This window comes from Duganella sp. BJB1802 (genome assembly GCF_013369445.1).
GTDB classification, from domain to species: Bacteria; Pseudomonadota; Gammaproteobacteria; order Burkholderiales; family Burkholderiaceae_D; genus Rugamonas; species Rugamonas vulcania_A.
The window spans coordinates 1-57,671 of the sequence record NZ_JABWEF010000011.1 but is presented as its reverse complement, the minus strand read 5'-3'; the positions used below and the strand labels follow the sequence as shown (position 1 = coordinate 57,671).

At 66.9% G+C, this 57,671-nt stretch carries 45 protein-coding genes and 1 pseudogene (1 of these 46 running past the window's edge); 27 read left to right on the top strand and 19 right to left on the bottom strand.

The features are described 5' to 3' along the window. The 8 genes from HUX88_RS17875 to HUX88_RS17840 form a co-directional block, all read right to left on the bottom strand. Nucleotides 1-137: the beginning of a transglutaminase family protein gene (locus HUX88_RS17875; protein WP_117015097.1), read on the bottom strand. Its footprint begins 667 nt before the window's first position; the window shows 137 of its 804 coding nt (coding positions 1-137); the start codon lies at nt 135-137; its stop codon lies beyond the left edge, outside the window. 13 nt (nt 138-150) lie between these two features. Then, nucleotides 151-1,101, bottom strand: a complete 951-nt coding sequence (locus tag HUX88_RS17870; protein WP_117015098.1) for an alpha-E domain-containing protein — start codon at nt 1,099-1,101, stop codon at nt 151-153. Between the two features lie 9 nt (nt 1,102-1,110). Continuing rightward, nucleotides 1,111-2,541, bottom strand: coding sequence for a circularly permuted type 2 ATP-grasp protein (locus HUX88_RS17865; RefSeq protein WP_117015186.1), 1,431 nt, complete (start codon nt 2,539-2,541; stop codon nt 1,111-1,113). 75 nt (nt 2,542-2,616) lie between these two features. Beyond that, complete coding sequence (locus HUX88_RS17860) at nt 2,617-3,360, bottom strand: hypothetical protein (RefSeq protein ID WP_176362649.1); 744 nt, start codon at nt 3,358-3,360, stop codon at nt 2,617-2,619. A gap of 47 nt (nt 3,361-3,407) precedes the next feature. Continuing rightward, a complete protein-coding gene (locus HUX88_RS17855; protein ID WP_176362648.1) occupies nt 3,408-4,484 on the bottom strand; it encodes an ABC transporter substrate-binding protein in 1,077 nt (358 codons plus the stop codon). Nucleotides 4,485-4,592: 108 nt separating this feature from the next. Next, nucleotides 4,593-5,108: a PRC-barrel domain-containing protein gene (locus HUX88_RS17850; RefSeq protein ID WP_161084531.1), complete on the bottom strand. Its 516-nt coding sequence runs from the start codon at nt 5,106-5,108 to the stop codon at nt 4,593-4,595. Between the two features lie 139 nt (nt 5,109-5,247). After that, entirely contained in the window at nt 5,248-6,726 is a 1,479-nt protein-coding gene (locus HUX88_RS17845; RefSeq protein ID WP_176362647.1) for a GGDEF domain-containing protein, read from the bottom strand. 51 nt (nt 6,727-6,777) lie between these two features. Beyond that, nucleotides 6,778-8,148 (bottom strand): short-chain fatty acyl-CoA regulator family protein, encoded by a 1,371-nt coding sequence (locus HUX88_RS17840; RefSeq protein WP_176362646.1) that lies wholly within the window; start codon nt 8,146-8,148, stop codon nt 6,778-6,780. Between the two features lie 141 nt (nt 8,149-8,289). Between HUX88_RS17840 and HUX88_RS17835 the strand changes: the two genes are divergently transcribed. From HUX88_RS17835 to mmsB, 5 genes are read left to right on the top strand one after another with little or no spacing between them, the layout of a single operon-like run. After that, nucleotides 8,290-9,792 carry a CoA-acylating methylmalonate-semialdehyde dehydrogenase gene (locus HUX88_RS17835; protein WP_176362645.1) on the top strand — a complete coding sequence of 501 codons (1,503 nt, stop codon included), beginning with the start codon at nt 8,290-8,292 and terminating at the stop codon, nt 9,790-9,792. A gap of 5 nt (nt 9,793-9,797) precedes the next feature. After that, entirely contained in the window at nt 9,798-10,958 is a 1,161-nt protein-coding gene (locus HUX88_RS17830; RefSeq protein ID WP_176362644.1) for an acyl-CoA dehydrogenase family protein, read from the top strand. Continuing rightward, on the top strand, nt 10,955-11,740 hold the full coding sequence (locus HUX88_RS17825; protein ID WP_176362643.1) for an enoyl-CoA hydratase: 786 nt from the start codon (nt 10,955-10,957) through the stop codon (nt 11,738-11,740). Before HUX88_RS17830 ends, HUX88_RS17825 begins: the two co-directional genes overlap by 4 nt. Continuing rightward, nucleotides 11,733-12,860: an enoyl-CoA hydratase/isomerase family protein gene (locus tag HUX88_RS17820; protein WP_176362642.1), complete on the top strand. Its 1,128-nt coding sequence runs from the start codon at nt 11,733-11,735 to the stop codon at nt 12,858-12,860. The genes HUX88_RS17825 and HUX88_RS17820 overlap by 8 nt, the downstream gene beginning before the upstream one ends. Before the next feature lie 16 nt (nt 12,861-12,876). Then, nucleotides 12,877-13,764 (top strand): 3-hydroxyisobutyrate dehydrogenase, encoded by an 888-nt coding sequence (gene mmsB / locus HUX88_RS17815; RefSeq protein ID WP_176362641.1) that lies wholly within the window; start codon nt 12,877-12,879, stop codon nt 13,762-13,764. A gap of 3 nt (nt 13,765-13,767) precedes the next feature. Here the strand turns inward: mmsB and HUX88_RS17810 are convergent, their stop codons facing one another. Next, entirely contained in the window at nt 13,768-15,006 is a 1,239-nt protein-coding gene (locus HUX88_RS17810; protein ID WP_176362640.1) for a D-amino acid dehydrogenase, read from the bottom strand. Nucleotides 15,007-15,010: 4 nt separating this feature from the next. Then, nucleotides 15,011-16,273 carry a serine hydrolase gene (locus HUX88_RS17805; protein WP_229219406.1) on the bottom strand — a complete coding sequence of 421 codons (1,263 nt, stop codon included), beginning with the start codon at nt 16,271-16,273 and terminating at the stop codon, nt 15,011-15,013. Between the two features lie 151 nt (nt 16,274-16,424). Here HUX88_RS17805 and HUX88_RS17800 point away from each other — a divergent pair, with 151 nt between their 5' ends. The 17 genes and pseudogenes from HUX88_RS17800 (at nt 16,425) to HUX88_RS17720 (ending at nt 40,736) form a co-directional block, all read left to right on the top strand. After that, a complete protein-coding gene (locus HUX88_RS17800; RefSeq protein ID WP_176362638.1) occupies nt 16,425-17,309 on the top strand; it encodes an N-acetylmuramic acid 6-phosphate etherase in 885 nt (294 codons plus the stop codon). 25 nt (nt 17,310-17,334) lie between these two features. Further along, entirely contained in the window at nt 17,335-18,240 is a 906-nt protein-coding gene (locus tag HUX88_RS17795) for a LysR family transcriptional regulator (RefSeq protein ID WP_176362637.1), read from the top strand. A gap of 168 nt (nt 18,241-18,408) precedes the next feature. Further along, on the top strand, nt 18,409-21,165 hold the full coding sequence (locus tag HUX88_RS17790) for a TonB-dependent receptor (RefSeq protein WP_229213400.1): 2,757 nt from the start codon (nt 18,409-18,411) through the stop codon (nt 21,163-21,165). Nucleotides 21,166-21,259: 94 nt separating this feature from the next. Beyond that, nucleotides 21,260-22,186 carry an LD-carboxypeptidase gene (locus HUX88_RS17785; RefSeq protein WP_176362636.1) on the top strand — a complete coding sequence of 309 codons (927 nt, stop codon included), beginning with the start codon at nt 21,260-21,262 and terminating at the stop codon, nt 22,184-22,186. Between the two features lie 48 nt (nt 22,187-22,234). Then, nucleotides 22,235-23,032, top strand: coding sequence for a ferritin-like domain-containing protein (locus HUX88_RS17780; protein WP_176362635.1), 798 nt, complete (start codon nt 22,235-22,237; stop codon nt 23,030-23,032). Between the two features lie 85 nt (nt 23,033-23,117). Further along, nucleotides 23,118-23,753 carry an aldehyde dehydrogenase iron-sulfur subunit PaoA gene (gene paoA / locus HUX88_RS17775; protein ID WP_176362634.1) on the top strand — a complete coding sequence of 212 codons (636 nt, stop codon included), beginning with the start codon at nt 23,118-23,120 and terminating at the stop codon, nt 23,751-23,753. Continuing rightward, the gene (locus HUX88_RS17770; protein WP_176362633.1) at nt 23,750-24,706 is read left to right on the top strand and encodes a xanthine dehydrogenase family protein subunit M; all 957 of its coding nucleotides are present in this window, start codon (nt 23,750-23,752) and stop codon (nt 24,704-24,706) included. Before paoA ends, HUX88_RS17770 begins: the two co-directional genes overlap by 4 nt. Nucleotides 24,707-24,710: 4 nt before the next feature. Next, on the top strand, nt 24,711-26,048 hold the full coding sequence (locus tag HUX88_RS33130; protein WP_308937134.1) for a xanthine dehydrogenase family protein molybdopterin-binding subunit: 1,338 nt from the start codon (nt 24,711-24,713) through the stop codon (nt 26,046-26,048). Then, nucleotides 26,000-26,912: pseudogene (locus HUX88_RS33120) on the top strand (molybdopterin cofactor-binding domain-containing protein). Before HUX88_RS33130 ends, HUX88_RS33120 begins: the two are co-directional and overlap by 49 nt. Nucleotides 26,913-27,039: 127 nt before the next feature. Then, complete coding sequence (locus HUX88_RS17755; protein ID WP_217916364.1) at nt 27,040-29,202, top strand: methyl-accepting chemotaxis protein; 2,163 nt, start codon at nt 27,040-27,042, stop codon at nt 29,200-29,202. 189 nt (nt 29,203-29,391) lie between these two features. After that, nucleotides 29,392-29,634 carry an MbtH family protein gene (locus HUX88_RS17750; protein ID WP_199538823.1) on the top strand — a complete coding sequence of 81 codons (243 nt, stop codon included), beginning with the start codon at nt 29,392-29,394 and terminating at the stop codon, nt 29,632-29,634. Next, nucleotides 29,627-33,508 carry a non-ribosomal peptide synthetase gene (locus tag HUX88_RS17745; protein WP_176362632.1) on the top strand — a complete coding sequence of 1,294 codons (3,882 nt, stop codon included), beginning with the start codon at nt 29,627-29,629 and terminating at the stop codon, nt 33,506-33,508. Before HUX88_RS17750 ends, HUX88_RS17745 begins: the two co-directional genes overlap by 8 nt. Before the next feature lie 17 nt (nt 33,509-33,525). Further along, nucleotides 33,526-35,649 (top strand): TonB-dependent siderophore receptor, encoded by a 2,124-nt coding sequence (locus HUX88_RS17740; RefSeq protein WP_176362631.1) that lies wholly within the window; start codon nt 33,526-33,528, stop codon nt 35,647-35,649. Between the two features lie 46 nt (nt 35,650-35,695). Continuing rightward, a complete protein-coding gene (locus HUX88_RS17735) occupies nt 35,696-36,739 on the top strand; it encodes a GNAT family N-acetyltransferase (protein ID WP_217916363.1) in 1,044 nt (347 codons plus the stop codon). Between the two features lie 9 nt (nt 36,740-36,748). Next, complete coding sequence (locus tag HUX88_RS17730) at nt 36,749-38,080, top strand: lysine N(6)-hydroxylase/L-ornithine N(5)-oxygenase family protein (protein ID WP_176362630.1); 1,332 nt, start codon at nt 36,749-36,751, stop codon at nt 38,078-38,080. Further along, the gene (locus tag HUX88_RS17725) at nt 38,077-39,468 is read left to right on the top strand and encodes an MATE family efflux transporter (RefSeq protein WP_176362629.1); all 1,392 of its coding nucleotides are present in this window, start codon (nt 38,077-38,079) and stop codon (nt 39,466-39,468) included. The genes HUX88_RS17730 and HUX88_RS17725 overlap by 4 nt, the downstream gene beginning before the upstream one ends. Then, nucleotides 39,468-40,736 (top strand): PepSY domain-containing protein, encoded by a 1,269-nt coding sequence (locus HUX88_RS17720; protein ID WP_176362628.1) that lies wholly within the window; start codon nt 39,468-39,470, stop codon nt 40,734-40,736. Before HUX88_RS17725 ends, HUX88_RS17720 begins: the two co-directional genes overlap by 1 nt. 31 nt (nt 40,737-40,767) lie before the next feature. On the opposite strand, the gene HUX88_RS17715 is transcribed toward HUX88_RS17720, so the two are convergent. After that, complete coding sequence (locus tag HUX88_RS17715; RefSeq protein ID WP_176362627.1) at nt 40,768-41,550, bottom strand: helix-turn-helix domain-containing protein; 783 nt, start codon at nt 41,548-41,550, stop codon at nt 40,768-40,770. 93 nt (nt 41,551-41,643) lie between these two features. Here HUX88_RS17715 and HUX88_RS17710 point away from each other — a divergent pair, with 93 nt between their 5' ends. The 5 genes from HUX88_RS17710 to HUX88_RS17690 all read left to right on the top strand — a co-directional run bounded on the left by HUX88_RS17710 (nt 41,644) and on the right by HUX88_RS17690 (nt 47,124). Then, nucleotides 41,644-42,795 (top strand): NAD(P)/FAD-dependent oxidoreductase, encoded by a 1,152-nt coding sequence (locus HUX88_RS17710; RefSeq protein WP_176362739.1) that lies wholly within the window; start codon nt 41,644-41,646, stop codon nt 42,793-42,795. 106 nt (nt 42,796-42,901) lie between these two features. Continuing rightward, a complete protein-coding gene (locus HUX88_RS17705; RefSeq protein ID WP_117015119.1) occupies nt 42,902-43,285 on the top strand; it encodes a translational machinery protein in 384 nt (127 codons plus the stop codon). 49 nt (nt 43,286-43,334) lie between these two features. Next, nucleotides 43,335-44,696 carry an MBL fold metallo-hydrolase RNA specificity domain-containing protein gene (locus tag HUX88_RS17700; protein WP_117015120.1) on the top strand — a complete coding sequence of 454 codons (1,362 nt, stop codon included), beginning with the start codon at nt 43,335-43,337 and terminating at the stop codon, nt 44,694-44,696. A gap of 5 nt (nt 44,697-44,701) precedes the next feature. Then, entirely contained in the window at nt 44,702-46,237 is a 1,536-nt protein-coding gene (locus HUX88_RS17695) for a thymidine phosphorylase family protein (protein WP_373886810.1), read from the top strand. Then, the gene (locus HUX88_RS17690; RefSeq protein WP_176362625.1) at nt 46,237-47,124 is read left to right on the top strand and encodes a ribose-phosphate pyrophosphokinase; all 888 of its coding nucleotides are present in this window, start codon (nt 46,237-46,239) and stop codon (nt 47,122-47,124) included. Before HUX88_RS17695 ends, HUX88_RS17690 begins: the two co-directional genes overlap by 1 nt. Here the strand turns inward: HUX88_RS17690 and HUX88_RS17685 are convergent. The 8 genes from HUX88_RS17685 to HUX88_RS17650 all read right to left on the bottom strand — a co-directional run. Then, nucleotides 47,121-49,190 (bottom strand): TonB-dependent siderophore receptor, encoded by a 2,070-nt coding sequence (locus HUX88_RS17685; protein WP_176362738.1) that lies wholly within the window; start codon nt 49,188-49,190, stop codon nt 47,121-47,123. The genes HUX88_RS17690 and HUX88_RS17685 overlap by 4 nt on opposite strands. 51 nt (nt 49,191-49,241) lie before the next feature. After that, on the bottom strand, nt 49,242-50,627 hold the full coding sequence (locus tag HUX88_RS17680; protein WP_229219404.1) for a PepSY domain-containing protein: 1,386 nt from the start codon (nt 50,625-50,627) through the stop codon (nt 49,242-49,244). An 80-nt stretch (nt 50,628-50,707) separates the two neighbouring features. Beyond that, the gene (locus HUX88_RS17675; protein ID WP_229219403.1) at nt 50,708-51,076 is read right to left on the bottom strand and encodes a DUF2946 domain-containing protein; all 369 of its coding nucleotides are present in this window, start codon (nt 51,074-51,076) and stop codon (nt 50,708-50,710) included. Nucleotides 51,077-51,149: 73 nt separating this feature from the next. Then, a complete protein-coding gene (locus HUX88_RS17670) occupies nt 51,150-51,914 on the bottom strand; it encodes an ABC transporter substrate-binding protein (RefSeq protein WP_176362622.1) in 765 nt (254 codons plus the stop codon). A 12-nt stretch (nt 51,915-51,926) separates the two neighbouring features. After that, complete coding sequence (locus HUX88_RS17665; RefSeq protein ID WP_176362621.1) at nt 51,927-52,907, bottom strand: porin; 981 nt, start codon at nt 52,905-52,907, stop codon at nt 51,927-51,929. Between the two features lie 72 nt (nt 52,908-52,979). Further along, complete coding sequence (locus tag HUX88_RS17660; RefSeq protein ID WP_176362620.1) at nt 52,980-54,554, bottom strand: DUF6519 domain-containing protein; 1,575 nt, start codon at nt 54,552-54,554, stop codon at nt 52,980-52,982. Further along, complete coding sequence (locus HUX88_RS17655) at nt 54,551-56,896, bottom strand: hypothetical protein (RefSeq protein WP_176362619.1); 2,346 nt, start codon at nt 56,894-56,896, stop codon at nt 54,551-54,553. Before HUX88_RS17655 ends, HUX88_RS17660 begins: the two co-directional genes overlap by 4 nt. Continuing rightward, nucleotides 56,890-57,671 (bottom strand): hypothetical protein (locus tag HUX88_RS17650; protein ID WP_217916362.1); only part of this gene is annotated, 782 nt, incomplete at its 5' end. The genes HUX88_RS17655 and HUX88_RS17650, both read right to left, overlap by 7 nt.

The following is a 57,671-nucleotide window of genomic DNA, read 5'->3' as shown; positions in this document are numbered from 1 at the left end:
TGGCCCGGCATCGCGATATTCCACGACAGCACGTGCTGCTGCGCCTCCGCGCGCGGCGTCAGGTGCAGCTGCTGGATGGTGTAGGCCAGCGGCGTGGTGTAGGTGTAGCGCGTTTCGTGACGTATCGTCAGTTGCATGGATTGCCTCGTTTCAAGCCGCCAGCGGCACCAGGAAATCGCGGCTGACGCGGTTGCCCAGTTGGTAAATGTCGGCCAGGAAGCCGGTCAGGGTGTCGTGCAGGCCGGTCGCCAGGATGTCGTCGATCTTGCCGAATTGCAGCTCCGCGTGCAGCTTGCCGGCGAAGCGTTCCGTATCGGCGGACACGTCGTTGCGCACCTCGCGCAGGTTCTGGACCACTTCGTCCATGCAGGCCAGCAGCGAGCGCGGCATGTCGCCGCGCAACATCAGCAGCTCGGCGATGCGCGCCGGCGTGATGACGTCGCGGTACACCTTGCGGTAGATCTCGAAGCCGGACACCGAACGCAACAGCGCGCCCCAGTAGTAGAAATCGCGCTGGGTCATGGTCTCGCCGGTGCTCTCCGCGCCGCCGCCGTGGAACTTGACGTCGAGGATGCGCGCCGTGTTGTCGGCCCGCTCCAGGAAGGTGCCCAGGCGGATGAAATGCACGGCCTCGTCGCGCAGCATTGTGCCCACGGTCACCCCGCGCGACAGGTGCGAGCGGAACTTGACCCATTCGAAGAACTTGCTGGGATCGTTTTCCAGCAGGTCGCTGTCCAGGCGCTTCTGCATGTCCAGCCAGGTCTGGTTCTGGATTTCCCAGACCTCCGTGGTCAGCGTGCCGCGCACGGCGCGGGCGTTTTCGCGCGCCTCGGTCAGGCAGGCCACGATGGAGGAGGGGTTGTCGGGATCGCGCACCATGAAGTCGATGACGGCGCGCGCCTCCAGCGAGTCGTACTTGCGGTCGAAGGCTGACTGCAGCTCGGAGATGCCTAGCATGGCGCGCCAGCCCTGGGCGTTTTCCTCGTCGGACTGGGGCAGCATCGAGGTCTGCACATTGACGTCGAGCATGCGGGCGGTGTTTTCGGCGCGCTCGGTGTAGCGCGCCATCCAGAACAGGTGATCGGCGGTGCGGCTTAACATGGTGTCTCCTTAACGTTCCAGTATCCAGGTGTCCTTGGTGCCGCCGCCCTGCGACGAGTTCACCACCAGCGAGCCTTCCTGCAGGGCCACGCGGGTCAGCCCGCCGGGCACCATGGAAATGGTTTTGCCCGACAGTACGAAGGGACGCAAATCGATGTGGCGCGGCGCGATGCCGTTTTCCACGTAGGTGGGGCAGGCCGACAGCGCCAGCGTCGGCTGGGCGATGTAGCCGTCCGGCTTGGCGATCAGGCGCTGGCGGAAGTCCTCGATCTGCTGTTTGGTCGAGGCCGGCCCGACCAGCATGCCGTAGCCGCCGGCGCCATGCACCTCCTTGACCACCAGCTCGGGCAGGTTGGCCAGCGTGTACGCCAGGTCTTCCTTCTTGCGGCACTGGTAGGTCGGTACGTTGTTGAGCACCGGTTCCTCGGACAGGTAGAACTTGATCATGTCCGGCACAAATGGATAGATCGATTTGTCGTCCGCCACGCCGGTGCCGATGGCGTTGGCCAGCGTGACCCGTCCCGCGCGGTAGACCGACAGCAGGCCCGGCACGCCGAGCGAGGAGTCCGGACGGAACGCCAGCGGATCGAGGAAATCGTCGTCGAGGCGGCGGTAGATCACGTCCACGCGCTTGGGGCCGCGCGTCGTACGCATGAAGACGGTGTTGTCGCTGACAAACAAATCCTTGCCCTCGACCAGTTCCACGCCCATCTGTTGCGCCAGGAAGGCGTGTTCGAAGTAGGCCGAGTTGTACATGCCGGGCGTCATCACCACCACGGTGGGATCGTTGATGCCCATCGGCGCGACGGAGCGCAGGTTGTCGAGCAGCAAGTCGGGATAGTGGTCGACCGGCGCGATCTTGTTGCGGGCGAACAGTTCGGGGAACAGCCGCATCATCATCTTGCGGTCTTCCAGCATGTAGGACACGCCGGACGGCACCCGCAGGTTATCCTCCAGCACGTAGAACTCGCCCTGGCCGGCGCGCACGATGTCGACCCCGGCGATGTGGGCGTAGATGTCCGACGCCACCTTGATACCCTGCATCTCGGGCCGGTACTGCGCGTTTTTGTAGATCTGCTCGGCCGGGATGATGCCGGCCTTGATGATGTTCTGGTCATGATAAATATCATGGATGAACATATTGAGCGCCTGCACCCGCTGCACCAGCCCCGTCTGCAGCTGCTTCCACTCGCCCGCCGGGATGATGCGCGGGATGGTATCGAAGGGAATCAGCCGCTCGGTGCCGGCGTCGTCGCCATAGACGGCGAAGGTGATGCCGACCCGGCGGAAGGTCAGGTCGGCCTCGGCGCGCTTGCGCTCGATGGTTTCCGACGACTGGCGCTGCAGCCAGCCGCAGAACTCGCGGTAGTGTTCACGTACCTCGGCGCTGGCATGATGGGCCAGCCCGTCGGCGGTCATTTCGTTGAAGAATTTAGCCATATCGAACATTCCCTGATGAGTACGTTTATGATCTATCAAGAAACGTGCCAGAGGAAATGCCCGGTTTTGGTGCGGCTACTCCTTCAGCGCCTGCTGGCGCAGTTGCTCGATCTGGCCGCTCTCGCGCATCTTCCTGATGACGGCGGACAGGCGCAGGGCCAGCTTTTCATGTCTTTTGTTCAGGTAGGCATAGATCGGCATGTGTTCCAGCACGCCCGCCTGACGGATGCCCGCATGCGCGAATTCAGGGCTGGCCAGCATGGGATCGACGACCTCGGCGGTGTCGACGTAGAGATCGCTGCGCCCGACCACCAGTTTGCGCAAGCCCAGCTGCGCGTTCAGCACTCCGCTGAAGCTGCCTGGCGGCAGCACCGCCGCCAGCCGCTGCTGGATCACCGGGTAGCCGAAACGGAAATCCACCCGATAGTTGGTGCCGCGCAAGGATTCCCAGCCGTTGCTCAGGTGAATGTCGGGATTCCGGGTATAGGCCGCGCTGCTTGCCGACAAGGGAGCTTCCGGCACGCGCGTCAGCGCCGTCTGCATTGCGCCGTAGTCATAGCCGCGCGCCAGCTCGCCATCGACGTTGCCGGCGATCGCTTCGGCGCTGGCCCGGGCCGCGGGCAAGCTGCGTATTTCCAACGCCACACCCAGTTGCTGGAAGGCCTCGGTGTAGATCAGCCTGAGCCAGCGTCCGGCAAAGCTGTTCTGCTGCTCCAGCATGGTGGCCATGACGATGGGCTTGGCCTCGTCGCTGGCGCGGGTTGGGCTGGCGGCCAGGCCCAGCAAAAATATCAGGGCGAGGACAGGCCTGTGCCGCATAAACGTTCCAAATTGTTGTCAAACGATGCTGCCAGTATAACAACAACTTACTTGGCCAGGTCGATTTGCCAGAAACCGCTGGAGGTGATGGTCTTGCGGGCCGCCATCGCCGGCGGCAGCGTCACCTCCAGCGCCGCCATGCGCGCCGGGTCGACCATCACCGTGGGCGTCTCCTGGCGCAGGATGGGCAGCACGTCCGGCTTGGTGTGGCGCTGCAGGATCTTGGCCGCCTGGGTGCCGGCCAGCCGCCCGACCTGGGTGAAATCCGCGCCCACGTACAGCGCCGCGCCGGGCACCCGCACCATCGCCAGCGTCACCACCGGCACCTTGTTCTCGATGCCGAAATCGCCCAGGTCGATGGCCGCCTCGTAGCGGTGCAGGCCGTAGTAGGTGTCCAGCGGCACGGCGAACATCTGCACGCCGCGGCCGGCGCCGTACAATTCCTTCAACGACGGCGCGATGTGGTCGGTCTTGTTGACCAGCCTGGAACTCACGTCCAGGCCCAGCGGCTTGCCGCTGCGGGTCGCCGCCGCCACGTTGGCCACGCCGTTCTCGTCGTCGGTGTAGACCATGCCGATCCGGCGCACGTTCGGGAACACGTCCTGGACCAGCTTGAGCGAGTCGGCCATGTCGGTGTACAGCGTCGAGCCGGTCGCGCCTTCGCCGCCGTCGACCAGCGACGCGCAGCCGGCATCCTCGGGATTGGCGATCGCCGTGAAGACCAGCGGGATATGGGCGTCGGCCAGCATGCCGCGCGCGTACTTGGTGGCCGGCGTGCCGATGGTCAGCACCAGATCGGGCTTGGCCTCGACGATGCGGCCGGCCTCCTGGCGGATGCGCAGGAGCACGCCCAGCCGGCTCCAGAACCCGCCTTTTTCGATGTCGAAATCGATCGCCACCTTGTGGATGCTCAGGTTCTTGCCGGCCACCAGGCCGCTCGCCTGCAGCGACTTGAGGAAGCCGTTGTAGGCTTCCTGGTAGGGTTCGATATCCGTCACCTGCAGCACCTCCACCTTGAAGACGCGGGTGTCGTCCATGGTTTCGGGTGGCAGGGGTTCGAAGGCGAGGGTGGGGCCGGCGCACAGCGCCAGCGCGAGCAGGGAAACGGCGAGGGATTTTTGCATGGTCGGTCTAATTGCTGTTGGTGCAACAATTAGACCAGAGATGCCCACAAGGCATGCCTGCTATCGCATGCCTTGACGAGCCAATCTGCGCGTTCTGTGGGCCAGCCGCTACAGCGTGCCGCTGCTGCTGCCGGAAGTGCTACGGCTGGCGCTGCCGGGTTGGTCGCTTTGCAGGCTGCCGGTGCTGCTGCCCATCACACTGCCGCTGGCGGTGCGGGCGCCCGGCACGTTCTGCTGGGTGCCGTAGAAGTTGTGGATCTGCGTGCTGAACTCGGTGCTGGCCATGTCCGGCCAGTTGTCCTTGTTGAAGCCGGGGGCGTTTTTCAGGTGCTCCTTGGATACATCGAGCAGGAAGCGCTTGTTGGCGGTGTCCAGTTGCAGCGCCTGCCAGGGGACGGCGAACAGCTTGTCGCCCATGCCCAGCCAACCGCCGAACGACAGCACGGCATAGGCCACTTGGCCCTGGCGCATGTCCAGCATGATTTCCTTGATGTCGCCCAGGTCTTCGTCCTGGCGGTTGTAGACGTCTTCGCCGATCAGCGTGTCGGCGCCCATCAGGCGGGGGCCGGGGCCTTCCGAGGTATCGCTGTAAATGCCATAGGTATCACGGTCTAAGTAGCTCATGGTGGTCTCCAGATAGTTGGTGCGGTCCCGCGTTGAACAACGAGGTGACAACACTCATCATCCTTGGAGCGCGACCGCGCAGGTATAGGTGCGCGCGCAGTGTGGATGTAGGACGGGGATGAGTTCCCAGGGAACCAAGTCAGACGGCCACGTGCGCCTCGGACACCACCTGGTTGCGGCCGTTGCGCTTGGCCCGGTACAGCGCGCTGTCGCAGCGTTCGATCCATCCGTCATGGCTGATGTCGGCGGCGTCGAACAGCGCGATGCCGGCGCTGACCGTGAAATGGAAGGCGCCGTGCTCACTCGCCACAGGCACCGCCGCCACCTGGGTGCGCAGCCGCTCGGCGAACGCATAAGCTCCCTCGGCATCGGCCTGCGGCAGCAGGATGACGAACTCCTCGCCGCCGTAGCGGCAGGCGCAGTCGATCTCGCGCGACAACGCGCGGATCTCGGACGCCAGGATGCGGATCGCCTCGTCGCCGACCGGGTGGCCGTGGCGGTCGTTGATCTGCTTGAAATGGTCGATGTCGATCATCACCAGCGCGGCCTGCAGGCCCAGCCGTTGCGAGCGCTGCCACTCGGCGGCGATGCGCTCGTCGGCCACGCGGCGGTTGTGCAGGCCGGTCAGGCTGTCGGTGCCGGCCAGCATGTACAGCCGCTGGTTGGCGTGGCGCAGGTCGGTGACCAGCTGGTTGGTCAGCGTCTGCCAGTGGATGAACATGTGGTAGCCGAACGCCGCGATGAACACGACGATCAGCGCGAACACCCAGTAGAACGCCCAGGTCGTGTCCCGGGCCACCTCCAGCGCCCGCGCCAGCGCCGCCGGGATGCCGGCCGCCTGCGCGTGCAACAGGTTGTCGGCCAGCTGCAGCGTCACGAAACCATAGATCAGCACGCCGATCGTCACGCATCCGAGCAGGCGCAGCACCGAGCCGCGCGGATCGGCCGCGGCGTCGACCAGCAATTGCGGCCTGGCTTGCTGCCAGCGCTCCAGGTGCGGCCACAGCAGGGCCATCGCCGGCGCGCACAGGAACACGCTTTGCAGGAAGGCGCCCAGCCACCAGCCCTGCCAGATCGGCAGCAGGGCGGTCGAATCGATGCGGTTGGTATAGCACCAGACCAGCGCGCCGCTGGAGCTGAAAATGGCGCTCACGAACGACAACTGCACATAAAACAGCATCGCGCTCACGCTGCTCAAATTCCGGCTGATGGCGATGGCCCGATAGCCCAGCCCCATGACCGCGAAGCCGAGCGGATTGGCGGCGCTGAACAGCAGCGCCCAGGACAGCGGCATGCCGCCGTAGAGGGCAAGCGTGAGGGTGGCCAGGTAGGCGGGAATGGCGCCCCACCACCAGCCGCAGGTCAGCGTCCACACCAGGCAGATCACCAGCGGCGGATAGACGGTGATGTACAGCTCCAGCCCGCCCAGGTGGACCGGCAGGCCGGACCACTTGAAGATCACCGAGATCAGCCCCAGCCCGATGCTGGCGGCCAGCGACAACAGCCACAATGCCGACATTGACAGCTGCTCGCGCCAGCTGCCGTCGCGGAACAGGCGCCGCACGGACACGGCACGGGCCATCTGTGGAAGTTCCGCGAACGGCTGGCTATGTCTCATGGAGTAATCCTAGTTGCATACAAGATTGTACCGCGAGGCGTAGTCGATTTGCTATGGCAGCCTGGGTTCGATAGTTTTCTGTCGCAAAATGGATGGAAACGCCCGCTGCAGGCAATCGTTGCGCTCGCACACCTTGCAGCCGTTGCCGATCGGCGTGGCGACGTCGGGATTGGCCAGGTCCAGGCCCTTGGCATACACCATGCGGTGCGCCTGGCTGATATCGCAACCGAGCGCCACGGCGAACGAGCGGCCCGGCGCCATGAAGCCGGCCGGCCCGCCGCTGACCTGGCGCGCGATCCACAGATGGGTGCTGCCGTCGGGCATGCGCGCCACCTGCCGCAGCACCTGGCCGGGCAGGCTGAACGCCTCGTACACCACCCACAGCGGACAGGTGCCGCCGGCGCGGGAAAAATGGAAAGCCGCCGCCGATTGCCGCTTGGAGATGTTGCCGGCCCGGTCCACGCGCACGAAAAACACCGGCAATCCGGCGAATCCCGGCCGTTGCATCGTGCTGAGCCGGTGGCAAACCGCCTCGAAGCCCACGCCGAACTGGCCGGCCAGCAGCTCGATATCGTAGGCGCAGGCCTCGGCCGCCTGCAGGAAGCGGTGGTAGGGCAGGCGCAGCGCCCCGGCAAAATAGTTCGACAGGGCCAGCCGGGCGCCGTCCCGCGTGGCGTCGCTGGAAAAGCCGGCCGCCTGCACCAGCGACTCGATCGCGTCCGCCTGTTCCAGCAAGCCCAGCTGCGCGGCCATCTGGAAGGCGCGCTGGCCCTCGCTGATCGAGTCCGGCAGCCACAGCAGCTTTTGCGCGGCATCGTAGCGGCGCCGCTCCATCGGCAGGCTGGACATCGGCGAAGCCAGCACCGTCACGCCATGCCGCTCCGCCAGCCGGCGCTGCAGCGCGGCCGCGCCGGCGTCGCCGGCCAGCTCAGCCGCCTGGTCCAGCTCGTCGATGTAGTTCTGCCGCTGGTTCAGGTAGTCGCGCACCTCCTCGTCGACCGACGGCGGGGCGATGCTGATGCCTCGGTTGCCATCGTCGAACTGCGATTCCAGCGCCGCCGCGCGGCCCGCCACCATGCGGTAGCGGCTCTGCATCTGCACGATGGCGCGCGCCACGCCGGGCATGTTCTCCACCAGCGTCTTCAGTTCCGCCAGCGAGGTATCGGCGCCCGGCAGCTCGCTGAAGGCGTCGCGCAGGTCGGCCACCAGCCCGGCGCTGTCGTGTTCGGAAAAGATCTGTGGATCGATGCCCAGCACCGCGCCCACCCGCAGCAGGATGGACACGGTCAACGGCCGCTGGTTGCGCTCGATCTGGTTCAGATAGCTGGGCGAGATGTCCAGCAGCTTGGCCAGCGCCGCCTGGGTCAGCTTGCGCTCCTCGCGCAGGCGCTGCAGACGCACCCCCATGAAAACTTTAGACATCTTTGCAACCTTCGCAAATTCGCTTTGAAAACTTCGCAATTCCTCGCATTTTTACGTCTTTACGCACGTTTCGGATAAGCGAATAATGCAAACAATTAGCAAAAACCGCAAGCCTTTCGATACACCACCAGGAGACCGACGATGACCGCAGCTATTCCCACCGTACCCTTGCTGATCAATGGCGAATGGGTCGAATCCCGCACCACCGTCTGGCGCGACGTTGTCAACCCGGCCACGCAGGAGGTGCTGGCCCGCGTGCCGTTCGCCACGGCGGACGAGGTGGCGCAGGCGGTCTCCGCCGGCCAGCGCGCCTTCAAGACCTGGCGCAAGACCCCGATCGGCGCGCGCGCCCGCATCTTCCTGAAATACCAGCAACTGATCCGCGAAAACATGGCCGACCTGGCCGCCACGCTGACCGCCGAGCAGGGCAAGACGCTGCTCGACGCCGAGGGCGACGTGTTCCGAGGCCTGGAAGTGGTCGAGCACGCGGCCAACATCGGCACGCTGCAAATGGGCGAGTTCGCGCAGAACGTGGCCGGCGGCGTCGATACCTACAGCGTGCTGCAGCCGCTGGGCGTGTGCGCCGGCATCACCCCGTTCAACTTCCCGGCCATGATCCCGTTGTGGATGTTCCCGATGGCCATCGCCTGCGGCAACACCTTCGTGCTCAAGCCCTCCGAGCAGGATCCGCTGGTCACCGTCAAGCTGGTCAGGCTGGCGCTGGAGGCCGGCATCCCGGCGGGCGTGCTGAACGTCGTCCACGGCGGCGAGGAGGTGGTCAACGCGTTGTGTGACCATCCCGACATCCGCGCCGTGTCCTTCGTCGGCTCCAGCCACGTCGGCAAGCACGTCTACCAGCGCGCGACGCTGGCGGGCAAGCGCGCCCAGTGCATGATGGGCGCCAAGAACCACGCCGTCGTGCTGCCGGACGCGAACAAGGAACAGACCCTGAACCAGCTGCTGGGCGCAGGCTTCGGCGCCGCCGGCCAGCGCTGCATGGCGGCCTCGGTGGCGGTGCTGGTGGGCCAGGCGCGCGACTGGCTGCCCGAGCTGGTCAAGAAAGCGGCCGCGCTGACGGTCGGCGCCGGCAAGGACAATCCCGACCTCGGCCCGGTCATTTCCTGCGCCGCCAGGGAACGCGTGCTGGCGCTGATCGCCAAGGGCGTGGAACAGGGCGCGCACCTGGCGCTGGACGGCCGCGCGGTCAAGGTCGACGGCTACCCGAACGGCAACTTCATCGCGCCCACCATCCTGTCCGGCGTCAAGCCCGGCATGGCGGTGTACGACCAGGAGATCTTCGGACCGGTGCTGATCGTCGTCGAGGCCGACACGCTGGACGACGCCATCGCCCTGGTCAACGCCAACCCGAACGGCAACGGCACGGCCCTGTTCACGCAGAGCGGCGCCGCCGCGCGCAAGTTTCAGGAGGATATCGACGTCGGCCAGGTCGGCATCAACGTGCCGATTCCGGTGCCGGTGCCGCTGTTCAGCTTTACCGGTTCGCGCGGGTCCAAGCTGGGCGACCTGGGCCCGTACGGCAAGCAGGTGGTGCTGTTCTATACGCAGACCCAGACCATCACCCAGCGCTGGTTCGCGGACGCGGCCTCGGTCGGCCAGGTCAACACCACCATCAGCCTGAAGTAGCGATCATGGACTTCGCGCTCAACGAGGAGCAGCGGGCATTCCAGCAGGCCGCGCGCGAGTTTGCCGAAGGCGAGCTCACGCCCAACGCAGCCCACTGGGACGCCGATGGCCACTTCAGCCGCGACGCCCTGGCCAAGGCCGGCGAACTCGGATTCTGCGGACTGTACACGCCGCAGCATCTGGGCGGGCTGGGTCTGTCGCGGCTGGACGCCGCCACCATCTTCGAGGAACTGGCGGCCGGCTGCACCTCCACCACCGCCTACCTGTCGATCCACAACATGGCGACCTGGATGGTGGCGCGCTGGGGCGGTCCGGACATGTGCCGGCAATGGGTGCCGCGCCTCGCCAGCGGCCAGGCCCTGGCCAGCTACTGCCTGACCGAGGCCCAGGCCGGCTCCGACGCGGCCTCGCTGCGCACCCGCGCCGAGCGCCAGGGCGGGAACTACCTGCTCAACGGCAGCAAGGCCTTCATCTCCGGCGCCGGCAGCACCGACCTGCTGGTGGTGATGGCCCGCACCGGCGACGACGGCGCGGCCGGCATCTCGGCCTTCGCGGTGCCGGCCGACACGCCCGGCATCAGCTTCGGCAAGAACGAGGAAAAGATGGGCTGGAAAAGCCAGCCCACCTGCGCCATCCACTTCGACAACGTGCTTGTCCCGGGCGCCAACATGCTGGGCGAGCCGGGCGAGGGCTTCGCGATCGCCATGAAGGGACTGGACGGCGGCCGCATCAACATCGCCGCCTGCTCGGTCGGCACGGCGCAGGCGGCGTTGGCGCGGGCCGGCGCCTACTTGAAGGAGCGCTTCCAGTTCGGCCGCGAGCTGGCGCAATTCCAGGCGCTGCAATTCAAGCTGGCCGACATGGTGACGGAGCTGGTCGCGGCGCGCCAGATGGTGCGGCTGGCTGCCTGGAAGCTGGACCAGGAAAGCCCGGACGCCAGCGTCTACTGCGCCATGGCCAAGCGCTTCGCCACCGATGCCGGCTTCGCCGTCGCCAACGAGGCGCTGCAACTGCACGGCGGCTATGGCTACATCCGCGAGTATCCGCTGGAGCGCCATGTGCGCGACACGCGGGTGCATCAAATCCTTGAAGGTACCAATGAAATCATGCGCCTCATCGTCGGCAGGGCCATCCTGCGCGAGGGCGCCACGGAGACAATCAAATGAACAAGACCTACGCAAACCTGCAAGTGGAACGGTGCCAGCACACGGCCGTGATCACCCTTGACAACCCGCCGGCCCACACATGGACGCTGGAGAGCCTGGCGGCGCTGGCCGAGCTGGTGGCTGACCTGAACGCCGAGCGCGACATCTACGCGCTGGTGATCACCGGCGGCGGCGCCAAGTTCTTCTCGGCCGGCGCCGACCTGAAGCTGTTCGCCGACGGCGACAAGGCCGTGGCCCGCGCGATGGCGCAACGCTTCGGTCTGGCGTTCGAAGCATTGTCCGGCTTCCGGGGCGTCAGCATCGCCGCCATCAACGGCTATGCGATGGGCGGCGGCCTGGAATGCGCGCTGGCCTGCGACATCCGCATCGCGGAGGAACATGCGCAAATGGCCTTGCCGGAAGCGGCGGTCGGCCTGCTTCCCTGTGCCGGCGGCACGCAGCAGCTGTCGTGGCTGGTCGGCGAAGGCTGGGCCAAGCGCATGATCTTGTGCGGCGAGCGCATCGACGCGCAGCGGGCCCTGTCCATCGGCCTGGTGGAGGAAGTGGTCGCCACCGGCGCCGCGCTGGAGGCGGCGCTGGCGCTGGCGGAGAAGTCGTGGCGCCAGAGCCCGAGCAGCGTCGCCGCCTGCAAGTCGCTGATCCAGGGCGCGCGCAGCCTGCCGCCGCAGCACATGCTGCCGCAGGAGCGCGAGCGTTTCGTCGATCTGTTCGATACGCAGGACCAGAAGGAGGGCGTGCTGGCCTTCCTGGAAAAACGTTCCGCACGGTGGCGCAATGCGTGACGCCGCCAACCTGGAGCGAGTCCCGGCGGTGCTGCTGGAAACACGCGCGGCCAACGACGGCAAGCGCATCGGCATCGCCACGCTGAACGTTCCGGCCACGCTGCACGCGCTCACGCTGGAGATGATACGTGCCCTGTACCTCGCCATGCAGGACTGGGCAAGGGATGACGGCGTCGCCTGCGTGGTGCTGCAATCGAGCACCAACAAGGCCTTCTGCGCCGGCGGAGACGTGCGTACGCTGCGCGACGCGATCCTGGCCGAGCCCACCGCCATGCCGAACCGCCACGCCGAGGCGTTCTTCAGCGAAGAGTACCGGCTCGACCATCTGATTCACACCTATCCGAAGCCGCTGGTGGTGTGGGGTGGCGGCATCGTCATGGGCGGCGGGCTGGGCTTGCTGGCCGGCGCCGGCCACCGCGTAGTGACGCCGACCACCCGCATCGCCATGCCGGAGATTACCATCGGCCTGTTCCCGGACGTGGGCGGCAGCTGGTTCCTGCCGCGCATGCCGGGCCGCAGCGGTTTGTTCCTCGGCCTGACCGGCGCCTCCCTGAACGCGCATGACGCGCTGTTCACCGGCCTGGGCGACTACTTCCTGCCGCAGGAACAACGCGCCGCCGTCATTGACGCGCTGTGCGCCGCCGACTGGCGCTCCGATCCCGCCATCGTGGTGGACCGCCTGTTGCGCGCGCTTAGCCTGCCGCCGGAATCGCTGCCGGTATCGGAGCTGCGCCACAACTGGGATACCATCGAAGCCATGACCGCGAGCCGCGAGCTGGGCGAGGTGGTGGCGGCCATCACCGGCTACCAAGGGGAATCGGCTTGGCTGCGGCGCGCAGCGGCGGCGTTGTCGAAAGGCGCGCCGTCGTCGGTGGCGCTGGTGTGGGAGCTGCAACGGCGCAGCCGCCACCTCGGCTTGGCCGACGTGTTCCGGCTGGAGCTGATCGTTGCGCTGCAATGCTGCGCCCATCCCGACTTCACCGAGGGCGTGCGTGCGCTGCTGGTCGAGAAGGACAACGCGCCGCAATGGTCGCCATCCACGCTGTATGCGGCCCAGGCCAGCGTTGGCGAATTCTTCCGGGCGCCGTGGCAGCGGCATCCACTGGCGGATCTGAACTAATAAAACAGGAGACAACATGCATATCGCTTTTATCGGACTGGGTAACATGGGCGCGCCGATGGCGCACAATCTGCTGCGTGCTGGCCGCAAGGTTTCGGTGTTCGACCTGTCGGCGGCGGCCATGGAGAGCCTGCATAGCGCAGGCGCGCAGGCCGCCACGTCTGCGGTCGCGGCGGTGCGCGAAGCGGACGTGGTCGTCACCATGCTGCCGGCGGATCGCCACGTGCGCGAGCTGTACCTGGGCGAGCGGGGCATCCTGGCGCACGCCAAGCCCAACGCCCTGTTCATCGATTGCAGCACCATCGCCGCCGATGCTGCGCGCGCGGTGGCCGCCGCAGCGGAGGAACGCGGCCTGGCGATGATCGACGCGCCGGTTTCGGGCGGCACATCGGGCGCGGCGGCCGGCACGTTGACCTTCATCGTCGGCGGCGAAGCGGCGGCGCTGGAGCGCGCCCGTCCGGTGCTGGAGCAGATGGGCAAGAACATCTTCCACGCGGGCGGTCCCGGCGCCGGACAGGTCGCCAAGATCTGCAACAACATGCTGCTGGGGATACTGATGGCGGGCACGTCGGAGGCGCTGAACCTGGGCGTCGCGCACGGCCTCGATCCGAAGGTGCTGTCGGACATCATGGCCAAGAGCTCGGGCCGCAACTGGGCGCTGGAACTGTACAACCCCTGGCCGGGCGTGATGGACAACGTGCCGGCCTCGCGCGGCTATGCCGGCGGCTTCGGCACTTCGCTGATGCTGAAAGACCTGGGCCTGGCGCAGCAGGCCGCGCAATCGGCCGAGGCGGCCACGCCGTTGGGCAGCCTGGCGCGCCAGCTGTATCAGCTGCACCTGCAGCAGGGCCATGGACAGCAGGACTTCTCCAGCATCCTGCGCCTGTTCCAGAAGCAGTCCTGACCGTCAGCGGCGCAGCGTCAGTCCGTCCAGCGCGATGGGTGTCGCTTCGCCGCGCAGCATTTTCGACAGCAGGCTGGCGGTGCCGCAGGCGAAGGTGAAGCCCAGCGGTCCGTGGCCGACGTTCAGCCACAGATTGTCGTAACGGGTGGCGCCGATGATGGGCGCGCTGTCCGGCGTGGCCGGACGCAGGCCGGCCCATGCCTCGGCCGGCGCGTTGGCGGGGGCGGGCGGCAGGGCCGCCCTGGCCAGCCGCACCAGGCCCTGAATGCGGCGTGGGTTGATGCGGTTGTCCGCGCCCACCATGTCCACCATTGCCGCCACGCGCAGCTGTGCGCCGATGCGCGCGTATAGCACCTTGCGTTCAAAGTCGGTCACGCTGATCTGCGGCGGCACGTCGGACGGCCGGATCGGCGCGGACAGGCTGTAGCCTTTCAACGGATACAGCGGCAGATGGATGCCCGCGCTGGCCGCCAGGTCGCGGCTCGCGATGCCGGCGGCCAGCACAAACTGGTCGGCGCGCAGCGGGCCCGAGGTGGTGTCCAGCTGGATCGCTTGGCCGTGTTCGGTGCGTATGCCGGTCACGTCGCGATGCAGTACGCCGTTGAAATTGGGATGCGATTGCAGCCGCCGCGCCAGCGCCAGGCAGAAGGCGTGGCAATCCGCCACCGCCTCTCCCGCATTGAAGATGCCGCCCGCCAGATCGGCTTGCAACGCCGCCAGCGCGGGTTCGCGCTTGACCGTGGCGGCAGGCGGCAGCACTTCGGCATCGGCGGCGGCCAGGCTGGCGGCGCGCTCGAACAGGCGCGGGCTGCGGTACACCACCAGCTTGCCGGCGTCGCGCCAGGCGAAGTCCGACAGCGGCACGTGCAGCGACAATTCGCTCATCGCCTTGCGGCTCAACTCGCCCAATTGCAGCAGCGTCGCGGTGGTGCGGCGGTTGGCGGCCGCGTTGCAGTTGGCGAGGAAGCGCGCCAGCCAGCGCCATTGGCGCAGGTCCGCCTCGGGCCGGAAGCGCAGCGGGCCGTCGGGCTGGAACAACCAGTGCAAGGCCTTCAAGGGCACGCCGGCATCCGCCAGCGGCGACACGTAGCGGTAGCTGAGCTGACCGCCGTTGCGGTAGCTGGCCATGCTGCCGACCTCGGCCTCGCGCTCGACCAGCGTCACGCGATAGCCGGCCTCGGCCAACCACCAGGCCGAGGTCAGCCCCACCACGCCGCCGCCGATGACGATGACTTCGCTCATCGCTTCACCTGCCGAGTATGGCGTGGCGATACAGCGCGGTCAGGATGCGTTCTTCGCTGCGCGTCATCGCCGAGTAGCGGCCGGGATTGCTGTCGGGATCGGTGCCCGTGCCGCCGATCAGCGACACCATGCCGTTGCCGCGCTGCAGATCGACCACGAAGGTCGAGATCAAGCCGTACGCCTCGCCCAAGTGACCGGCGGCGGTGAAGCCGCCACCCTCGACCAGCCGGCCGCGCCCGAAGCGCTGGTTGCCCAGTCCCCAGCTTTGATACAGGCCGCGATAGGTGTCGCCGTTGCTGCCGTTGTGCTTCCACTGCTGGCTGAACATCAGCGCCACCGATTCGGGCCGGAGGATCTGGCGGTCCTGGTAGCGGCCGTGCTGGATCAGCATCAGCATCACCTTGCCCAGGTCTGCGGCCGAGATGCGCAGGCCGCCGGTCGGACTGAACAGCGTGCCGTTGCTGCCGATGACGTAGGTGGCGATGTTGGCGGGCGCCGCCGGCGGGCGGGCGCTGTAGTCGTCCACCTGCGCGATCCACGGGCCGTCGGGATTCCACACCTCGGTGTCGACGGTGCGTTTGCGGTACAAGGTCGCCACGTTGTCGATGTCCTCGGCCGTGAATTCGGCGGGATTGTAGCCGCCGCGCAGTTCCATCGGATCGAGCAGCAGGCGCTTCATCAGGCGGTCGAAGCGCTCGCCGCTGACCTTCTCCATGATGGTGCCGATCACGCCCCAGTTCAGGTTGGTGTACATGAAGTAGTCGCCCGGTCCGGCCTCGCCGGCCCACATGCCGGGCGCGCCGCTGGTCAGCCGGTCGCGGATGGCGACGTCCGCGCCCCAGAAGTAGCCGGCCTCGTCGCGCAGGGACGAGGTGTGCGTCAGCAGCATGCGCAGGGTGATGGGCCGGTCGGGAAAGTGCGGATTGCGCAGCGCATAGCCGAGGTACTGCCCGACATCGGTGTCCAGTTCCAGCAGATGCTGCTCGATCAGCCGCATCACGCCGAACGTGGTCATCATCTTGGAGATGGAGGCGATGCGGTACATGGTGTCCGCGTTGGCCGGCGCGGCCGATGCGCCGATGCGGCGCTGGCCGGTCTGGAACTGATACTGCACCTTGCCGCCGCGAACGGCCAGCACCGACAGGCTGGCCAGCGGCATCGCCTGGTCGGCCGCCACGGCGCCCAGTTCCTGGTCCAAGGTCGCGGCCATGCCGCTGGCGCCCGCCATCAACAGCATGCCCATCAGTGCCTGCATTTCTCGTTTCATGTGGGGCCTGTAGTGTACTCGATGGTAGCGAGAATACTGTGAGCGGGGGACGGTCGCCAATGAAAACCGGCTGTGACCGTATAACTTTTCGGAATGCCTTCCTGGCAAGCTTTCATGGGCGCAGGCGCTTGTTCAAGACTACACTTTCTGCATGCTCAACACTGAACGCCCCAGTCAGGAACATGCCGGCCTGGATGAATACCCGGTCCCCAAGCTGGTCGGCACGCTGATCGCTGACCAGTTCCAGGCCGTCGCCGCCGTGCAGGCAGCCGCCGGCGCGATCGCCGCCGCGGTCGAAGCCGCCGTGCCGCGCATCGCCGCCGGCGGGCGGCTGATCTACGTCGGCGCCGGCACCTCGGGGCGCCTGGGCGTGCTCGACGGCGTGGAGCTGCACCCGACCTTCTCGTGGCCGCACGAGCGCGCGTTGTCGCTGCTGGCCGGCGGCAAGGGCGCTATGTTCGCGGCGGTGGAGGGCGCGGAGGACGACGCCAAACAAGGCTTCCTCGACCTGGCCGCCTTGCTGCCGCAGCGCGACGACGTGGTGCTGCTGCTGGCCGCGTCCGGCAGCACGCCGTATGTGCTGGGCGCGCTGGACGCGGCCCGGACCTCCGGCGCGCTGACCATCGGCATCGCCAACAACGCCGAGGCCCCGGTGGCCGCGCGGGCCGAGCTGGGCATCACGCTCGACACCGGCCCCGAAGTCATCTCCGGCAGCACGCGCCTGAAGGCCGGCACTTCGCAAAAGATCGTGCTCAACACCATCTCCAGCGCCATCATGGTCCGGCTGAACAAGGTCCACGGCAACCTGATGGTCGACATGAAGGCCACCAACGCCAAGCTGCTGCGCCGCGCCGTGGCGCTGACCATGCACGCCACCGGGGCCGACGAGGCCAGCGCCCGCTTCGTGCTGGAGCAGTGCGACCACCACGTCAAGGTCGCCATCGTGGTGCTGCTACGGCAGGTCCCGGTGGCGCGGGCGCGGCTGCTGCTGGACCAGGCTCATGGCAGCGTTCGCTCGGCACTCCTGCTACAGTAGCGCATCGTCATAGCGAAAGAGGAAGATGCGGCTGCGTCACATAGAAGTTTTTCACGCCATCATGCAGGTCGGTACCATCAGCGGCGCGGCGCAAGTGCTGCACATTTCGCAGCCGGCCGTGACCAAGGTCCTGCAACACTGCGAACTGCAACTGGGCATGCCCCTGTTCGAACGCGTGCGCGGCAAGCTCTACCCCAAGCCGGAGGCGCACCGCCTGTTCGCCGAGACCGAAAAACTGAACCGCGACCTGCAAGGCATCCGCCGCCTGGCCGCCAGCCTGAAGGGCCGCGCGGTGGAGACCATCCGCCTGGTGGCGACGCCGACCCTGGCCGCCAGCGTGCTGCCGCAGGCGATGAGCAACTGGCGCCGCGCCTTCGCCGACACCCGCTGCGAGCTGGCGACCCACCACACCAGCGAGATCGTCAACACCCTGCGGCTGGGCGAGGCCGACCTCGGCCTGTCGCTGCAGGACCCGCGCCATCCCGGCATCGTCGCCGAGCCAATCGCGCAGGGCGTGATGACGGTGATCGCGCCGCCCGGCCGCTGGTCCGCCGCGCAGCTGGCGCAGCCGTTCGCCGCGCCCGAGCTGGAGGGCGAGCTGATAGGCTACGCCGACAACGACCCGCTCGGCGACCTGGTGCTGGCGGCCTGCGAGGCGCAAGGCATGCAGCCGCACTTCCACACCGTGGTGCAAACCTACCAGATCGCCCGCTCGCTGGTGGAGACCGGCGGCGGCATGGCGGTGGTCGATCCATTCACGGCCGCGTCCGGACGCGGCCACCTGCAAAGCCGGCCGTGGACGCCGGAGATTCCGATCCAGCTGTATCTGCTGACGCCGGCCCACGCGCCGCTCTCGCACGGCGCCAGCCAGCTGGCCCGCAGCATCGCCGAGGCCGCCCGAGTGCTGTTATCTCCGGGAAATGTGGTTTAAAAGATACAAATGTCTTTCCTGAAAGTCACTCCCACTGGCATGCTGCGGGGGAGAGCGCCGCTGCATGAGTAAAAGTTATACGGACAAAAGCTATTTTCATTGGCTGGTCAATGTTGCAAGGCGCTAATCTGGAAAAATAAGCATTCAGATTCACCACAGGGAGAGACCGTGAAGGTTAAAAAACTGGCGCATGCGATTGCGCTGATGGGTGTGTTCGTTCCGGCCGCAGGTCCGGTGTTGGCGCAGGAAGTCATGCAGCGCGTGGAAATCACCGGCAGCAGCATCAAGCGCCTGGCGAAGGAGGGCGCCTTGCCGGTGCAGGTGATCAATTACGACACCATCGAAAAATCCGGCATCACCAGCACCGAGCAGCTGATCCGCAGCCTGTCGGCCAACGGCACCGGGGCCGACAACATGACCTCGGGGAACAACGTGTTCGGCGCGGATGCCGACCGCGTCAGCGGCGGCGCCTCGTATGCGTCGCTGCGCGGGCTCGGGCCCAACAGCACGCTGGTGCTGCTCAATGGGCGCCGCATCGCCACCTTTGGCGCCAGCGCCAAGGCGGTCGACCTGAACGCCATCCCGCTGGGCGCGATCCAGCGCGTGGAGATCCTCAAGGACGGCGCCTCGGCGATCTACGGCACCGACGCCATCGGCGGCGTCATCAACTTCATCCTGCGCACCGACTACCACGGCGCCGAAGTCTCGCTCAACGACAACTTCACGCAGCATGGCGGCGGCGCCACCCGCCGGCTGTCGCTGCTGGGCGGCATCGGCTCGGTGCAGAAGGATGGTTTCAACGTCATGGGCAGCGTCACCTATGACAACAATGAAAAGCTCAGCTCGCGCGACCGCTCGTTCGCCAACGGCTTCCAGCCCGAGCGCGGCCTGTCGCCGGACACCACCGGCACGCCGTTCGCCAACCAGCTGAGCGGCGCCGGCACCGCGCTCGGCACCGGCTTCAAGCGGCCGGGCGACAACACCACCTACCTGCAGGCCAATCCGCTGAGCTTCCAGGGCAAGTGCGACAGCATACCCGGCATGTCGCAGTACCAGACCGCGCTGTGGAAGGACGTCACCGCCGCCACGCGCAGCACCTATTCCTGCGCCTACGACTACGGCGCCGACTACATCATCAGCGTTCCGGTCGAGCGATTGAACGCGGTCGCGCGCGGCACGCTGCAGATCAGTCCCGACCACAAGCTGTTCGTCGAGGCGCTGTACGGCCACAACAAGGCCCTGGCGGAGTTCACGCCGGTGCAGATCCAGACCTCTCTGGCCGCCGGCAACGCCTACCCGGTCGGCGGCGCCTACTACCAGGACTTGTCGGCCTACATTCCGACCTTCGACAAGACCAAGCCCATCATCTACAAGTGGCGCGCCAACGCGTGGGGCGACCGCAAGCAGGAAAACGTGACCGACAACCTGCGCCTGCTGGTCGGCGCGGAAGGCGTCCTGTTCGGCAAGTGGGATTACCGCGCCGGCTTCTCGCATGGCGAGAGCACCACCAAGACCGCGCTGCTGGACGGCTACGGCTACACCAGCCAGATCTACGCGGCGCTGGGCGGCGGCAAGATCAATCCGTGGCTGACCGCCGGCCAGACGCAGACGCCGGAAGCGATGCAACTGGTCGAGTCGACCAAGTTCCGTGGCGCTTTCCAGCACGGCAAAACCACGCTGACGCAGCTGGACGGCAACCTGTCCGGCGAGGTCTGGCAATTGCCGGCCGGCGCGGTGTCGATGGCGGTCGGCTTCGACCTGCGCCGCGAGGGCTACAACTTCGGGCAGGATGTCGACGCCACGCAGATCCTGCTGGCGCCGGGCAATGCCGCGCTGAACGATGCGAGCCGCGACATCAAGGCGGTCTACACCGAGCTGATCGTGCCGATCACCAAGGAACTGGAAACGCAGCTGGCCGTGCGCCGCGACCACTACAGCTTGTTCGGCTCGACCACCAATCCGAAGATCTCGTTCCGCTACCAGCCCAACAGCATGCTAGTGTTCCGTGGCTCGGCCAACAAGGGCTTCCTGGCGCCGAGCTTCACGCAGTTGTACTCGGGCCGCTTGTCGCAGGAACTGCCGAACGGCACCATCGACCCCATATTCTGCCCGACCCATCCCGGCGACCCGGCCTTCTGCGCCATCGCGCGGCTGCCGTACTTCAGCGGCGGCGACCCCGCGCTGAAGCCGGAAACGTCGAAGCAGGGCAGCCTGGGCATGGTGATCGAGCCGGTGCGGGGTTACTCGGCGTCGCTCGACTACTGGGCGGTCAACTCGCAGAACCGCATCCTGAACCGCACGCCGCAAGTGGTGCTGGCCAACGCGGCGCTGCTGTCCCAGAACATCATCCGCAACCCGGACAACACCATCGCCTATGTGAACGCGGGCTGGATCAACGCGGCCGGCATCAAGACGCGCGGCGCCGACCTGAGCTTGCACGGCGAAGGCAAGGTCGATGCCTACAAGTGGATCTTCAACCTGGACGGCACTTACACGCAGAGCTTCAAGTTCGCCGAGATCGAAGGCCAGCCGTACAAGGAATACGTCGGCAACTTCTACACGCGCGACCTGTACCTGCGCTGGAAGCACAACGCCAGCATCACGTTGTCGCGCGGCGACTGGAGCGGCATGCTGATCCAGAACTACAGCTCCGGCTACAAGGACCAGTTGCCCGACGCCGGCAAGGCGCCGCCGCCACCGGGCTTCAACCCGGACGTGAAGGCCTACACCAAGTACGACCTGTCGGCCTCGTACACCGGCTTCAAGAACCTGACGATCACGCTCGGCATCCAGAACCTGCTGGACACCAATCCGCCATTCACCGCCCACAACGTGGACGAGGTGGTGGGCGCCGGCTGGGATCCACGGGTTGCCGATCCGCGCGGGCGCTCGCTCAACGTACTACTCAAGTACAAGTTCCTGTAATGTCTACGGCGAACGGCCGGCGGCGGTTCGGCCATCTGCTGGCCGCCGCCGCGCTAGGGCAGGCGCCGGCGATCCGCCGCCTCGCAGGAAGGCGATGCGACTGATCAAACCACCGCGCTTGCAGCCGGGCGACCTGGTCGGCCTGATCGCGCCTGCCGGCCACACCAACGACGCCGCGCTGGCCGAGGCCGTCGCCAATATCGAGTCGCTCGGACTGCGGGTGCGTTTGGGCGACAACATCAACTACGTCTACGGCAATTACGCCGGCACGGTCGAGCAGCGGCTGGCCGACCTGCATGCGATGTTCCGCGATCCCGAGATCAAGGCGGTGTGGGCGGTGCGCGGCGGTTCCGGCTGCATCTCGCTGCTGGAGCATATCGACTACCGGCTGCTCCGCGCGCATCCGAAAGTGCTGATCGGTTACTCGGACATCACCTGCCTGCACCTGGCGCTGCTCAAACAATGCGGACTGGTTACGTTCCACGGCCCGGTGGGCTCGTCCACCTTTTCGGACTACTCGGTGGCGCAGATGCGCAGCGTGCTGATGTCGCCGCAGGAGAACTACACCATCGCCATGTCCGCCGACAATCCGCCGCCGCGCACCGTGCATGGCGGCGTCGCCACCGGAAGGCTCATCGGCGGCAACCTGTCGCTGGTCGCCGCGCTGGCGGGCACGCCGTACGCGGCCGACTTCAAGGACGCCATCCTCTACCTGGAGGAAGTCAACGAGGAACCCTACCGCATCGACCGCATGATGACGCAACTACAGCTCAGCCAAGGCTACCGCAACGCCGCCGCCGTCATGCTGGGCATCTTTGAAAACTGCGAAGGCGCCGACGGCGAGAGCGCGCTGTCGCTGGACGATACGGTCGACCAGCACCTGCTGCCGCTGACACGGCCCGCCGTGGCCGGCTATTCCTTCGGCCACATTCGCCATCAGTTCACGCTGCCCGTCGGCCTGCGCGCCCGCCTGGACACCGAACAGCAAACCTTGACTTTACTGGAGCCGGCGGTCAGCTAGCCGCCGCATTTGCTACACTGCGTCCTTTTCAAAGCTTCAAGGAACACCATGTCGAGCCCAACCGAGTTGCGCGCCTACGCGCTGCATTGCCTGCTGGAGAACGATCCCGCCATGAAAGTGACGGCGGTGGCGGCCATGGCGGCAGCATCGCGCGCGGGCGATTGCGGGCTGGACCCGGCAGGCGCCATCGTGCCGGCCGGCGCCATCCCGGGCCGTCCGGACAAGCCGGACCTGGTGCCGCCGCTGTCGGTCGGGCGGCGCTCGATGGCCACGGTGGAGGGCCGGGCCATGCTGATCCACGCGCTGGCGCACATCGAATTCAACGCGGTCAATCTGGCGCTGGACGCGCTGTGGCGCTTCCCCGATCTGCCGCTGGAGTACTACATCGACTGGCTGCGCGTGGCCGCCGAGGAGGCCACGCATTTCGCGATGCTGGCGGCCCATCTGGAAACGCTGGGGTATCGCTACGGCGACTTCCCGGCCCACGACAGCCTGTGGGAAATGGTCGGCAAGACCACGGAGGACGTGCTGGCCCGCATGGCCCTGGTGCCGCGCACGCTCGAGGCGCGCGGGCTGGACGCGATCCCGCCGCTGCGCGCCAAGCTGGCCCAGGCGGGCGACCGCGACGCGGCGGCCATCCTCGACATCATCCTGCGCGACGAGATCGGCCACGTGGAGATCGGCAACCGCTGGTACAACTACCTGTGCCAGCAACGCGGCCTGGAGCCGCGCGCCACCTACGCTGAGCTGGCCGTGCGCTACAAGGCGCCCACGCCGCGCGGCCCGTTCAATATCGACGCCCGCCTGAAGGCCGGCTTCACCGAGGAAGAGGTGCGGGCTTTGTAGCCGCTGTGTGAACGAACGTACAGTTCGTTCGCGGGGGGCGGCCTATCATCGAGGTCGCCGATACGCCCCCCGGAGACGCAAGCCCATGAACGACTTCAGCGACATCAACCACGCGCGGCGCGATCTGTTGATCGCGGGCGCCCTGTCCGCCACGGCCGCCGCCGTGCCCTCGATGGCCGACGCCCAGCCGGCCGCCAGTCCGGCGCCTATCCATGCCGGCGTATCGCTGAAGGTGAACGGCAAGGCCGAACATCTCGACCTCGACACCCGCACCACGCTGCTGGACGCACTGCGCGAGCATCTGCACCTGACCGGCACCAAGAAGGGCTGCGACCACGGCCAGTGCGGCGCCTGCACCGTCATCGTCGACGGCCGCCGGCTCAACTCCTGCCTGACGCTGGCGGTGATGCACGACGGCGCCCAGGTGACCACCATCGAGGGACTGGGCAGCAAGGACAAGCTGCATCCGATGCAGGCGGCCTTCATCAAGCACGACGGCTACCAGTGCGGCTACTGCACCCCGGGACAGATCTGTTCGGCGGTGGCGGTGCTCGATGAAATCAAACAAGGCATCCCCAGCCACGCCAGCGCGGACCTGAACGCCAAGCCGCTGCTGAACGCGGAGGAGCTGCGCGAACGCATGAGCGGCAATCTGTGCCGCTGCGGCGCCTATTCCAACATCATCGACGCCATCGCCGAGGTCGCGGGGAGGACGGCATGAAAGTGTTCAGCTATCAACGCGCGACGTCGCCGACGGCGGCCGCCGCCGCCGCCGCGGCCAGCACGCCGGGCGCCAAATTCATCGCCGGGGGCACCAACCTGCTTGACCTGATGAAGCTGGAGATCGAAACCCCGGCCCACCTGATCGACGTGAACGGCCTCGGCCTGGACAAGATCGAGGCCACAGGCCAGGGCGGCCTGCGCATCGGCGCGCTGGTGCGCAACACCGACCTGGCCGCCGACCCGCGCGTGCGGCGCGATTATGCGGTGCTGTCGCGCGCCTTGCTGGCCGGGGCATCGGCCCAGCTGCGCAACCGGGCCACGACCGCCGGCAACCTGTTGCAACGCACCCGCTGCCCGTACTTCTACGACACCAACCAGCCGTGCAACAAGCGCGCGCCGGGCAGCGGCTGTTCGGCCATAGCTGGCCACAGCCGCAACCACGCCGTGCTGGGCGCCAGCACGGCCTGCATCGCCACGCATCCCAGCGATATGGCGGTGGCCATGCAGCTGCTCGACGCCAGCGTCGAGACGGTGCGCCCGGACGGCTCCGCGCGCAGCATTCCGATCGCCGACTTCCACCGGCCGCCCGGCACCACGCCGCAGATCGAACACGCGTTGATGCCCGGCGAACTGATCACCGCCGTGACGCTGCCCGCGCCGCTGGGCGGCACGCACATCTACCGCAAGGTCCGCGACCGCGCTTCGTACGCGTTCGCGCTGGTGTCCGTGGCGGCGGTGGTGCAGCCGGACGGCACGGGCAGGGTGGCGCTGGGCGGGGTCGCCTACAAGCCGTGGCGCATGCCGGCCGCCGACGCCAGCATGCCGCAAGGCGCCAAGGCGGTGGCCGAGCAACTACTGGCCGGCGCCCAGACCACGCCAGACAACGCGTTCAAGCTCACGCTGGTGCAGCGCACGCTGCATGCCGTGCTGACGCAAGCGCAGAAAGCCTAATGCGATGAAATTCACCAAGCCCGCCACCACCAATCCCATCGACCAGCTCAAGGTGGTCGGCAAGCCTACCGACCGCATCGACGGTCCCCTCAAGACCAGCGGCAGTGCGCCCTATGCCTACGAGCAGCACGCGGCCGCGCCCAACGCCGCGTATGGCTACGTGGTCGGTTCCGCCATCGCCAAGGGGCGCATCGCCGCGATGTCGCTGGACGAGGCCAGGCGCGCGCCGGGCGTGATCGCCATCGTCACGGCCGAGAACGCGGGCAAGCTGGGCAAGGGAAAAATGAACACCGCCAAGCTGCTGGGCGGACCGGACATCCAGCACTACCACCAGGCCGTGGCGCTGGTGGTGGCGGAGACGTTCGAGCAGGCGCGCGCCGCCGCGCAACTGGTGCGTGTGAGCTATACGGCGGAAAAGGGCGCCTACGACCTGGCCGCCGCCAAGGACCAGGCGACAGCGCCATCCGGCAAGGACAACGCGGACACCCGCACCGGTGACTTCGAGCGCGCCTACGCGGCCGCCCCGGTGCGGCTGGACGCCAGCTACACCACGCCCGACCAGGCCCACGCGATGATGGAGCCGCACGCGTCGATGGCCGCGTGGGACGAGGCCAGCGGCCAGCTCACCGTCTGGACCGCCAACCAGATGATCGATTGGGGCAAGGGCGACCTGGCCAGGACGCTGGGCATCCCCAAGGACAAGGTGCGCCTGATCTCGCCCTACACCGGCGGCGGTTTCGGCGGCAAGCTGTTCGTGCGCGCGGAGGCGCTGCTGGCGGCGCTGGGCGCCCGGGCGGCGCGGCGACCGGTCAAGGTGGCGCTGCAACGGCCGCTGATGTTCAACAACACCACGCACCGGCCGGCCACGATACAGCGCATCCGCATCGGCGCCGGCCGCGAGGGGCGGATCAGCGCCATCGGCCACGAGAGCTGGTCCGGCGACCAGCCCGGCGGCAAGCCGGAGACGGCGGTGCAGCAGACCAAGCTGCTGTACGCGGGCGCCCACCGCATGACCCGGATGAGGCTGGCCGTGCTCGATCTGCCCGAGGGCAACGCGATGCGCGCGCCGGGCGAGGCGCCGGGCCTGATGGCGCTGGAGATCGCGATGGACGAGATGGCAGAGAAGCTCAAGATGGACCCGGTCACCTTCCGCATCATCAACGACACCACCTCCGATCCCGCCAAAAAGGAGCGCAAGTTTTCGCAGCGGCGGCTGGTGGAGTGCCTGCGCACCGGCGCCGACCAGTTCGGCTGGAGGCGCAGCGCGCGGCCCGGCCAGATGCGCGACGGCCCGTGGCTGATCGGTATAGCGTGGCCGCCGCCTTCCGCAACAACCTGGTGACCAAGTCGGCGGCCCGCGTGCGGCTGGACCGCGCCGGCGTGGTCACGGTGGAAACCGACATGACCGACATCGGCACCGGCAGCTACACCATCATCGCCCAGACCGCCGCCGAGATGATGGGCGTGCCGCTGGCGCGGGTGGTGGTCAAGCTGGGCGATTCGGACTTCCCGGTCTCGTCCGGCTCGGGCGGGCAGTGGGGCGGCAACAGCTCGACGGCGGGCGTGTACGCGGTTCGGTGCGGCGCTGCGCGCGGTTACGGTGGCGCAAAAGCTGGGCTTATTCAGACGAGGCCGTGTTCGCCGATGGCGTCGTCAGCGGGCGGGTTCGGCGCCGCTGGCGCAGGCCGCCGCCGACGGCGTGCTGGTGGCCGAGGACTTCATGGAATACGGCGACCTGGACAAGAAGTTCCAGCAATCCACCTTCGGCGCCCACTTCGTCGAGGTCGCGGTCGACGCCGCCACCGGCGAGACGCGCATCCGGCGCATGCTGGCGGTGTGCGCGGCCGGCCGCATCCTCAACCCGAAATCGGCGCGCAGCCAGGTGATCGGCGCCATGACCATGGGCGCGGGCGCGGCGCTGATGGAGCAACTGGTGGTGGACAAGCGCGGTGGCTTCTTCGTCAACCACGACCTGGCCGGCTACGAGGTGCCGTCGCACGCCGACATTCCGCACCAGCAGGTGATCTTCCTCGACGAGACCGACCCGGTGTCATCGCCGATGAAGGCCAAGGGCGTTGGCGAACTGGGCATCTGCGGCGTGGCCGCGGCGATCGCCAACGCGGTCTACAACGCCACCGGCGTGCGCGTGCGCGACTACCCGCTCACGCTCGACAAGCTGATCGCGAAAATGCCGGAGAGTGCCTGACGCCACACTTTCAGTAAATCTGCCGGGAAAGATATCAAATGCAAGTCGATTGGAGGTAGTATCAGCTTCGGAACTATTGATGCGCTGCAAATAAAAATAGTTGATCACCATCGATCGGGAGGCAGAAATGTTATCCAATTTGAAAGTTGGTATTCGCTTGGGACTGGCGTTCTTTCTTCTGACCCTGCTGTCCGTCGCACTAGGCTGGATCGCCGTCCATGAAACCTCTGCCATGAACGAGCAGTGGAGGACCATCAAGGACGATGCGCTGGCCAAGCGCAGCGCGATCAACAATGGTTCCAACGCCCTGGGCGCCGGTATCCACCACTTCAAGAACTACATCCTGCGCGGCGGCGACTACGACAAGAAATTCGAAGCCGACATGGTTGATGTCGACCACACGCTGCGCGACTACAAGGCCACCGGTTTCGTCACGCCGGACGAGGAAAAACTCCTGGGCCAGCTGAGCGAAGGCGCGGCCGCCTACCGCAAAGACATGGCCACCCTGGTCGCCCTGCGCGCCAAGACCGACAATCCGAACGAGCTCGACAAGGCAGTGGCCGGCGCCGACAAGCCGATCAACGCCGCGCTCGCCAGCCTGCGCGAGAAGACCGAGGCCACCCTCAAGCATTCCGACCAGGTGATGAGCGAGGTCAGCGCCGCCGCCCAGGTCAAGGTGCTCGAGACGCTGGCGGTGATCGTGGTGCTGACCATCGCGGCCGGCATCTACATCACGCTGAGCATCACGCGGCCGATCGGCCAGGCGGTGGCGGCGGCCGAAACGCTGGCGCGCGGCGATTTGAACCTGAACATCGAAGTCAAATCGACCGACGAGACCGGCCAGCTGCTGTCGGCGATGAAGCACATGATCATGAAGCTGCGCGAGATGATCGACAGCCAGCGCGGCATGGTGGAGTCCGCAAATCGCGGCAATTTCTCCATGCGTATCGGCACCACGGAACTGCAAGGCTTCCAGAAGGACATGGCGGACGGCCTGAACATGCTGATGCAAACCACCGGCGCCAGCATCGACGATGTGGTGCGGGTGATGGGCGCGATGTCCGAGGGCGACCTGTCGAAGAGCATCGACAAGCCCTACGAGGGGGCGTTCGGCGAGCTGAAGGACTACGTCAACCACATGACCGCCAAGCTGAAGCAAGTGATCGAAGGCCAGCGTCGCGTGGTCGAAGCCGCCAATGCGGGCGATTTCAGCAACCGCATCGACGTGGCCGGGCTGCAGGGCTATCAGAGGGAGATGGGCGAAGGCTTGAACAACCTCGTCACCACAACCGGCGCCAGCATCGACGACGTGGTGCGGGTGATGGGCGCGATGTCCGAGGGCGACCTGCGCGTCAGCATCGACAAGAACTACGCCGGCTCGTTTGGCGAGCTCAAGGAGTTCTGCAACAACACGGTCTACAAGCTGGCGCAGGTGGTGACCGAGGTCAACGGTAGTGCCGAGGCCTTGGCCAGCGCCTCCGAGGAAATCAGCGCGACGGCGCAGACCTTGTCGCAGGCCGCCAGCGAACAGGCCGCCGGCACCGAGCAAACCAGCGCCTCGATCGAGCAGATGACGGCGTCGATCTCGGCCAATACCGAGAACGCCAAGATCACCGACGGCATGGCCAGCCAGGCGGCCAAGGAGGCGGTCGAAGGCGGCGACGCGGTGCGCGCCACGGTGGCGGCGATGCAGCAGATCGCCAAGAAGATCCAGATCATCGACGACATCGCCTACCAGACCAATCTGCTGGCGCTGAACGCGGCCATCGAGGCGGCGCGCGCGGGCGACCATGGCAAGGGCTTCGCGGTGGTCGCGGCCGAGGTGCGCAAGCTGGCCGAGCGCAGCCAGCTGGCCGCGCAGGAAATCGAGCATGTGGCCACCAGCAGCGTCGACCTGGCGGAGAAGGCCGGCCGCCTGCTCGACCAGATGGTGCCGAATATCCGCAGGACGTCGGATCTGGTGCAGGAGATCACCGCCGCGTCGGAAGAGCAGTCGGCGGGCGTTGGACAGATCAACAGTGCGGTGGGCCAACTGAGCCAGACCACGCAGCAGAACGCGTCCAGTTCGGAAGAGCTGGCCGCCACCGCCGAGGAGATGAGCGGCCAGGCCGAACAGCTGCAATCGGCGATGTCCTTCTTCAAGCTCGAAACCAGTGGACGGCCGACTCCCGCGGCGAAGCGCCAACCGGTCGCGCCGCGCGAGAGCCGGCGCCATGGCGGCGCCCAAGGGTTCAACCCGATGAGCAGCGCGGTGCACGAGATCGACGAAAGCCGCTTCACCAAGTTCTGATTGTCCCTTGTGCCGCGTCGACGCCGCCCGACCGGCGCCACGTGGCACAGCTATTTTTGGACCGTTCGAGTCCGTATTCCCCTTCTTCCAGCAGTGCCATACCAGAATACAATTGCAAATCTAAATGATAGTCATTATCATTCGCGTTGATTTGTTTATTGTTAATTTTGTCTGCTTGACACCAGGGGAATGCTGGCGTCCGGCGGATCGGGAGCGGGCATGGGGCAGGAGCGGTTTTACGAAGTGGTGGTCAACGCGGAGGGGCAATATTCGGTATGGCCTGCGCAGTGGGCCGTGCCTGGTGGATGGCGGACGGCGGGATTCCGTGCCAACCGCGAGCAGTGCCTGAGGCATATCGACAGCGTCTGGCTGGATCAGCGCGAGTACAATCTGCGGGTGGCGCTGTCCGGCAAGGAGCCTCGCCATGGGTGACAAGCTGCCGCAGGACGCGGCCGTCGAACTGGTATCGCCGGCCCAGCGCAGCCTGTGGTTCCTGAGCCAGTTGAGCCAGACCACGCAGCGCCTGCACATACGTATCGAACTGCGCTGGCCGAAGTCGCCGGACCGGGCGTCGATCGCGCATGGCCTGAGCGTTTTGCAGGCGCGCCACGCGATTCTGCGGACCACTTTTCACCGCCTGGCGTGGGGGGATATCGAGCAGCGGCCGGGCGGCGCGGCGCCGTTGCTGCTGGAGCGTGAAGGGAGTTACGCCGGTTGGTGCCAGCGCCAGGAGTTCGACCTGGAGAGCCAGCCCGGCCTGAAGGCATGGCTGGACGGTTCGACGCTGACGCTGGCGGTGCATCGCATGCTGGTCGATGCGGCTTCCGCTGAGATACTCGTCGATGAGCTCCTGCGCTGCATCGCAGGCGATGCCTTGCCGCCGCTCGCGCCGCGAGGATTTCATCAGCACACCAGGCGGCAGCTGGAGCGCTTGAGCAGCGGCGCAATGGCCGCCGACTACGACTATTGGCTGTCCCGGTTGGCCGATGGTTCGGCGCCGCTGGTCCTGCCGCTGGACCGCCCGCGCACGGCGGCTCGTACCTGCGCCGATGCGCAAGTCGGGGTTGAACTGGACGCGCCGCTGTCCGCCGCATTGGCCGCCTTCTGCGTGGCGAATGGCGCGCAGCCGGCGCAGGTCCTGCGGACGGCGTTCGCCGTCCTGCTGTATCGCCACACCATGCAAACTTGCGTACGCATGGCGACCTTCGACGAGGGCCGCCCGGTGGACATGAATGGCGTTGTCGGTCCATTCGAGAACATCCTCGTCTCCAATCTCACGGTGGACGGTGGCGTGAGCTTCGCGGCCTTGCTCGATGCGATACGAACGGAAGATGCAGCCAATCTGGCGCACGCCGCGCTGCCGTTCGATAAGCTGCTGGAGCGGCTCAATGCGGACGGCTTCCAAAAGCACGAACTGCCGTTCCAAGTTGGCTTCGCGTTGCGCCGTCAGCGCCGCCAGGCCGGCGAAGTCTCTGTCCGCATGGATGAGGACCAGGCGCTGCGCGTCGACCTGCTGCTGCGGGTGACCGAGCGCGCCGGCGGCCGTCATGTGCTGTCGCTGGCGTATGCTGCCGAGCTTTTCGATGCGTCGACCGCCGAGGCTTTGCTGGAGCGGCTACTGTCGTTGCTGGCGCAGGCGCTGTCCGCGCCACAGGCCAGGATCGATCAGCTTCGGTTGGTGGATGCGCAGGCGCTGGCCCGGTTGAGCGCTCCGTGGCCGGCGGCCATGTACGCGCCCGTCCCGGTGCATCAGCTGATGGAACAGCAGTTGCCGTTGCACGGGCGGGATGAGGCGCTGGTGTGCCGCAGCGATACGCTCAGCCACGCGGCCATGCACGCGGCGGCCAACCGTCTGGCGCATTACCTGATCTCGATCGGTGTTGGGGCGGAGACCCGTGTCGGTGTGGCGCTGGAGCGCGGCGTCGACATGATCGTCACCTTGCTGGCCGTGTTCAAGGCCGGCGGCGCGCTGGTGCCCATCGACCCGGCCTATCCGCAGGAGCGCATTGAGTACATCCTCGGCGATGCCGATGTGTTTTGCCTGTTGACTCAACGCGCGTTGCAGGATCGCTTGCCGGTGCCCGCAATCGCCGTCGATACGCTCGACCTGTCGCGGCACTCCGAGACTGCGCCGGATCTTCATGTTTCGCCGATGCAGATGGCGTACATCATCTACACCTCCGGTTCGACCGGGAGGCCGAAAGGCGTGGCGGTCGCGCACGGGCCATTGTCGCTGCATTGCCAGGCCACGGCGGAACTGTACGAAATGAACGCCGCATCGCGCGAGCTGCACTTCCTGTCGATCAGCTTCGACGGCGCGCACGAGCGATGGATCGTGCCGTTGATCGTGGGCGGCTGCGTCGTGCTGCGTGGCGACGCGCTTTGGAGCGCGGCCGAAACCCACGCGGCCATGCGCCAACACCGCGTCAACAACGCCGGCTTCCCGACCAGCTACGTGCAGCAGCTGGCCGAATGGGCCGATGGCCGCAGCGATGCCGCGTCCCTGCGCCTGCTGTCGTTCGGCGGCGAGGGCATGCCGCGCGCCACATTCGAACAGCTCAAGCGCGCCCTGGCGCCGGAATGCCTGATCAACGGCTACGGCCCGACGGAGACGGTGATCTCGCCGTTGGCGTGGAAGACCACGGCCGGCGCCAGCTTTGAAGGCGCCTATGCGCCGATAGGCCGCGTAGTGGGCCCGCGGAGGGCGTATGTGCTCGATGCCGACCTCAATCCCGTGCCGCCCGGTGTGGCCGGAGAACTGCACATCGGCGGCGCATGCCTGGCGCGCGGCTACCACGGCCAGGCCGCCGCCACCGCCGACCGCTTCATTCCCGATCCGTTCGCGGTCGACGGCGGACGCATGTACCGTACCGGCGACCAGGTGCGCTGGCGCGCCGACGGCATCATCGAATACCTGGGCCGCCTCGATCAGCAGGTCAAGGTGCGCGGCTTCCGCATCGAACTGGGAGAGATCGAAGCGGCGCTTGGCAAGTTGCCTTCGGTGCGCGAAGCCGTGGTCGTGCTGCACCAGACGCCGCAGGGCGCCAAGCTCACAGGCTACGCGGTGGCCGATGCGGATAGCGCCATCGACGGCGCCGCGCTGCGCCATCAACTGGCGGCACAGCTGCCCGACTACATGGTGCCCTCCGCCATCGTCATGCTCGACAGCCTGCCGCTGACGCCGAACGGAAAAATCGACCGCAAGGCCTTGCCGCTGCCAACGCAGGAACGGCGCGAAGTGGTGGCGCCGTCGTCGGACATCGAACGCCAACTGGTGGCGATCTGGCAGGAGGTACTGCAGCTGCAGCGGATCGGCGCGACCGACAATTTCTTCGAACTGGGCGGCGATTCGCTCAGCGCGCTGCGCGTGCTGACGATGCTGGACAGGCTGCTCCCGGACCACGGCATGGGCATCGTCGACCTGTTTAACTACCCGGATATCGCCAGCCTGGCGCGCGCGCTCGGCAACCATGAACTGGCCGGCAGCGAAGTGGTGTGCCTCCAGCGCGGCGGCGGCAAGCCTATGCTGTACTGCTTCCCCGGCCTGCTGGTCAGCACCCTGGAATACACGGCCTTGGTGAACCATCTCGGCCCGGACCAGCCGGCGACCGGCTTTATCTGCCACTCGCTGTCCGGCGGCGATGGCGAGCCGCTGCCTGTATCCGCGTTGGCGGCGCGCTACGCCGACCATATCCGCAGCCAGAGCGCCGGCCAGCCGGTGATGCTGCTGGGCTGGTCGTGGGGCGGCATCCTGGCCTACGAGGCGGCGCGCATGCTGGGCGACAGCGTCGACGTGCGCTTCGTCGGCATGCTGGACGTCTGCGCGCTCGATGCGGAGTTCGCGGTCGGTGGCGAAAAGCCGCTGGAGCCGGCCCTGCGCCAACGCCTGCAAAACGATATCGACGCCTGGCTCTCCGCCAGCGCCATGCGCGAACGCTGGCTGCAACTGCTGGGCCGCATGGACGCCACCGTCTACACGCAGTTCCTGCATTACGTGAACAACAGCCCGGAAACGCTGCCGCTGGACGGCCCGGACATCGGCAGCCGTGAGCACATCTTCTGGACGCTGATGGAAAACGCGCTGGTCTTCCGCGACTACACGCTGGAGCCGCTCGACTGCCGCATCCACGCCTGGATCGCGGAGGACTCGCTGCTGCGCGGGATGAACGTGATCGACTGGCGCAAGCAATCGAGCCGCGTGGAGCGCGTCCACGCCATCCCCGGCAGCACGCACCTGAGCATCATCGCCGACCCGCGGTTCCACCAGAGCTTTGCGCAAAGCGTCAACGAATCATTCACACATTGAGAAGAAGGCTATACCCGATGCGACACCAGTTGAACAAGCAGGACCTGAAACCATTGGCTCGCGCCGTCGCCGGCACCATGCTGCTGATGGGCGGCTATCACATGAGCGCAGTCGCGAGCGACGCCGCGCCGTCCGAGACAACCCTGTCGACCGTGGTCGTGCAAGGCGAAGCCGATGGCGTCGCAAAACGCAGCAGCGTAGGCAGCAAGGGCGACACGCCCATCGTCGAAGTGCCGCAATCGATATCGGTGCTGAGCCGCGAGCGGCTGGATGCGCAAAAGGCGCCCGGCATTCCCCAGGCTTTGCGCTACACCGCAGGCATGCAGACGGAGAGCTACGGCGTGGACCCGCGCTTCGACCAGTACATGATACGCGGCTTCGAAGTCGGCTCGAACGGCATCTTCCGCGATGGCGTGAACCTGCCCACGCGCGGCTTCACCGGCTTTACGATGGAACCGTATGGACTCGAAAGCGTTGAAGTGCTGCGCGGGCCAAGCTCCGTCCTGTACGGCCAGGCCGAGGTGGGCGGCATGGTCAACGTTGTCAGCAAGCGCCCGACGGCATCGCGGTTGCGGGAGGTGGAAGTCAGCTACGGCGGTTTCGACCGCAAGCAGGTCGCCGCCGATATCGGCGGGCCGCTGGACGAGCAGGGCGTGTGGCTGTACCGCGCGACCATGCTGGCGCGGGAAGCCAAGGGTTCCGTCGACTACACCAAGGACAACCGGCAGTACTTCGCGCCGTCGCTGAGCTGGCACCCGGACGCCGACACGTCGCTGACACTGCTCGCCTATCTACAAAACGACAACGTGCCGCCGAACTTCTACCTGCCCGCGACCGGCACGCAGAAGCCCGGGCTGTTCGGCCGGATTCCGGTCAACCGCTTTGTCGGCGAGCCGGGGCTCGACCACTTCAAGACGGAACAGCGCAGCATAGGCTACGTGTTCGAGAAGCGCTTTTCGCCAGCGTGGAAGGTGCGCCAGAACCTGCGCTACGCCACCGAAAAGGTCGACTATCACAGCTTGTACATGACCGGCCTGCACGACGACGAACGCACCATCGACCGCGCCAACTTCTCGTCGCAGCAGAAGGCCCGCGTGTTCGCGGCCGACCAGAATGTGGAATGGAACAGCCGTTTCGGCGGCATCGACAACACCTTCGTGGCGGGCGTCGACTACAGCCGCGCCGTGCAGGAAGGCCAGAACTACCTAAGCGTGGCGCCAACGCTGGACGTGATCGCGCCGGTCTACGGGCAACCGATCGGCGCGGCCGACAAGTACGAGGACAAGCGCAGCACCCTGAGCCAAACCGGCGTCTACGCGCAGAACCAGATGAAATTCAACGGCCAGTATCTGCTGACGGCGGGCCTGCGCCGGGATCGCAGTCGCATCGACAACGACGACTACTTCAACGCCGCGCAAAACAGCCAGAAGGACAACGCGACCACCGGCCGCCTGGGCCTCACCTGGCTGGCGCCGCACGGCGTATCGCCCTACCTGAGTTACGCCACCTCGTTCCGTCCCGTGATGGGGCAGACCTTCGATGGCCGAAACTTCGAGCCGGAGAAGGGCAAGCAGGTGGAGCTTGGCGTCAAATGGGCGCCTGTCGACAGGCCGGCGTTGTTGACGGCCGCGTTGTTCGATCTGCGCAAGAGCAATGTGCTGACGGCCGACCCGGAGCACACAGGCGTCGGCGCCCAGATCCAGCGCGGCGAGGTGCGCGTGCGCGGCCTGGAACTGGAAGCCGAGGCAAAGCTGGGCCGCGACTGGAAGGTCAACGGTTCCCTGACGGGGCTCGATGCGAAGATCACCCGCAACAACGACGGCAACGAAGGCAAGCGTCCGTCGCTGGTGCCGCGTGTGAACGTGGCCGCGTGGGCGGAACGCACCATCGGCGAAGGCTGGCGCGCCGGCGCCGGCGTGCGCCGCATCGGCAAGACCTTCGGCGACGATGCCAACACGTTCGAAAACCCCGGCGTGACGCTGGCCGACGCGATGTTTGGCTACCGCCACGGCCACTGGGACTTTGCGCTCAACGTCAGCAACCTGACCGACAAGATCTACCTGGGTAACTGCTCGACGGACGGCACCTGCAACTATGCCGCCCGCCGCCAGGCCCAACTCACAGCCCGCTACGTGTGGTAACACGGTGCCAGCCATTCCTCCATATGATTCAGAAGAAGGATAACGCATGAACGACACCGTAAAAGCCGCGCCATTCCGCAGCGCGATCCTGTCCGGCCACGCGCTGGAGGCCACACTCACCGGCGCCGCGATGGCCGTCACCCTCAATGGGCAACCGGTGCTGGAATTGAACATCGATGCGGGCGGCGAGTGCTGGCTGGCCCGCAAACCGGGCGCGCCGCAGCCGCCGGCGCTGCTGCAACTGGCCTTGCTGGCGGCGCTGGAATCGATCAGCGCCAACCGCGCGGACTTGAATGCCCTGCGTCTGCATGCAGGCGAATGGCCCGAGATCAAGGCTGAATTGCTGCGCAGTGGCGTCGCGCGCGAGGCCGGGCCGTCGCTGACCGTGTCGCCTGCCATGCTTTGGCAACTACCGCAACCCTGGCTGCCGCAGGCGCCGGCCATCTACCCGCAGAACCATGTGCGCAGCGGCGAACGGTGGCATCCGCAGCGTCCCGCCAAGCCGCAGGGATATGTGTACGAGCGCTTCATACCCTGGCTGGACCGGAGCATCGCCTTCCGTGCCGCCAGCGTCGAGCAGGACCTGCACACCATGCACAAGTGGATGAACGACCCGCGCGTGGCGCAGTTCTTCCAGGAGGAGGGCGACCTCGATTACCAGCGCGCCTATCTGGGCGGCCGCCTGGCCGATCCGCACATGCTGCCGCTGATCGCGGAATTCGACCGCGTGCCGTTCGGTTACATGGAAGTGTATTGGGCACAGGAGAATCGTCTCGGTCCCTACTACGCCGCCGATGACTACGACCGTGGCTGGCACGTGCTGGTGGGCGAGGAGGCCTATTCCGGCGGACAGTTCATCAGCGCCTGGCTGCCATCGCTGATGCACTACATGTTCCTGGACGAGCCGCGCACGCAGCGCATCGTCGGCGAGCCTGCGGCCAGCCACCAGCGACAGGTGCGCAACCTGGAGCGCTCGGGTTTCGCCGCCATCAAGGACTTCGACTTCCCGCACAAGCGCGCGACGCTGGTGATGCTGACGCGCGAAAAATTCTTCAGCAACCGCTTGTGGCATCCAAGCCCGAAAGCATGAGGAGCGCACATGTACACTGAACCAAATACCTACGATATCGTTGGCGTGGGCTTCGGCCCGTCCAACCTGGCGCTGGCGATAGCGCTCGACGAGATCCTGCTGGAGCGCGGCCGCGAGCTGTCGCATTGCTTCATCGAGCGGCAGGCGCAGTTCACCTGGCACGGCGACATGCTCTTGCCCGGCACCGACATGCAGATATCCTTCCTGAAGGACCTGGTGTCCTTGCGCGATCCAACCAGCCCGTATTCGTTCGTGAACTACCTGCGGCAGCATAACCGGCTCGAAGCGTTTATCAACCAGAAGACCTTCTTCCCGAGCCGGATCGAGTTCAACGACTACCTGCGCTGGACCGCCGGGCATTTCGACGCCCATTGCCACTACGGCGAGAGCGTCACACGCGTGGCGCCGGAGTACAAGGGCCGCGACGTGGTCGCGTTGACCGTGCATTCCGCCGATGCGGCAGGCCGCGAGCGCCAGCGCCGCACCCGCAGCCTGGTGTTTGCGCCGGGCGGCAGGCCCTTCGTGCCGCCGTGCCTGGCGGAGCGTAACGATGCGCGCATCATTCACTCGTCGCGCTATCTGGGCGAGATCGAACGCAATCCGCTCGACGTCGGAGGGGAACATGCGTTCGCGGTGGTGGGCGGAGGCCAGAGCGCGGCGGAGATTTTCCTCGACCTGGTTGCGCGCTATCCGAATGCCAAGGTGGACCTGATCCTGCGCGGTTCGACGCTCAAGCCGTCGGAGGATGGGCCGTCGATCAACCACATCTTCGATCCGGATTACACCGATTTCTTCTTCGGGCAGCCGCAGAAAGTGCGGCTATCGCTGCTGGCCGAATTCCGCCATACGAATTACGCGGTGGTGGACGGCGACCTGATTGAACGCATCAGCGCCATGCTGTACGCCCAGCGCGTGGAAGGCACGGCGCGGGTGAGGATGCTCAGTTCCTGCGCCATCGAGCAGGTACAGTGCGACGAACATGGCGTGACACTGAACCTGGCGCAGGCCGGCGCCGCGCAGCCGCTCCAGCAGCGCTACCAGCGCGTGATCAGCGCAACGGGCTATCTGCGCGACACCAGCCGTTCGCTGCTGGCCGAACTTGAGCATGAGCTGGATGGCTTCAGCATCGGCCGGCACTACCAGCTGGCCACGCCCGCACACGTGCAGGCGCCGATCTTCGTCCAGGGTTCGTCCGAGACCACGCACGGGCTGGCGGATACGCTGCTGTCGGTGCTGGCGATACGCTCGCATGAAATCGCGCTGTCGCTGGTGAACAAGCTGGCGCCCAAGCCGCAGCGGCCTGTCCACGCCAATAGCGTGGTGGCGGAGGAAGTTGAATGAGCTTCGTCAGCGCCGCCTTGCCGGACATGGATTCCCCGCACCTCAAGCGCCTGCTGTTCACGTTGGCGCTGCCGGCGGTGATCGGCCTGTCGGCGAACGCGATGCACCAACTGGCGAACGCCTTCTTCGTCAGCCAGCTGGGCGTCCACGCCATCGCCGCGGTCAGCATCTGCTTCCCGTTGCTGATCGTGTTCGGCGCGATCGGCGAAGGCGCGGGCGTGGGCGTGGCCAGCTGCGTGGCGCGCATGCTGGGTGCGGGCGATGGGCAGCAGGCCAACCGCACCGCCAGCACCGTGATGGTGTTGCTGGCCGCCGCCGGTTGCGCGCTTGCGGCGGTGCTGATTCCGCTGCTGCCGGTGCTGCTGGCGGCGATGGGCACCACGGTCGACGCCATGCCGGCATCGACCGTCTACGCCACCATCTTCTGCTACAGCGCGCCGCTGATACTGCTGCAGATGCTGTGCGACTTCATCGCCATCTCGGAAGGCAATACGCGCTTCAGCATGTGGACCTTGATCGGCTCTTTCGCGCTGAACGTGATCCTCGATCCCATCCTGATCTTCCACTTCGAGATGGGCGTGGCCGGTGCCGCGTGGGCGACGCTGCTCTCGGCCGCGGCGGCGTTGCTGGCCTACGCGGTCTACTTCCGCCAGCGGATAGGCAAGATCCACGTCGCGCTACGCCACGTGAAGATCGACTGGCGGGGCTTGTGGCAAGTGGTGTCGGTGGGCGTGCCGGCCGCCATGTCGACCGGGTTGGCGGCGGTGGCCTTTGCGCTGGTCTACCGGAACGCCGCCGCCTACGGCGACACGGCCGTGGCGGCGGTGGCCATCGGCCTGCGCATATTGACCGGCGGTAGCCTGCCGCTGGTGGGCTTCTGCCTTGGCGCGCAGGCCTTGCTGGGCTTTAGCTGGGGCGGCGGAAACCACGTCCGCTTCCTGCAGGCGACGCGGCTGATGCTCGCCATCTGCAGCGCCTTCGCTATCGTCTATTCGGCGTTGGCGATTGCGTTCGCGCCGTGGATCGTCGCGTGGTTCACCGACGACCCGGCCGTGCGGCAGTTGGCGGTGACGGCATGCCGCGTGTTCCACCTGGGCTTTTGCCTGTTTGGCTTTCACATGGTCGCGGTGGTGGCGCTGCAGGCGGCCGAGCGTAGCCGCAAGGCCGCCTGGCTGGTACTGGCGCCGCACGGATATCTCCTGATACCGCTGTTGTTCGTGCTGCCGCCGATCTGGGGGCTTGATGGGCTGATCGCCAGCATGGCGATAGCGGCCAGCCTGAGCGCCGCGCTGGGCGCGACCATGCTGCTCGGCGAAATGGGCGCGTTGCGCCGCATCGCCAGGCAGGAGAGCCCTCCATTGATTGATCCTTTACAGGTTGTGAACTAATGCGTCGAATCGCTACATTGCTGCATCGCTGGGCCGGACTGACGATCGCCGGATTCCTTTTCATCAGCGGCATCACCGGCGCCGTGATCTCCTGGGACCACGAGCTGGATGAACTGCTTAACCCGCACCTGACCGATGCCGCAGGTGTCGGTCCCGCGCAGCCCGCGCTGCAACTGGCGCGCGCGGTGGAGGCGCGCCATCCGCAAATGCAGGTGCTGTCGGTGCCGTTGGCGGCGGAGCCGGGCCACTCGCTGGCCTTCTACGTGGAGCCGCGCGTGAACCCGGCCACCGGCGGGCTGTATCCGGCGCCGTACAACCAGGTGTTCGTCGATCCCGTCACCGGTGCGGAGCTGGGTGTGCGCAAATGGGGCGCGGCGTGGCCGATCACGCGCGAGACCTTCGTGTCCTTCCTGTACCAGCTGCACTACACGCTGCATATTCCGCAGATGTGGGGCATCGACCGTTGGGGCCTGTGGCTGATGGGCGGCATCGCGATGATCTGGACGGTGGACAGCTTTGTCGGCTTCTACCTCACGCTGCCGGTGCGGCGGCGCGCGGTGGTGGCGGTTGGCCCGCAGTCCAGGAGCTGGGGGCAGCGCTGGCGGCCGGCGTGGTTGATCCGCTTTGGCGCCGGCGGCACCAAGCTCAATTTCGATCTGCACCGCGCGCTCAGTTTGTGGACCTGGCTGCTGCTGATCACCATCGCTTTCACGGCGTTCTCCTTGAACCTGTACCGGGAGGTGTTCTTTCCGGTGATGTCGCTGGTGTCCGACGTGACGCCGTCGCCCTTCGATGCGCGTACGCCGACCGCGCCGGAAAAATCGCCGGCGCCCGCGCTGACCTACGCCGACGTGCTGGCGAAGGCGGGGCCGGAGGCGGTGCGGCGCGGTTGGCGCGAACCGGCCGGCAGTGTGTCGTATGCGCGCGAGTACGGGATTTACTCGGTGGCCTTCTTCCAGCCGGAGGACGAGCATGGCGCCGGCGGCGTGGGCCCCCGGCAGCTCTACTACGACAGCCGCAGCGGTGCGCTGCTGGGCGAGCGTCAACCGTGGAAGGGCACGGCGGCCGATATCTTCGTGCAGGCCCAGTTCCCGCTGCATTCGGGCCGCATACTCGGCATACCGGGTCGCGTGCTGATTTCGGTGATGGGGCTGGTCGTGGCGACGCTGTCCGTGACCGGTGTGCTGGTGTGGTGGCGCAAGCGCAGCGCGCGCGTCACCGTGGCGGCCAGGATCACGGCGCAGCAGGCGGAAGCCGTTCGCCGTTGAGTATCCGCCGCTCCCGGTGCGGCGCTGGCGCTCAGTTCCGGAAGTAGCGCGCCGGCGATGCGCCGAAGTGGCGCTTGAACATGGCGATGAAATTGCTGGTCGTGGCGTAGCCTAGTGCGTCGGACACGGCGTTCACCGATTCGCCTTGCGCCAGGCGCTCCAGCGCGATCGACAGCAGGAATTGCTGGCGCCATTGGCCGAAGCTGCATCCGGTCTCGCTGCGGAACAGGCGACTCATGCTGCGCGGGGACAGGCCCGCCCATGCCGCCCATTCGGCCAGGCCGCGGCCGTCCGCCGGCGTCGCGGCCAATGCCGCCGTGATGCGCAGCAGGCGCCGGTCCTGCGGCATCGGCAGGTGCAGGGCCGCTTGCGGCTGCTGCTGCAATTCGTCCAGCAGCACCGACAGGATGCGCTTTTGCGGCGGTGTCAGCGCCGTTTGTTCCGCCCAAGTGGCGGCTTGCCGCACCAGCGCGCGCATGATCTCGGTCACGCCGATGACGGTCGGCTGCGGCGGCAAGTGCTTGCTGGCGGCGGGCGTGAGCAGCACGGTCCAGCCGCTCATCGCGCCGCTGACGCTGACCTTGTGCAGCTCGCCCGGCGGCAGCCAGCCCGCGCGTTGCGGCGGCAGCAGCCATGAGCCGGAGGCGGTTCGTACGTGCACCAAGCCACTCTCCACGCAAAAGACCTGGCCGCGCCGGTGGCGATGCCAGTCGTATTCCCGCGTGCCGAGCTGGAACTCGCGCTCCGGGCCGGCGTCGCCCCACAGCACGATCAGGTCCGGACCGTCGAGGCGTTCGCTGTGATTTTTCGGCATGGCTCAAATTCGTTATTTTTAGACTAAACAACGTTATCACTGCAAGCGTGAATTGTCCAATACTGAGGCTCTTCGTCATCAGAAAGGGAAATCATGCAAGAGTTTCAGGTCGCCATTATCGGCGCGGGCCTTGGAGGCTTGTGCCTGGCGCAGGGATTGAAAAAGCACGGCGTCGCCTTCGCCGTGTTCGAGCGCGACGCGGCGCTCGACAGCCGCTCGCAAGGCTATCGCATCCGCATCAACGGCGACGGCCAGGCGGCCTTGGGGCGCTGCCTGCCGCCGGAGCTGTTCGCCTTGTTCGAGGCAAGCTGCGGGGCGGAGCTCAATCCGCCCCAGGCGCTGGACGTGCAGTTGAACGGCGTGGCACGCTGGAACGATGCCTGGCGCTCCGAGGAGCCGGGACCGGCCGATCTCAAGGCCAATCGCCACACGCTGCGCGAGGTGCTGATGTGCGGGATCGCCGAGCACGTCCACTTCAACAAGGAGCTGCGCGGTGTGGTCCGGCATGGCGGCGATGGCGTGTCGTTCGACTTCGCCGACGGTTCGGCCTATCGGGCCGACTTGCTGGTCGGCGCGGATGGCAGCAATTCCCGCGTCGCCGCGCAGTGCTTTCCGGCGATGCGCGGCCTGGATGCCGACGTGGTCTGCATCTACGGGAAGGCCGATGGCGCCAGCCTGTCGATCGCCGATGCGCTGCGCGGCGGCACTTCGGTGATCTTCGACAGCCAGCTGGCCATGGTCATCGATCCCATGCGGTTCCCGCCGGCCGGGAGCGGCGGCCTCAGCCCGGTGGAGGACTACCTCTACTGGGCCTTGATCGGCCGCCGGCAGCGGCTGGGCGTCTCCGCCGGGATGATGTCGCGCGAGGCCGATGCGCGGCGCCGCATCGCCGATCTCAGCGCTGGCTGGGCGCCGGGATTGCGCGCCGTGTTTGCCGCCACGCCGCCGGGAATGCTCACCATGCTGCCGGTGCGGCAGTCGCCGCCGCCGCAAGCCTGGCCCCAGGGCAGGGTGACGGCGCTGGGCGATGCGGTGCACACGATGAGCCCGGCCAGCGGCCTGGGATGCAATACGGCCTTCCTGGATGCCGCTTTGCTGGCGACGCAGCTGGCTGGCGCGGCGGGCGGCGCGGCAACGCTGGACCAGGCCGTCGCCACCTACGAGGCGGGGATGCGCGAACAGGCCGCCGCCGCGCTGCGGGCGTCGGTACGCGGCGCCGGGCAGCTGTACGGGGGCGACATATGAGGATTTTGATTTGCATCAAGGATTTTGCTGCTTCAGATCAATAGACTGAATCTCGTCGCTGAACGACTTTTCGTTCAGCATCCCATTCACTCTACCGGAGCATCAAATGTCATTCAATCATGTCGTAGCGTGGATAGACCACGTGCAAGCGCACGTCATTCATTTCAATGCAGAGGCCGCCGACCACGAGGTCATCAAGACTGTGTCGACGCATCCGCATCTGCACACTAAATCGGGCGCCGTCGGTTCCGGCCGCACGGCTGAAAGCAAACATTATTTCGACGATGTCGCCCATGCGTTGAGCGATGCCACCGAGGTGCTGATTGTCGGCCCGGCGCAGGAAAAGCTGGAGCTGATGAAGTATCTGATCACCCATCATCCCGCCGTGGCCAAGTGTGTGATGGCGGTGGAGAGCTCCGATCATCCGAGCGACGGCCAGCTGCTGAAGTATGCGCGCAAGTATTTTCTGAAGGCCGACATGCTGCGTTGAGGAAGGCGGGGCGCTGCGGCGCCCCATGCATCCACACGAGGTGAACACTATGAAAATACAATTCCTTGGAGCGACCGGCACTGTCACCGGCTCCAAATATCTACTCACGTCGGGCGGTTCGCGCATGCTGCTCGACTGTGGCCTGTTCCAGGGCTACAAACAACTGCGCTTGCGTAACTGGGCCGACCTGCCGGTCGACCCGTCTGAAATCCAGGCCGTGGTGCTGACCCACGCCCACCTCGATCACAGCGGCTATCTGCCGCTGCTGGTCAAGAACGGCTTCCGCGGCAAGATCCTGTGCAGCGAAGCCACCTACGACCTGTGCAAGATCCTGCTGCCCGACAGCGGCCGCCTGCTGGAAGAGGAGGCGGGCCACGCTAATCGCCACAGCTATTCCAAGCATACGCCGGCGCTGCCGCTGTACACCGAGGACGACGCCGAGCGCGCGCTGAAACTGTTTTCGCCGGTCCCGTTCGGCAAGCCGTTCGATATCTGCGGCAAGCTGCGCGGCCAGCTTGCGCTGGGCGGCCATATCCTGGGCGCGGCCATCGTCACCATCAGCGACGGCGAGCGCAATGTGACCTTTTCCGGCGACCTGGGCCGCCTGCACGACGCCATCATGGTCGAGCCGAGCCATGTCGCCCGCACCGATTACCTGGTGCTGGAATCGACCTACGGCGACCGCGTGCACAATCCGGCCGATCCCGCCATCCTGCTGGGCCAGACCATCCGCGAGACCGCCGCGCGCGGCGGCGTGACGGTGATACCGGCGTTCGCGGTCGGCCGTGCGCAGTCCATTTTGTACGCCATCCACCAGCTCAAGGAGCGGGGCGAGCTGCCGTCGGCGCTGCCGGTGTACCTCAACAGCCCGATGGCCACGGACGCCACCGCGCTGTACCAGAAGCACCGCCACCTGCATCGCCTGGACCACAAGCAGTGCGAGGCCATGTGCCATGCCGCGCACATCGTCAACAGCGTGGAGGAATCGATCGCGCTCAATATGCGCCGGCTGCCGATGGTGATCATCGCCGCCAGCGGCATGGCGACCGGCGGCCGTGTGCTGCATCACTTGAAGGCCTTCGCCAGCGATCCGCGCAACACAATCCTGTTCGCGGGCTTCCAGGCCGGCGGCACGCGCGGCGCGGCCATGCTCGACGGCGCGCCGGAGATCAAGATCTATGGCGAGTACGTGCCGCTGCGGGCCAGCGTGAAACAGATCGACAATCTATCCGCGCATGCCGATGCGGGAGAGATCCTGAGTTGGCTGGGCCACTTCGAGCAGGCGCCCAAGCGCACCTTCATCACGCACGGCGAGCCGGCGGCCGCGGACGCGCTGCGTCACCGCATCGAAGAGCAGCTGCACTGGAATTGCCACGTGCCCGAATACCTGGAACAGCAGGAGCTGACATGACCCGCATGCCAACGCCGGACGCCGGACTGCAATCCGCAGGCTCGGTGGCCGGCCTGAGCTTGCGCCGCCTGTGCGTCGATACCTATCAGGAGCCGATCGCCTACCTGCGCAGCGATTGCCCGGTGTGCAAATCGGAGGGCTTCGAATCGCGTTCGCGCATCGAGATCTGGCGCGGCGACCAGCACATTGTCGCCACGCTCAACGTGGTGCACGGCGAATGGATCGAGACCTGCGAGCTGGGCTTGTCGGAGGCTGCCTGGCGCGCGCTGGGCGGCAACGACGGCGAACCTTTGCGCGTGGCGCACGCGCAGCCGGTGGCGTCGATGTCGGCGGTGCGCGCCAAGATCTACGGCCGTCCCATCGGCGGCGACGCGGCCAAGGCCATCGTGCGCGATGTGGTGGACGGGCGCTATTCGGAGATCGAACTGGCGTCCCTGATCACGGCCTGTTCGGGCGACCGCATGGACGTGGCCGAAACCATCGCGCTGACCCGCGCCATGGTGGGAGTGGGCCAGCGGCTGCACTGGAACTCCGATATGGTGGTCGACAAGCATTGCGTCGGCGGCCTGCCAGGCAACCGCACCACCTTGCTGGTCGTGCCCATCGTGGCCGCGTGCGGCCTGATTATTCCGAAGACCTCCTCGCGGGCGATCACGTCGCCAGCCGGCACCGCCGACACGATGGAGACGCTGGCGCCGGTGGCGCTGGACCTGCCGACCATGCGCCGCGTGGTCGAGCGCGAGGGCGGCTGCATCGCCTGGGGCGGCGCGGTCTCGCTCAGTCCCGCCGACGATGTGCTGATCCGCGTCGAGCGTCCGCTGGGCCTCGACAGCGACGGCCTGATGGTGGCGTCGGTGCTGTCGAAGAAGGTGGCTGCCGGTTCCACCCATGTGGTGATCGACGTGCCGGTCGGACGTACCGCCAAGGTGCGTTCGCAGCAGGCCGCGCATTCGCTGGCGCACCGCCTCGATGCGGTCGGCAAGGCGCTGGGCATCAGCGTCAGCGTGATGATGAGCGACGGCACGCAGCCGGTCGGGCGCGGCATCGGTCCGGCGCTGGAGGCGTGGGATGTGCTGTCCGTGTTGCAGAACCAGGCCAATGCGCCCGCCGACCTGCGTCAGCGCGCCTTGCTGCTGGCCGGGCGGGTGCTGGAGATGGGCGGCAAGGCCGCACCCGGCGAAGGCCTGGCGTTGGCCTGCGGGGTGCTCGACAGCGGCGCGGCCTGGGCCAAGATGCAGGCGATCTGCGAGGCGCAAGGCGGCATGCGCGAACCGCCGCGCGCCGCGTACACGCATGTGATCACGGCCTTGCATCAGGGCCGCCTGATCGCGATCGACAACCGGCGGCTGGCGCGCCTGGCCAAGCTGGCCGGTGCGCCGAAGTCTCCAGCCGCGGGGCTGGAACTGCATGCGCCGCTGGGCACCTTGCTGAGCGCGGGCCAGCCTTTGTTGACGCTGCACGCGGAGTCGCCCGGCGAGCTGGCCTATGCGCTGGCCTATGCCGAGGCGGAGGACGATATTTTCTCGATTCAGGAGGCGTGATGAATGCGATGTTGATGGCGCTGCCCGGCGCCGAACATTTCGCCAGCCATCTGCGCGGCCACCTGGGTTGCGACGCCGGCGAGCTGCTGCTGCATCGGTTCCCGGACGGCGAAACCTGTCCGCAGATGGCGCCCGCCGTGGCGGAGCGCGATCTGATCCTGGTCGGCGCGATGGACCGGCCGGACCACAAGATCATGGACCTGTACCTGAGCGCCTGCGTGGCGCGGGAACTGGGCGCGCGCAGCGTGGGCCTGGTGGCGCCGTATCTTCCGTACATGCGGCAGGATGCGGTCTTCGCGCCGGGACAAGGCGTGACGGCGCGGCACTTTGCGCGGCTGCTGTCGGGCTGCTGCGACTGGATGGTGACGGTCGATCCTCATCTGCACCGGTTCCACAGCTTGTCCGAAATCTATACGATGCGGACCGAGGTGGTGCCGGCCGCGCCGGAGATCTCGCGCTGGATCGCGGCCAACGTGGAGCGGCCGGTGCTGGTGGGGCCGGACGAGGAGAGCGAGCAGTGGGTGGCGCAAGTGGCCGCCGGCGTGGGCTGTCCCTACACGGTGCTGAGCAAGGTGCGCAGCGGCGACCGCGAGGTTGCCGTGTCCTTGCCGCCGGCCGACGTGCTGGCCGGCAGGACGCCGGTGCTGGTGGACGACATCGTGTCCACCGCGCGCACCATGATCGCGGCCGTCGAGCAGTTGAAGGCGGCGGCCTGTCCGCCGCCGGTGTGCGTCGGCGTGCACGCGCTGTTCGCCGATGCGGCGTACGCCGAGCTGAAGGCGGCCGGCGCCGGGCGCATCGTCACTTGCGATACGGTGTGCCACGTCAGCAACGATATCGGCATGAGCGCGACGCTGGCGGAAGCCGTCGCGCGCATGCTGGCTTAAAACGAGATCGTCAGGCCGAGATCGACCGAGCGGCCGTATCCGGGCAATGGCTGCAGCGCGCCGCCATTCGCCCGCAGTCCCGACAGGTACACGCCACCGAGCGGATCGGCGTAGGCTTTGTCGAGCAGATTGCTCACGCCCGCCGTCAGTTGCGTGTTCTTGCGGAACTGGTAGGTGGTGCGGGCGTTCAGCAACGCGTAGCCTGCCGTGACGGGCTCCAGCCGCTGCTCATCCACTTTCTTCTTGCGGGCCACCAGCCTGGTTTCCACCTGGCTGGTCCAGGCGCCGCTGCTGTGTTCCAGCGTCAGCAGGGTATTCGCCGGCATCATGTGGTACAGGTCGCCGCCGTCGGTGCGCTTGCCGCGCGTGTAGGCGGCGGTGCCGGTGAACTTGAGCCTGGCCGCCACCGGCACGCTCCACGACAGGTTGGCGCCATGCAGGCGGGCGTCGTGGTTGGCGAAGCGCAGCAAGGCGCCGCGACTGGCCTTGCTGTAGGGCTTGAACTGGCCCACCACGTCGACATCGATGTAGTCGCGCACGCGGTTGTAGTACGGATTGAGCTTGACATACCAGGCCTCCGCGCCGCTGCCGCCGTGCCAGTGCGCGGTGAAGGCCAGGGTGTAGGCGGTCTCGGGCTTCAGGTCGATGTTGCCGACATAGCCGTTGCCGTCGCCGAACCAGTTGGTCATGGTCATTGCCATTGTGCCGCGTCCCCAGGTGTAGCGCTCGTACAGGTTGGGCGAGCGGGTTTTGCGGGCGGCGGCCAGCTCGTAGGTGCTGGTCGCGTCGGCGTCGAAGCGGGCCAGCGCCGTCAGGTCGAGATTGCCGTCGCGCTGGTTGCGCTCGCGGGCGTTGAAGGCCGCCGCAGCGGCGGCGTCCGCCGCGTTCATCATGTTGTTGGAATAGGGCTGGACGTCGCCGGCGTCCATGCGCACCTGCTCCCAGCGGGCGCCGAGCAGCGTGGTCCATTGCGCGTTGTGCTCGGTCTCGGCTTCGGCGTAGAGCGCGACGCGGTCGCGCTGGCCGTCGTTGACGTTCACGTAGGTCTGCGGGCCCATCATCATCGAGCGCGGCACGGCCGGCCAGAAGTCGTCCAGGCGGAAGGTGTGGTACTCCTGTCCGGCGCGCAGGCGGGTGGCTTCGCCGACGGGCATCGTCAGCTTGAGCGCGTAGCCGGCGTTGCGGCCTTGTGTGACCATCGGCATGTTGCCGGCGCGTTCGGGCGAGAAGAAGCCCATGTCGTGCTGGGTCCGTTGCCAGTAGGCGCTGGCGTCCAGCTCGCCCCAGCCGAGCTTGCGCACGTAGCCGAGATTGGCGAACTTGCCGTCGTTGTCGGTCATGTCCATGTACTGGTTGGGGAATCCCTGGTACGGGATGTGCTGGATGCCGGCGCGCAGCGTCAGTTGCTGCTGCTGGTCGCGGAAGGCCAGCACGGCCGACTGGTTGATGCTTTCATACAGGCTGTCGAGCACGCGCTGGCCGTTGCCGTCGTCGTAGCTGTGGCTGCGCGCGTAGCTGGCGTTGTAGCCCAGGCTCATCTTGTCGTTGGCGATGTTGGCGGAGACGCCGCTGGTCACGGCGTCGCCGTTGCTGCGGCCGCCGAGCGAGAGCTTGCCGCTGGTGTGCAGGCCTTCGGCCTTGTCGGCGAACACCGGCGGCGCGGACCTGACGGCGATGGTGCCGCCGATGCTGTCGCCGCCGGCGCTGACGGGCGTGACGCCGGCCAGCACGTCGATGCGGCCGATCTGCGTCGGCGCGATGTACGACAGCGGCGCGTTCATATGGTTGGCGCAGGCCGAGGTGATTTCCATGCCGTCGATGCGGATCTTGAGGCGGTCGTCGCCCAGTCCGTTCAGGAAGGGCAGCGCGGAGACGCCGCCGGCCTGCGCCGAGCTGTAGCCGGGAACGGAGCTCAACAACAGGGTGGTGTCGCTGGCACCGTTCGGGCGTGGGTGCAGTCCTTCGCCGATGGCGGAGATGATCACCGTATGTTGCGGGTCGATGGCCGGGGATGCGTCCTCCGCGGCCCAGGCGGCTTGCAGCGCCAACGACATGGTGGATAACATCAAGATACGTGGGAAGTTAATTGTTTTCATAAGGTACTCGGTTGGTTATGTTTAGACTGCGGGACGGCGCACCGCCCCGATCAAGGTGTCAAGCAGCAGGACGGCCAGCATCGATGCGCCCAGCAAGGGGAAGCAGCAGCCCAGCACGACGGCGATGAGCAGCACGCCTTTCGCCAGTTGGTCGCCGTGCCTGAGGGCAGGCGCGGCCAGCTTGCCGGCGGGCCGGCGCTGCCACCACATGACGATGCCGCTGACGCACAGCGCCATCAGCGCCAGGCAACCGGCCAGCATCACGAGCAGGTTCGGCGTGCCGTATTCCAGGCCCTGGTGCACGGCCACGCCCCATTCGGTGACGCGGCCGATGGCGCCGACGCGGTCGGCGCCGATGTCCATCAATGCCTTGCCGCTGTATTGATCGATGTGGACCACGCGATGGGCCGCCACCTGGCCCGGCATGTAGATCGCGCTGTAGACGCCGCGCGGGTCGCCGGGCAGCGCAAGGCGATAGCCGCGATCGATGCCCATGGCCGCCAGCTGGGTGACGATGGCGTCCGGGCTGGCGATGGCGGAATTGTTCAGCAGGTCGTAGCCGGGGCCGGAGCGAACTTGATGTGGCGCAGCTTTGTGCTCCGCATGCGGATCGCCGGATGCCGGCACGGCTTGCTGTTGCTGGGTCCACGGCAGGTCGCCAAGGGCGTTGGCGGGCAGCGTGGATTTCGGCACGCCGCGCCACATGCCGTCCGGTACGCCCAGGTCGTGGGCGCTCAGCCAGGCATTGACGTTCTTGCCCCAAAACACGGACCACGGCATGCCGGTCAATGCCAGGAACAGGATGACGCCGCCGCCGAAGGCGCCCGTTACGGCGTGCAGGTCGCGCCACCACACGCGGCCTTGCGCCTGGCGGCGGATCGAGACCACGCCCGCGCGCCGGCCTCGTGGCCACCACAGGTAGGCGCCGCTGGCCATCAGCATGATGATCCAGCCGGCCACGATTTCAATCACCGCCTTGCCGCCGTCGCCGGCGATTGCCAGCGAGTGGATATGCTTGACGATGGTCATCAGGCGCCGGCTTTCGTCGATGGCGCCCGCCACGGCGCCGGTGCCCGGGTCGACAAATACCTGCTTGGTCGCGCCGTCCGGCTGGACCACGTCGACCTGGGCGTTGTGGCGGTCGTCGGCCGGCAGGTTCAATGCCTTGGCCTGGCCGGGCCAGGCGTGCAGCGCGTTGGCAATGAGGGTGGACGCCGGCATCGGCGTGGCTTTGCCAGCCGGTTCTTGGCGCAGCATCTGCCGCGCGTAGACCAGGTCGTCGATCTGCCGGTTGAACAGATACATGGCGCCGGTGGCGGCCAGCGAAAAGATGAAGGGTACGCATACCAGGCCGGCAAAGAAGTGCCAGCGCCAGATGCGGCGATACAGGCCGGAAGTTCCGGCCATGGGAGTGCCTGCGATCATGGAGTCGCCTCGAAAGTTCGTGATGGATCACCGCCGGCAAACGGCGGTACCGCTGAAGGAACTCAGGCGAGGAAGGGCGGTGCGCGCGGATTGGCCGCGGACCAGGTGTGCAGCGATCGCGGTGCGGTGTAGAACAGAGGAGGGTAGGTGTCGCGGCCGGCATGGAGCGCGAGCGGGACGGACGGCGCGCCAGATAGCGGGTGGGCGTCCGCATGCAGGGTGCAGAACGCGCAGTGTTCCATGGCGTGCTTTGCGGAGACCGGTGTCTTGCCTTGGTCGGCGCCGGCCAGCTTGACGATTTTGTAGCCGTCCACGGTGCAGACCTGGACCGTGTCGGTGGCGGCCAGCGCGCTGGAGACGCCGGGCGCGATCGCACTGAACAGGATGGCCAGCAGGGCTATCCAGATGTGCAGTGTTTGTCGCTTCGCCATTTTTAACATGGCGAAATTATAGCCGAAGATGTTGGATCGAAGCTCTATGAACGCTTTGCCAAGGCGATGGCGCTCAGGGATGGCTGGCGTCGCCCAGGTATTTTTGATAGATGGCGTTGAAGCGGCCGCTGTCCTTGAGGTTCTTCAGGCCGGCGTTGTAGTCGTCGCGGATCTTCTTGTCGCGGAATATGGCGCGGTAGTCCATGGGATTGAACTTGACGAAGCTCTGCTCGACGACGGGCTTGGGGTGAAACGATTTATTCAGTTTTAGTTGCTGGGTGAAGTAGCGGAAGATGTTGCGGTCGCTGAGCACGACGTCGTAGCGGCCGCGATCGAGCGTCAGCACTTGCAGGGCCTGGTCGTTCTGCTCGAAGTAGTGGCCAGCCTTTTTGACGCCGTCGAGCCATTCGGGATAGCGCTTGGCGGCGCCGGCGAACGAGATCACGGTCAGGCCTTGCAGATCGTCAGGAGTCTTGATGACAAGGTGGCGTTCCTTGAGGCTGATGAAGACGTTGTCGTAGAAGACGGCCGGATCGCCGTAGAACGCGCCCCATTTTTCCATGTCCTCGCCGAGGTCGGTCATCGCGGCGTCGACGTCGCCGGCCTTGAAGGCCACCGGGATGCGGGCGAAGGGGTAGTAGTGGGGCTTCATGGTGTGTCCGCGAAAGGCGAGCGCTTCGCGCAGGATTTCCACTTCGATGCCGGAATCGGTTTCGGGGAAACAGAAGGGCGGTATCTTTTCGCCGAAGGCCATGCTGACGGTGTCGGCCCGGGCCGCCGGACTCCAGGTGCACAGGACACCCAGCAACAGCGGGGCGATGCGGCGGAATGGGGACATGGCGCGCTCCGCTCAGAATTGATGCCGCATGCCGGCGGCCACCAGCCGCCGCGTGCCGCCAGGCAGCGCGGCCTGGTAGCTCGCCTCGCTGCCGTTGCGCAGGTTGGAACCGACCAGGTACAGATTGGTCCGCTTCGACAGCGTGTGGTAGTAGCCGAGTGCGAGCTGGGTGGCGTTGGCGTTCTGGAAGTAGCGGTCGCTTTTGTGCACCACGTCGGCGGCGATCAGGTCGCGGCCGAGCGGGATGCTGACGCCTAGGAGCATGTCACGTGTGTCGAGGGTCTTGTCGTTGCGGCTGCGCGCCAGCACGAACCAGCCTCGCACCGGGCCGAAGTCGTAGTTGCCTGCGACGAGCGTGCTGCGCGCCAGGCGGACGCCGGCCGCGTCGTTGCTGTCGTGATAGGCCAGCTCGATGTTCATCGGTCCCGCCGTGTAGCCGGCGTCGGCGCTGATCTGGCGGTTGGCTTTGGCGTTGCCGGCCTGTTCGCCGGCGCCGTAAGCCAGGTCGCCGTGGAAGCCATGCAGGTCGGGCAGCGAATATTTGACGGTGTTGTCCATGCGGACGCCGGAATCCTGGAACACGCGGGTCGATTCGCCCGGGCCTTTGGCGTCGAAGGGATCGTTGGTGGCGATGGCGCCGAAGTAGGGTGTGAACATCCGCCCCAGCTTGACGCTGCCGAAGGCGCCGGAGAGGCCGACCCAGCTCTGGCTGCCAAACGGGCGCCCGGCGAACGAGGGATTGCCGGTATCGGCTTCGATCTGGGATTCGACCACGAAGCTGGCGCGCACGCCGCCGCCGAGGTTTTCGATGCCTTTGATGCCGAGGCGGGAGGCGGTCTGCTGTCCGCTGTTGATCGCGGTGGTGGACTTGCCGGAGTCGCGGTCCGAGACGATGGCCAGGTCAACCACGCCATACACACTGATTCCGCTTTGCGCCGCTGCCTGCCCGATGGCGCAGGCAAGCAGCAACGGCATGACGCCCGATAGCTTCACGTTCAGTCTCCTGCTGGATGGCGGGGCGACTTTGGCGAAGGGCGTCGCTCTGCGGTATGTACTCTTTACTTTTTACACCTGGCAGTGATTGCGATCAAGTATTCGGTCATTTATTTGACCGGGCGATGACGACAATCCAACGGTTGGTGTCATGCTGATATTGAGTAAAAGGCATGGTTGTGCAGAGGTGGCCGGGACGGTCAGGGGCAGAGCGGCAGCATCGAACAACCGCAGCGGCCGAATTGCCAGCCGTCGGCGGCGTCTCGCTTGAAATAGGCCAGCGCCGCGCGGTGGCGTTGCACGCCGTGCGGCGGAATTCGCGGCCGGACCGTCCGCCACCTGCGGCCAGCCGACATCGCGGCTGGCGACGCGCGCCGGCACTAGCCAGTAGTCGCCGGTGCGGTAGTAGCCGCCCACGCGGAATTGCACTTCGACGCCGCGTTCCAGCGGCAGCCAGACCGCGCTGTTGTGCTCCTCGATTTGCAACACGCCGGCGGCATTCACGCCGTCGTGCTGGTCCCAGCGTTTGAGCAAGGTGCAATGCGCGAAATCCACGGTGGTCTTTTGCTGCAGCTGGATGACGATGGTCTGGCGGGTGCGGTCGATTTTCGAGACCTGGCCCAGCGGCGGCGCGACCGGCGTGAATTCGAAGGCGTCGCCGGTTAGCTCGACCCACTGGCCTTCGCACAGGCCGGTGCGGTGGTCGTGGCCGAGGCTCTCCAGCTCGACCGAGATGCTGTTGCTTTCCGCATCGAGCTTGGGCGCGCCGCGAATGGCGAATACGACCGAGGCGTTTTCGCGCGACCATTTGATTGTGGCGTGGCCGTCGGCCAGCCCGCTGTCGTGGACTTCGATGCGGTAGAGCTGGTTCTCGCGGCTGCGGAAGGCGGCGTCGGCCGAGAGCGAGCAGGGATCGTCCTCCGTGGCGTCGTGGACGGCGCGGGCGCGCATCAGGGGGCGTGCGGCGTCCAGGGCGTCGAGCAGGTCGCCGGCGGTGGCGCAGTCGGCCTCCGCGCCGGGGAAGTTGGCGAGCGCGTTGGTGAAGGCGGTTTGGGTGGCGGTGACATGGTCGATGACGAGCTGGATGGGGGGGCGGTCCTCCGGCTTGGCGATCGCCAGCCTCAGCTGGAGGGCGCCCAGCACCAGCGCCAGGTGGGCGTCGACCCACGGCTGGCTGGCGACGCGCACCTGCCAGACGATCTGCGCGCGCGAGGCGGTGTCGATGCCGCCCAGCGCGACCTCGCGCAGGCCGGGATATTGCAGCGCGCTGACGTGGCGTTCCCAGCATTCCAGGTAGGCGAGGCCGCCCGCTGTTGGTGGCTCGTGTTCGGCGTCCGGGAAGTAGGGCCAGGGCTGGGTGGCGTAGCTGCAGGCGCTGTCGTTCTCGCACAGGATGCCGTCGAGGTAGAAGTGGCCGGCGCTGATGCTGAAGTCGGCCGTGCCTTGCGGATCGGCGGCCAGCGTGAAGCTGTCGCCGGCGCGCCAGTGGCGGCCGATCAGGTCGATGATCAACGAGCGCAGGTAGTGGTGGTGTATCGCGCTCTGTTCGTTGAAGTCGGCCTCCAGCAGGATGCGGCCCTGTTGCAGCAGCACGCGGCTGAAGCGGGCGGCGGAGTCGAAGGTGACGCGGGCGAAATCTCCATTCATGGCTTGGCCTCTTGGGACGATGCGGATGGATAGTGGGCGTGCAGCGTGGCTGCCTCGAAGGTGGCGGGCACGTACTCGGCCAGGCGGGCGTTGAGCAGCGCCAGGCGCTGCGGCTCGAACAAATCGTGGTAGACGCCCATCTCGGAGCCGTCCTGTGCACCGGCGGCGATCTCGGCGGCGGTGGATGGATGCAGGCGGGCGTACAGTTCGCTGCCGTAGCGCAGCGATTCGAAGTGCGGCCGCACCCTGAGCGCGGTGTCGGCGGATGCGATGGCCTTGCGCGCCGCGCGTTGGGCGGGTGTCAGCGTGGTGTCGGCGTCGACCTTGGCGCGCGCGGCGGCGATGGGGTCGTCCGGTTGGCAGCGGTGGCGACGGGGCGTGCGCGAACCGGCCGGCAGGTAGCAGTAGCGGACGCAGCCGGTCTGTCTGCGCGCGACTTCGACTTTGCCGAGGAACAGGCTGTCGTCGGCACGGGCGATCGCGTGGACCGCCACTTCGCCGATGATGGTGCTGCGGGCGATTGTCAGCAAGGCCAGTGCGATGTCGCCTTGGGTGCCGGCGATGGCGGGCTGGCTGATGTCCATGGCGTCGATGATGCTGTCGGTGACGACGATGGGCGCGGCCTCGTCGGTGCCTGCCACCTGCACCGGGCCGGTGATGCTGTGATCGATGCGCAGGCAGGCGGCGCTGCCGTCGAGTACGACGCTGGGCTGGCCGGGGTGGGTGGGCCGGCAGTCGCACGACAGGCCCCAGCCTGGCACCAGGGTGCTGTGGCGTATCCATACCTGACACAGGTCGCCGGTGTTGGTGCCGCCGTCGCCGTCGGCCGCCAGGCCCGGTGCGATGGCGATGGCCTCGCGGTCTTCCGGCGATCGCGGGGTGACGTCGATGCCTCCGCCGTCGTCCGGCAGGCGCGGGGAGATGTCAATGCCGTGGCCGGCGACCAGCAGGCCGTCGAGCGTCAGGCGGCTGCCGGTGGCGCCTTGCACCGAGATGCGGTCGGCGGCGCCATCGCGCTCGTCGGTCAGCAGCAGGACCGGGCGCGTGCCCGGCGCGGCGACGATCCACACGGATTCGCCTTGGCCCAGCGTGATGTGGATGGCGCCGTGGTAGCTGCCGCTGTCCGCCAGTTCCACCACCAGCGCCGCTTCGGGACGCTTCTCCGGCGGGCCGGCGCGGGCGGTTTGCCAGTCGTCGATGGCCAGGCCGATGGTGCGGAAGGTGCCGGGTTCCGGGGCGCCATGTTCGGCCGCGCGCACGCGTACGCGTGTCACGCGCGCGGGCAGGGGCAGCGCGGGACGGCTGTATTCACCGCCGCCCAGGTCCATCGCGAAGCCGTAACCGTAGCTCACCAGCACGCCCTTTTGCGGCCGCTGCTTGAGGGGGAACATGATGCGGCCCAGTTGCGGATCGACGGCGACATGGTTCTTCGGAACCCGATACGACCAGCTGGACAGGTCGGCCGGAATGACGGCCGAGGCGGGGACTTGTCCCTGGTCGCCTTTCCTTGGCCAGTCGGGGACGGTGATCCACAGGCTCTGCCCCGGGCCGTACAGCGCTGGATCGGCGCTGGCGGAACTGGCGTCGGGCGCTGGCTCGGCTTCGAGCTCGCCGCGCAGTATGAGCAGCGGCAACCGGGCGGGCGGCTCCGGCTTGCGGTACAGCGCGACGTCGTTGCCGAGGATGGAGAAGGCGTAGCAATGCTGGCCGGCTTCGCGCTGGCAGCTGGCGTAAGTCCGGGTGACGCTGTAGCGGCGCTGGCGGAAGACGAACAGGCCCACGCTGGCCGGGTTGTACCAGCCGGCCGACTGGGCGTTGCTGATGCGGCGCACGTCGGCCGTCCTGCATAAGGTGTCGAAGGGGGAGCCGGTGTGTTGCAGCTGCGCGGCGTTGTGCAGGTCGGCGGTGGCGGGCCGGTCCGGATGCAGGTGGTCCAGGTGCTGGGCCTGCACCAGCCGGCGGTAGAATTCCACCGCGACGGCGGGCCAGTGCGCCAGGTCGCGCGCCAGTTCCTCCAGCACCATCAGCGTGCCTTTCCTGCGTTCGAAGGCGATGCTGTTGGCTACCTCGCGGCGTGGTGCGAGGTATTGTGCCAGCGCCGGCGAGGCATCCGCGCCGCTGGAAGGCTGGTAGCCGAGCAGTTCGGCGATGTAGGGCACCACCCACGGCTCGCAGGTCTCGATGAAGTTGTTGTCGTACATGCGCAGCAGATCGCGGTCTATCAACTGGGCTTGCTTGCCGATGATGGCCATCAGCTGCTGCAAGGCGCCGCCGCTTTGCGCGTCGCGCTGGCGGATGTAGGCTGGCAGCAGCTGGAACAGGGCGTCCGGGGAGTTCAGCATGATTTGCCCTCTGTCTCGACCAGGTTGAACACCAGGGTGCCGGGGACGTCGGGCGCCAGCATGGCCATCTGCGCCGGCAGGAAGCGCGGCAATTCGCCGTCGCGCTGCGCGATCTGGTCGCGGCGCGACTGCGGCGCATCGGCCGCCGCCGTGGCGGGCGCGCAGGCCACCAACTGCTGCACCGCGCCGCCGCTGGCTTGCTGCTCCAGCACCGCCACGGCCGCCGCCAGCGCATCCTTGTCGCGCAGCGCCAGTTCGGAGATGCCGCCGAAGACGTCGACGTCGACCCATGCCACGCCTGGCGTCGTTTGCATGGCCGCCACGGCGGCGGACAGGTAGACCGAGCGGCCGAGCTGCGCGCGATCGAACGAGAACGCGTCGAGCAAGCGGGCGCGCAGGCGCGGCTCGACCACGTTCCAGTCTGCGTCCGCGTCGATGGCGACCTTGGCCTGCACCACCAGCGCGATCAGTTCGCGCACGCCCAGTTGCACCGGCAGCGCCGGATCGCCGTAGGTGTGGAATGCCAGGTTCAGGTCTTCCAGCAGCGCGCCCTTGGGATCGAGCGGGATGTCGCCGACGCCGGCCAGCGTGACGTACACGACGCTCGCACCGCCGTCGGCCAGCTTGGCGGCCTGCGCGTGGCCGATGGCGGCGAAGCGTTGGGCGAAGTAGGCATAGTCCTGCACCGACACCAATCGCGAACGGGGCGACAGCGCCAGCACGGCCTGCGGCAGGTTGCGGCGGATTTGTTCGATGCCATCGCGGTCGGCGCCCC

What these genes read in the sequence shown, in the direction of transcription:
- HUX88_RS17655 (WP_176362619.1), bottom strand. Translation starts at nt 56,896, where the DNA reads ATGCTGAACTCCCCGGACGCCCTGTTCCAGCTGCTGCCAGCCTACATC.
- HUX88_RS17835 (WP_176362645.1), top strand. Translation starts at nt 8,290, where the DNA reads ATGACCGCAGCTATTCCCACCGTACCCTTGCTGATCAATGGCGAATGG.
- HUX88_RS17795 (WP_176362637.1), top strand. Translation starts at nt 17,335, where the DNA reads ATGCGGCTGCGTCACATAGAAGTTTTTCACGCCATCATGCAGGTCGGT.
- HUX88_RS17730 (WP_176362630.1), top strand. Translation starts at nt 36,749, where the DNA reads ATGTACACTGAACCAAATACCTACGATATCGTTGGCGTGGGCTTCGGC.
- paoA (WP_176362634.1), top strand. Translation starts at nt 23,118, where the DNA reads ATGAACGACTTCAGCGACATCAACCACGCGCGGCGCGATCTGTTGATC.
- HUX88_RS17785 (WP_176362636.1), top strand. Translation starts at nt 21,260, where the DNA reads ATGCGACTGATCAAACCACCGCGCTTGCAGCCGGGCGACCTGGTCGGC.
- HUX88_RS17845 (WP_176362647.1), bottom strand. Translation starts at nt 6,726, where the DNA reads ATGAGACATAGCCAGCCGTTCGCGGAACTTCCACAGATGGCCCGTGCC.
- HUX88_RS17870 (WP_117015098.1), bottom strand. Translation starts at nt 1,101, where the DNA reads ATGTTAAGCCGCACCGCCGATCACCTGTTCTGGATGGCGCGCTACACC.
- HUX88_RS17680 (WP_229219404.1), bottom strand. Translation starts at nt 50,627, where the DNA reads ATGGCCGGAACTTCCGGCCTGTATCGCCGCATCTGGCGCTGGCACTTC.
- HUX88_RS17830 (WP_176362644.1), top strand. Translation starts at nt 9,798, where the DNA reads ATGGACTTCGCGCTCAACGAGGAGCAGCGGGCATTCCAGCAGGCCGCG.
- HUX88_RS17745 (WP_176362632.1), top strand. Translation starts at nt 29,627, where the DNA reads ATGGGTGACAAGCTGCCGCAGGACGCGGCCGTCGAACTGGTATCGCCG.
- HUX88_RS17770 (WP_176362633.1), top strand. Translation starts at nt 23,750, where the DNA reads ATGAAAGTGTTCAGCTATCAACGCGCGACGTCGCCGACGGCGGCCGCC.
- HUX88_RS17740 (WP_176362631.1), top strand. Translation starts at nt 33,526, where the DNA reads ATGCGACACCAGTTGAACAAGCAGGACCTGAAACCATTGGCTCGCGCC.
- HUX88_RS17780 (WP_176362635.1), top strand. Translation starts at nt 22,235, where the DNA reads ATGTCGAGCCCAACCGAGTTGCGCGCCTACGCGCTGCATTGCCTGCTG.
- HUX88_RS17695 (WP_373886810.1), top strand. Translation starts at nt 44,702, where the DNA reads ATGCCAACGCCGGACGCCGGACTGCAATCCGCAGGCTCGGTGGCCGGC.
- HUX88_RS17755 (WP_217916364.1), top strand. Translation starts at nt 27,040, where the DNA reads ATGTTATCCAATTTGAAAGTTGGTATTCGCTTGGGACTGGCGTTCTTT.
- mmsB (WP_176362641.1), top strand. Translation starts at nt 12,877, where the DNA reads ATGCATATCGCTTTTATCGGACTGGGTAACATGGGCGCGCCGATGGCG.
- HUX88_RS33130 (WP_308937134.1), top strand. Translation starts at nt 24,711, where the DNA reads ATGAAATTCACCAAGCCCGCCACCACCAATCCCATCGACCAGCTCAAG.
- HUX88_RS17670 (WP_176362622.1), bottom strand. Translation starts at nt 51,914, where the DNA reads ATGTCCCCATTCCGCCGCATCGCCCCGCTGTTGCTGGGTGTCCTGTGC.
- HUX88_RS17705 (WP_117015119.1), top strand. Translation starts at nt 42,902, where the DNA reads ATGTCATTCAATCATGTCGTAGCGTGGATAGACCACGTGCAAGCGCAC.
- HUX88_RS17800 (WP_176362638.1), top strand. Translation starts at nt 16,425, where the DNA reads ATGCTCAACACTGAACGCCCCAGTCAGGAACATGCCGGCCTGGATGAA.
- HUX88_RS17725 (WP_176362629.1), top strand. Translation starts at nt 38,077, where the DNA reads ATGAGCTTCGTCAGCGCCGCCTTGCCGGACATGGATTCCCCGCACCTC.
- HUX88_RS17850 (WP_161084531.1), bottom strand. Translation starts at nt 5,108, where the DNA reads ATGAGCTACTTAGACCGTGATACCTATGGCATTTACAGCGATACCTCG.
- HUX88_RS17840 (WP_176362646.1), bottom strand. Translation starts at nt 8,148, where the DNA reads ATGTCTAAAGTTTTCATGGGGGTGCGTCTGCAGCGCCTGCGCGAGGAG.
- HUX88_RS17860 (WP_176362649.1), bottom strand. Translation starts at nt 3,360, where the DNA reads ATGCGGCACAGGCCTGTCCTCGCCCTGATATTTTTGCTGGGCCTGGCC.
- HUX88_RS17820 (WP_176362642.1), top strand. Translation starts at nt 11,733, where the DNA reads ATGCGTGACGCCGCCAACCTGGAGCGAGTCCCGGCGGTGCTGCTGGAA.
- HUX88_RS17810 (WP_176362640.1), bottom strand. Translation starts at nt 15,006, where the DNA reads ATGAGCGAAGTCATCGTCATCGGCGGCGGCGTGGTGGGGCTGACCTCG.
- HUX88_RS17710 (WP_176362739.1), top strand. Translation starts at nt 41,644, where the DNA reads ATGCAAGAGTTTCAGGTCGCCATTATCGGCGCGGGCCTTGGAGGCTTG.
- HUX88_RS17660 (WP_176362620.1), bottom strand. Translation starts at nt 54,554, where the DNA reads ATGAATGGAGATTTCGCCCGCGTCACCTTCGACTCCGCCGCCCGCTTC.
- HUX88_RS17855 (WP_176362648.1), bottom strand. Translation starts at nt 4,484, where the DNA reads ATGCAAAAATCCCTCGCCGTTTCCCTGCTCGCGCTGGCGCTGTGCGCC.
- HUX88_RS17685 (WP_176362738.1), bottom strand. Translation starts at nt 49,190, where the DNA reads ATGTTATCCACCATGTCGTTGGCGCTGCAAGCCGCCTGGGCCGCGGAG.
- HUX88_RS17735 (WP_217916363.1), top strand. Translation starts at nt 35,696, where the DNA reads ATGAACGACACCGTAAAAGCCGCGCCATTCCGCAGCGCGATCCTGTCC.
- HUX88_RS17825 (WP_176362643.1), top strand. Translation starts at nt 10,955, where the DNA reads ATGAACAAGACCTACGCAAACCTGCAAGTGGAACGGTGCCAGCACACG.
- HUX88_RS17750 (WP_199538823.1), top strand. Translation starts at nt 29,392, where the DNA reads ATGCTGGCGTCCGGCGGATCGGGAGCGGGCATGGGGCAGGAGCGGTTT.
- HUX88_RS17805 (WP_229219406.1), bottom strand. Translation starts at nt 16,273, where the DNA reads ATGAAACGAGAAATGCAGGCACTGATGGGCATGCTGTTGATGGCGGGC.
- HUX88_RS17675 (WP_229219403.1), bottom strand. Translation starts at nt 51,076, where the DNA reads ATGGCGAAGCGACAAACACTGCACATCTGGATAGCCCTGCTGGCCATC.
- HUX88_RS17690 (WP_176362625.1), top strand. Translation starts at nt 46,237, where the DNA reads ATGAATGCGATGTTGATGGCGCTGCCCGGCGCCGAACATTTCGCCAGC.
- HUX88_RS17715 (WP_176362627.1), bottom strand. Translation starts at nt 41,550, where the DNA reads ATGCCGAAAAATCACAGCGAACGCCTCGACGGTCCGGACCTGATCGTG.
- HUX88_RS17720 (WP_176362628.1), top strand. Translation starts at nt 39,468, where the DNA reads ATGCGTCGAATCGCTACATTGCTGCATCGCTGGGCCGGACTGACGATC.
- HUX88_RS17700 (WP_117015120.1), top strand. Translation starts at nt 43,335, where the DNA reads ATGAAAATACAATTCCTTGGAGCGACCGGCACTGTCACCGGCTCCAAA.
- HUX88_RS17865 (WP_117015186.1), bottom strand. Translation starts at nt 2,541, where the DNA reads ATGGCTAAATTCTTCAACGAAATGACCGCCGACGGGCTGGCCCATCAT.